This window comes from Tepidiforma flava (genome assembly GCF_027594505.1).
Lineage (GTDB): Bacteria > Chloroflexota > Dehalococcoidia > Tepidiformales > Tepidiformaceae > Tepidiforma > Tepidiforma flava.
This window is the reverse complement of the sequence record NZ_CP115149.1, coordinates 1,215,563-1,270,823: the sequence shown is the minus strand read 5'-3', so window position 1 is coordinate 1,270,823 and position 55,261 is coordinate 1,215,563. Positions and strand designations below refer to the sequence as shown.

Annotated in this window: 56 protein-coding genes, 1 pseudogene and 2 riboswitches (2 of these 59 cut by a window edge); of the genes and pseudogenes, 23 read left to right on the top strand and 34 right to left on the bottom strand. The window is 73.4% G+C overall.

What is annotated here, in order from left to right; translation table 11 throughout:
* A protein-coding gene (ileS, locus tag O0235_RS07335; RefSeq protein WP_270057892.1) for an isoleucine--tRNA ligase crosses the window boundary here: on the bottom strand, positions 1–457 show its 5' portion. It extends 2,792 nt beyond the left edge of the window; 457 of the gene's 3,249 nt are visible here — the first part of the coding sequence; its start codon is at positions 455–457; its stop codon lies off the left edge, out of view.
* Positions 458–881: 424 nt separating this feature from the next.
* Here ileS and O0235_RS07330 point away from each other — a divergent pair, with 424 nt between their 5' ends.
* The 4 genes from O0235_RS07330 to O0235_RS07315 all read left to right on the top strand — a co-directional run bounded on the left by O0235_RS07330 (position 882) and on the right by O0235_RS07315 (position 5,085).
* Positions 882–1,901: an exonuclease/endonuclease/phosphatase family protein gene (locus tag O0235_RS07330; RefSeq protein ID WP_270057891.1), complete on the top strand. Its 1,020-nt coding sequence runs from the start codon at positions 882–884 to the stop codon at positions 1,899–1,901.
* A 59-nt stretch (positions 1,902–1,960) separates the two neighbouring features.
* Positions 1,961–3,295, top strand: a complete 1,335-nt coding sequence (locus O0235_RS07325; RefSeq protein WP_270057890.1) for a tetratricopeptide repeat protein — start codon at positions 1,961–1,963, stop codon at positions 3,293–3,295.
* Between the two features lie 43 nt (positions 3,296–3,338).
* Positions 3,339–3,833 carry a hypothetical protein gene (locus O0235_RS07320; protein WP_270057889.1) on the top strand — a complete coding sequence of 165 codons (495 nt, stop codon included), beginning with the start codon at positions 3,339–3,341 and terminating at the stop codon, positions 3,831–3,833.
* Positions 3,834–3,924: 91 nt separating this feature from the next.
* The gene (locus O0235_RS07315) at positions 3,925–5,085 is read left to right on the top strand and encodes a phosphotransferase (protein WP_270057888.1); all 1,161 of its coding nucleotides are present in this window, start codon (positions 3,925–3,927) and stop codon (positions 5,083–5,085) included.
* On the opposite strand, the gene O0235_RS07310 is transcribed toward O0235_RS07315, so the two are convergent.
* From O0235_RS07310 to O0235_RS07295, 4 genes are read right to left on the bottom strand one after another with little or no spacing between them, the layout of a single operon-like run.
* On the bottom strand, positions 5,082–6,050 hold the full coding sequence (locus O0235_RS07310) for an ABC transporter substrate-binding protein (protein ID WP_270057887.1): 969 nt from the start codon (positions 6,048–6,050) through the stop codon (positions 5,082–5,084). The two genes, O0235_RS07315 and O0235_RS07310, sit on opposite strands and share 4 nt — an antisense overlap.
* A complete protein-coding gene (gene cofC / locus O0235_RS07305) occupies positions 6,047–6,706 on the bottom strand; it encodes a 2-phospho-L-lactate guanylyltransferase (protein ID WP_270057886.1) in 660 nt (219 codons plus the stop codon). The genes O0235_RS07310 and cofC overlap by 4 nt, the downstream gene beginning before the upstream one ends.
* Complete coding sequence (gene cofD / locus O0235_RS07300) at positions 6,703–7,635, bottom strand: 2-phospho-L-lactate transferase (RefSeq protein ID WP_270057885.1); 933 nt, start codon at positions 7,633–7,635, stop codon at positions 6,703–6,705. Before cofD ends, cofC begins: the two co-directional genes overlap by 4 nt.
* A 36-nt stretch (positions 7,636–7,671) precedes the next feature.
* Complete coding sequence (locus tag O0235_RS07295; protein ID WP_270057884.1) at positions 7,672–9,090, bottom strand: O-antigen ligase family protein; 1,419 nt, start codon at positions 9,088–9,090, stop codon at positions 7,672–7,674.
* A gap of 63 nt (positions 9,091–9,153) precedes the next feature.
* On the opposite strand from O0235_RS07295, the gene O0235_RS07290 reads away from it, so the two are divergent.
* The 5 genes from O0235_RS07290 (at position 9,154) to O0235_RS07270 (ending at position 15,318) form a co-directional block, all read left to right on the top strand.
* Positions 9,154–10,254: a GumC domain-containing protein gene (locus O0235_RS07290; RefSeq protein ID WP_270057883.1), complete on the top strand. Its 1,101-nt coding sequence runs from the start codon at positions 9,154–9,156 to the stop codon at positions 10,252–10,254.
* Positions 10,218–11,267: a glycosyltransferase family 4 protein gene (locus tag O0235_RS07285; protein WP_270057882.1), complete on the top strand. Its 1,050-nt coding sequence runs from the start codon at positions 10,218–10,220 to the stop codon at positions 11,265–11,267. The genes O0235_RS07290 and O0235_RS07285 overlap by 37 nt, the downstream gene beginning before the upstream one ends.
* Positions 11,267–12,277: a glycosyltransferase family 4 protein gene (locus O0235_RS07280; protein ID WP_270057881.1), complete on the top strand. Its 1,011-nt coding sequence runs from the start codon at positions 11,267–11,269 to the stop codon at positions 12,275–12,277. Before O0235_RS07285 ends, O0235_RS07280 begins: the two co-directional genes overlap by 1 nt.
* A complete protein-coding gene (locus tag O0235_RS07275) occupies positions 12,274–13,308 on the top strand; it encodes a glycosyltransferase family 2 protein (RefSeq protein ID WP_270057880.1) in 1,035 nt (344 codons plus the stop codon). Before O0235_RS07280 ends, O0235_RS07275 begins: the two co-directional genes overlap by 4 nt.
* Before the next feature lie 87 nt (positions 13,309–13,395).
* Positions 13,396–15,318 carry an RNA polymerase sigma factor gene (locus O0235_RS07270; RefSeq protein WP_270057879.1) on the top strand — a complete coding sequence of 641 codons (1,923 nt, stop codon included), beginning with the start codon at positions 13,396–13,398 and terminating at the stop codon, positions 15,316–15,318.
* Here the strand turns inward: O0235_RS07270 and O0235_RS07265 are convergent.
* From O0235_RS07265 to O0235_RS07240, 6 genes are all read right to left on the bottom strand, one after another.
* Positions 15,315–16,160, bottom strand: coding sequence for an ECF transporter S component (locus O0235_RS07265; protein ID WP_270057878.1), 846 nt, complete (start codon positions 16,158–16,160; stop codon positions 15,315–15,317). The two genes, O0235_RS07270 and O0235_RS07265, sit on opposite strands and share 4 nt — an antisense overlap.
* A complete protein-coding gene (locus O0235_RS07260) occupies positions 16,150–16,992 on the bottom strand; it encodes an SCO2322-related protein (RefSeq protein WP_270057877.1) in 843 nt (280 codons plus the stop codon). Before O0235_RS07260 ends, O0235_RS07265 begins: the two co-directional genes overlap by 11 nt.
* Positions 16,980–18,572: an ABC transporter ATP-binding protein gene (locus O0235_RS07255; RefSeq protein WP_270057876.1), complete on the bottom strand. Its 1,593-nt coding sequence runs from the start codon at positions 18,570–18,572 to the stop codon at positions 16,980–16,982. The genes O0235_RS07260 and O0235_RS07255 overlap by 13 nt, the downstream gene beginning before the upstream one ends.
* Positions 18,569–19,657 (bottom strand): energy-coupling factor transporter transmembrane component T family protein, encoded by a 1,089-nt coding sequence (locus O0235_RS07250; protein WP_270057875.1) that lies wholly within the window; start codon positions 19,655–19,657, stop codon positions 18,569–18,571. Before O0235_RS07250 ends, O0235_RS07255 begins: the two co-directional genes overlap by 4 nt.
* 10 nt (positions 19,658–19,667) lie before the next feature.
* Complete coding sequence (locus O0235_RS07245; RefSeq protein ID WP_270057874.1) at positions 19,668–20,786, bottom strand: prenyltransferase/squalene oxidase repeat-containing protein; 1,119 nt, start codon at positions 20,784–20,786, stop codon at positions 19,668–19,670.
* Between the two features lie 150 nt (positions 20,787–20,936).
* A riboswitch (cobalamin riboswitch) is annotated at positions 20,937–21,085 on the bottom strand.
* A gap of 44 nt (positions 21,086–21,129) precedes the next feature.
* Positions 21,130–21,453, bottom strand: a complete 324-nt coding sequence (locus O0235_RS07240) for a hypothetical protein (RefSeq protein WP_270057873.1) — start codon at positions 21,451–21,453, stop codon at positions 21,130–21,132.
* Between the two features lie 138 nt (positions 21,454–21,591).
* On the opposite strand from O0235_RS07240, the gene O0235_RS07235 reads away from it, so the two are divergent.
* The 5 genes from O0235_RS07235 to O0235_RS07215 are packed head-to-tail and all read left to right on the top strand — an operon-like array spanning position 21,592 to position 24,828.
* Positions 21,592–22,380, top strand: a complete 789-nt coding sequence (locus tag O0235_RS07235) for a phosphatase PAP2 family protein (protein WP_270057872.1) — start codon at positions 21,592–21,594, stop codon at positions 22,378–22,380.
* Positions 22,370–23,092, top strand: coding sequence for a PI-PLC domain-containing protein (locus tag O0235_RS07230; protein WP_270057871.1), 723 nt, complete (start codon positions 22,370–22,372; stop codon positions 23,090–23,092). Before O0235_RS07235 ends, O0235_RS07230 begins: the two co-directional genes overlap by 11 nt.
* A complete protein-coding gene (locus O0235_RS07225) occupies positions 23,089–23,925 on the top strand; it encodes an LLM class F420-dependent oxidoreductase (RefSeq protein WP_270057870.1) in 837 nt (278 codons plus the stop codon). Before O0235_RS07230 ends, O0235_RS07225 begins: the two co-directional genes overlap by 4 nt.
* Before the next feature lie 32 nt (positions 23,926–23,957).
* Entirely contained in the window at positions 23,958–24,233 is a 276-nt protein-coding gene (locus tag O0235_RS07220) for a ubiquitin-like small modifier protein 1 (RefSeq protein ID WP_270057869.1), read from the top strand.
* Between the two features lie 43 nt (positions 24,234–24,276).
* The gene (locus O0235_RS07215) at positions 24,277–24,828 is read left to right on the top strand and encodes a thioredoxin family protein (RefSeq protein WP_270057868.1); all 552 of its coding nucleotides are present in this window, start codon (positions 24,277–24,279) and stop codon (positions 24,826–24,828) included.
* 12 nt (positions 24,829–24,840) lie between these two features.
* On the opposite strand, the gene O0235_RS07210 is transcribed toward O0235_RS07215, so the two are convergent.
* The gene (locus O0235_RS07210) at positions 24,841–26,163 is read right to left on the bottom strand and encodes an MFS transporter (RefSeq protein ID WP_270057867.1); all 1,323 of its coding nucleotides are present in this window, start codon (positions 26,161–26,163) and stop codon (positions 24,841–24,843) included.
* 284 nt (positions 26,164–26,447) lie between these two features.
* Here O0235_RS07210 and O0235_RS07205 point away from each other — a divergent pair, with 284 nt between their 5' ends.
* Positions 26,448–26,723, top strand: a complete 276-nt coding sequence (locus O0235_RS07205) for a GlsB/YeaQ/YmgE family stress response membrane protein (protein WP_270057866.1) — start codon at positions 26,448–26,450, stop codon at positions 26,721–26,723.
* 85 nt (positions 26,724–26,808) lie between these two features.
* On the opposite strand, the gene O0235_RS07200 is transcribed toward O0235_RS07205, so the two are convergent.
* Positions 26,809–27,057: a hypothetical protein gene (locus O0235_RS07200; RefSeq protein ID WP_270057865.1), complete on the bottom strand. Its 249-nt coding sequence runs from the start codon at positions 27,055–27,057 to the stop codon at positions 26,809–26,811.
* Positions 27,058–27,384: 327 nt separating this feature from the next.
* On the opposite strand from O0235_RS07200, the gene O0235_RS07195 reads away from it, so the two are divergent.
* A complete protein-coding gene (locus O0235_RS07195; RefSeq protein ID WP_270057864.1) occupies positions 27,385–27,885 on the top strand; it encodes a helix-turn-helix transcriptional regulator in 501 nt (166 codons plus the stop codon).
* A 4-nt stretch (positions 27,886–27,889) separates the two neighbouring features.
* On the opposite strand, the gene O0235_RS07190 is transcribed toward O0235_RS07195, so the two are convergent.
* Positions 27,890–29,092 carry an acyl-CoA dehydrogenase family protein gene (locus tag O0235_RS07190; protein WP_270057863.1) on the bottom strand — a complete coding sequence of 401 codons (1,203 nt, stop codon included), beginning with the start codon at positions 29,090–29,092 and terminating at the stop codon, positions 27,890–27,892.
* Positions 29,093–29,316: 224 nt separating this feature from the next.
* Here O0235_RS07190 and O0235_RS07185 point away from each other — a divergent pair, with 224 nt between their 5' ends.
* Positions 29,317–29,826, top strand: coding sequence for a DUF2231 domain-containing protein (locus tag O0235_RS07185; protein WP_270057862.1), 510 nt, complete (start codon positions 29,317–29,319; stop codon positions 29,824–29,826).
* A 7-nt stretch (positions 29,827–29,833) separates the two neighbouring features.
* Here O0235_RS07185 and O0235_RS07180 read toward each other — a convergent pair whose 3' ends face one another.
* From O0235_RS07180 to O0235_RS07105, 17 genes and pseudogenes are all read right to left on the bottom strand, one after another.
* Positions 29,834–30,595: an alpha/beta fold hydrolase gene (locus tag O0235_RS07180; protein WP_270057861.1), complete on the bottom strand. Its 762-nt coding sequence runs from the start codon at positions 30,593–30,595 to the stop codon at positions 29,834–29,836.
* Positions 30,596–30,644: 49 nt separating this feature from the next.
* Positions 30,645–31,550 (bottom strand): DsbA family protein, encoded by a 906-nt coding sequence (locus tag O0235_RS07175; RefSeq protein WP_270057860.1) that lies wholly within the window; start codon positions 31,548–31,550, stop codon positions 30,645–30,647.
* A 138-nt stretch (positions 31,551–31,688) separates the two neighbouring features.
* Positions 31,689–31,865: a hypothetical protein gene (locus O0235_RS07170; protein WP_270057859.1), complete on the bottom strand. Its 177-nt coding sequence runs from the start codon at positions 31,863–31,865 to the stop codon at positions 31,689–31,691.
* Between the two features lie 114 nt (positions 31,866–31,979).
* A riboswitch (cyclic di-AMP (ydaO/yuaA leader) is annotated at positions 31,980–32,118 on the bottom strand.
* Positions 32,119–32,235: 117 nt separating this feature from the next.
* Positions 32,236–33,177: a ribose-phosphate diphosphokinase gene (locus O0235_RS07165; RefSeq protein WP_270057858.1), complete on the bottom strand. Its 942-nt coding sequence runs from the start codon at positions 33,175–33,177 to the stop codon at positions 32,236–32,238.
* A 479-nt stretch (positions 33,178–33,656) separates the two neighbouring features.
* Positions 33,657–34,322: an NYN domain-containing protein gene (locus tag O0235_RS07160; RefSeq protein ID WP_270057857.1), complete on the bottom strand. Its 666-nt coding sequence runs from the start codon at positions 34,320–34,322 to the stop codon at positions 33,657–33,659.
* 204 nt (positions 34,323–34,526) lie between these two features.
* The gene (locus tag O0235_RS07155) at positions 34,527–35,003 is read right to left on the bottom strand and encodes a RidA family protein (protein ID WP_270057856.1); all 477 of its coding nucleotides are present in this window, start codon (positions 35,001–35,003) and stop codon (positions 34,527–34,529) included.
* 2 nt (positions 35,004–35,005) lie between these two features.
* Positions 35,006–36,025 (bottom strand): ParB/RepB/Spo0J family partition protein, encoded by a 1,020-nt coding sequence (locus O0235_RS07150; RefSeq protein ID WP_270057855.1) that lies wholly within the window; start codon positions 36,023–36,025, stop codon positions 35,006–35,008.
* On the bottom strand, positions 36,022–36,792 hold the full coding sequence (locus O0235_RS07145; RefSeq protein ID WP_270057854.1) for a ParA family protein: 771 nt from the start codon (positions 36,790–36,792) through the stop codon (positions 36,022–36,024). Before O0235_RS07145 ends, O0235_RS07150 begins: the two co-directional genes overlap by 4 nt.
* A complete protein-coding gene (locus O0235_RS07140) occupies positions 36,792–37,535 on the bottom strand; it encodes a carbohydrate kinase family protein (RefSeq protein WP_270057853.1) in 744 nt (247 codons plus the stop codon). Before O0235_RS07140 ends, O0235_RS07145 begins: the two co-directional genes overlap by 1 nt.
* Before the next feature lie 92 nt (positions 37,536–37,627).
* A complete protein-coding gene (jag, locus tag O0235_RS07135; RefSeq protein WP_270057852.1) occupies positions 37,628–38,644 on the bottom strand; it encodes an RNA-binding cell elongation regulator Jag/EloR in 1,017 nt (338 codons plus the stop codon).
* Positions 38,595–39,455 (bottom strand): YidC/Oxa1 family membrane protein insertase, encoded by an 861-nt coding sequence (locus tag O0235_RS07130; RefSeq protein ID WP_270057851.1) that lies wholly within the window; start codon positions 39,453–39,455, stop codon positions 38,595–38,597. The genes jag and O0235_RS07130 overlap by 50 nt, the downstream gene beginning before the upstream one ends.
* Complete coding sequence (locus tag O0235_RS07125) at positions 39,455–40,606, bottom strand: outer membrane protein assembly factor BamB family protein (protein WP_270057850.1); 1,152 nt, start codon at positions 40,604–40,606, stop codon at positions 39,455–39,457. Before O0235_RS07125 ends, O0235_RS07130 begins: the two co-directional genes overlap by 1 nt.
* Before the next feature lie 908 nt (positions 40,607–41,514).
* A complete protein-coding gene (gene yidD / locus O0235_RS07120) occupies positions 41,515–41,742 on the bottom strand; it encodes a membrane protein insertion efficiency factor YidD (RefSeq protein ID WP_270057849.1) in 228 nt (75 codons plus the stop codon).
* Positions 41,739–42,128: a ribonuclease P protein component gene (gene rnpA / locus O0235_RS07115; protein ID WP_270057848.1), complete on the bottom strand. Its 390-nt coding sequence runs from the start codon at positions 42,126–42,128 to the stop codon at positions 41,739–41,741. Before rnpA ends, yidD begins: the two co-directional genes overlap by 4 nt.
* A gap of 14 nt (positions 42,129–42,142) precedes the next feature.
* Positions 42,143–42,193: a hypothetical protein gene (locus tag O0235_RS15760; RefSeq protein WP_373324429.1), complete on the bottom strand. Its 51-nt coding sequence runs from the start codon at positions 42,191–42,193 to the stop codon at positions 42,143–42,145.
* Between the two features lie 43 nt (positions 42,194–42,236).
* A pseudogene (locus tag O0235_RS15755) lies at positions 42,237–42,287 on the bottom strand (hypothetical protein); the annotation flags it as partial.
* Positions 42,288–42,357: 70 nt separating this feature from the next.
* A complete protein-coding gene (locus tag O0235_RS07105; protein ID WP_270057847.1) occupies positions 42,358–43,659 on the bottom strand; it encodes a lytic transglycosylase domain-containing protein in 1,302 nt (433 codons plus the stop codon).
* Between the two features lie 1,062 nt (positions 43,660–44,721).
* Between O0235_RS07105 and alr the strand changes: the two genes are divergently transcribed.
* A complete protein-coding gene (alr, locus tag O0235_RS07095) occupies positions 44,722–45,897 on the top strand; it encodes an alanine racemase (protein ID WP_270057845.1) in 1,176 nt (391 codons plus the stop codon).
* Here alr and O0235_RS07090 read toward each other — a convergent pair.
* Together O0235_RS07090 and O0235_RS07085 are read right to left on the bottom strand one after the other, a co-directional pair.
* The gene (locus O0235_RS07090; protein WP_270057844.1) at positions 45,872–46,144 is read right to left on the bottom strand and encodes a hypothetical protein; all 273 of its coding nucleotides are present in this window, start codon (positions 46,142–46,144) and stop codon (positions 45,872–45,874) included. The genes alr and O0235_RS07090 overlap by 26 nt on opposite strands.
* A gap of 454 nt (positions 46,145–46,598) precedes the next feature.
* Positions 46,599–47,849, bottom strand: coding sequence for a CpaE/TadZ family protein (locus tag O0235_RS07085; RefSeq protein ID WP_270057843.1), 1,251 nt, complete (start codon positions 47,847–47,849; stop codon positions 46,599–46,601).
* 271 nt (positions 47,850–48,120) lie between these two features.
* Between O0235_RS07085 and O0235_RS07080 the strand changes: the two genes are divergently transcribed.
* On the top strand, positions 48,121–48,513 hold the full coding sequence (locus tag O0235_RS07080; protein ID WP_270057842.1) for a response regulator: 393 nt from the start codon (positions 48,121–48,123) through the stop codon (positions 48,511–48,513).
* A 500-nt stretch (positions 48,514–49,013) separates the two neighbouring features.
* On the opposite strand, the gene O0235_RS07075 is transcribed toward O0235_RS07080, so the two are convergent.
* Positions 49,014–50,279 (bottom strand): phage portal protein, encoded by a 1,266-nt coding sequence (locus O0235_RS07075; protein WP_270057841.1) that lies wholly within the window; start codon positions 50,277–50,279, stop codon positions 49,014–49,016.
* Between the two features lie 263 nt (positions 50,280–50,542).
* Between O0235_RS07075 and O0235_RS07070 the strand changes: the two genes are divergently transcribed.
* The 4 genes from O0235_RS07070 to O0235_RS07055 form a co-directional block, all read left to right on the top strand.
* A complete protein-coding gene (locus O0235_RS07070; protein ID WP_270057840.1) occupies positions 50,543–51,295 on the top strand; it encodes a hypothetical protein in 753 nt (250 codons plus the stop codon).
* A complete protein-coding gene (locus tag O0235_RS07065; RefSeq protein WP_270057839.1) occupies positions 51,295–52,101 on the top strand; it encodes a hypothetical protein in 807 nt (268 codons plus the stop codon). Before O0235_RS07070 ends, O0235_RS07065 begins: the two co-directional genes overlap by 1 nt.
* Before the next feature lie 25 nt (positions 52,102–52,126).
* The gene (locus tag O0235_RS07060) at positions 52,127–54,352 is read left to right on the top strand and encodes a S8 family serine peptidase (protein ID WP_270057838.1); all 2,226 of its coding nucleotides are present in this window, start codon (positions 52,127–52,129) and stop codon (positions 54,350–54,352) included.
* A gap of 399 nt (positions 54,353–54,751) precedes the next feature.
* Positions 54,752–55,261 carry the 5' portion of a hypothetical protein gene (locus tag O0235_RS07055; protein WP_270057837.1) on the top strand. 471 nt of this gene lie beyond the right edge of the window, so 510 of the gene's 981 nt are visible here — the first part of the coding sequence; it begins with the start codon at positions 54,752–54,754; its stop codon lies off the right edge, out of view.

Sequence of the window (55,261 nt, the reverse complement as noted above, 5' to 3'; positions counted from 1 at the left end):
TGTCGTAGGTGACGTAGGGGTGGTCGTAATCGGCCCAGAAGGCGATCCGCTCGGAGAGGCGGGTCCACTCCTCGACGTAGCGGGAGACGGACTCCTTGCATTTTTCGTTGAAGGCGGCGATGCCGTAGGCCTCGATCTCGGGCTTCGATTTGAGGCCGAGCTCCTTTTCGATTTCGAGCTCGACGGGCAGGCCGTGGGTATCCCAGCCGCCTTTGCGGGGCACGCGGTAGCCTCGCATCGTGCGGTAGCGGGGGACGAGGTCTTTGAAGACGCGGGAGAGGACGTGGTGGATGCCGGGGCGGGCGTTGGCCGTGGGCGGGCCTTCGTAGAAGACGAAGAGGTTGTCTGCGGGGCGCTGCTCGATGCTCTTTTCGAAGATGCGCTGTTCCTTCCAGAACTGGAGGATGCGCGCTTCGAGGGCGGGGAAGCTGACCTTCGGGTCGACGGGTCGGAACACGGTGGCCTCCGGTGCGGAAAGCAGCATTGACGCCGGCGGGCGCGATGGGCGAAGGCCGCGGAGGGCGGCAGTATCGTACCCTTCGGCGAGAGATGGTTGCGCGCACGGAGGCCCGGACACGACGACGCGCGCCTGCCCCCGCTCCAGGGACGGGCGCGCGCGCCCGCGGTACCACCCTGGTTCCCGCCTCGCGGCGGGCCCTCGTGGGGCGCTGCGGCGCCCCTGCCCCTGCTCACGGTGGGCCTCCGCCCGGGTCTACTGGGCGCGCTGGGCGCCGTTCGGCCGGGGGCTCGGGAGGGATTTTCGCGCTGCCGTGCCGTGCCCCCTTCCACCGCGCGGGGCTCGCTGGACGGCCGATGCGGCGCTACTCGTCTCCGTCATCGCCGATACGGTCCACTACACCAGCGGCCGCGGGGAAATGTCAATGCTGAGCCGGCGACGCTTCCTCATCGGCCTCGGCGCGCTCTCCGCGGGGAGCCTCGCGGCCGCCTGCTCCTCGAAGCCGCCGAGCGACAGCTTCGCCCGGCCCGTCGAAACGCCGGAGCCGACGCCGACGAAGCCCGTGCCCACCCCCGAGCCGACGCCGGAGCCGACGGAGTTCCGCGTCGCCTACCTCAACCTGATGAGCCCGATCGCCACCGACGCCAACGACACGACGGCGGGCGACACCTTCGAAGACCGGCTGAAGCTGGTTGCCGAGGAGCTGCGCAGCTACCGGCCGGACCTCGCCGGCTTCAGCGAGGCGACGTGGACGGCCAGCCACGGCTCGGCCGTGGCGAAGCTCGCCGCCGAGCTGAAGATGGAGCCGCTCTTCGTGCAGGCGAACCCGTGGTTCACCACCCGCACCGAGGCGCAGAACCGCGAGCTGGCGAAGCAGATCGGCTTCGAGGAGGGCGAACTCATCCTCGTCCGGAGCGACCGCTGGGTGGTGCAGGGGGCGACGCCGGCGTGGCTCAACCCCCGCACGAGCGAAACGGAGGGCCGGGCCGCGCTCCACGTCCGCATCAAGGGCCCGCCGGCGATTCCGACAATCGACGCCTTCATCACCCACCTCACGGGCGGCAGCGAGCGGCTCCGCGGGCAGCAGGCCGAATCGTTCGCGGCATTCGTGCAGGCGCAGCGCGGCGGCGGCCCGGCGATCATCCTCGCCGACCTCTCCGACCCGCCCGGCTCGCCCGCCTACGAGGCGATCCGCGCGCTCGGCTTCGAGGACCCGCTGGCGGTGACGAACCCGGCCACCTGCTGCCGGCCCTCCGTCATCGGCGAGCAGCCGCCGCCCGCTCAGCGGACCTCGTTCATCTTCTCCGCCGGCTGGAGCGCCTCCGTCGCGGGGCCGCTCGCCGACCGGCCGGCGCAGCTCGCCGACGGGCGGCTGCTCTACGCCAGCGACCACAACGGGCTCTGGGCGCTCTTCCCCGTGCCGAAAGGGAGCGGCGGCAGCTGACCCGCGCGGCCGGCGCGCCGCTGGCCTAGAATGCGCGCACGCCGCCCCGGGGGGATGCCATGCCGTTCACCGACCGGTACGGGCTGCCGCTCTCGACCACCTCGGCGAAGGCTGCCGAGGCCTACTGCCGCGGGCTCGACCACGCCCTCGCCGCCGAGGCGGAGGCGGAGGACTGCTTCCGCGCGGCGCGGCAGGAGGACCCCGGCTTCGCCCTCGCCCACATCGCCGAGGCCCGGCTGCTGCAGTTCCGCGCGCGGCCGCTGGAGGCGCGGGAGGCCGCCGAGCGCGCCCGGCAGGTGGTCGGCGGCGCCACCCGGCGCGAACGCCAGCACGTGGAGTGCATCGCCGCCGCCGTCGCCGGCGACAGCCGCGCCGCCCTCGAAAAGCTCCGCGCCCACATCGCCGAGTTCCCGCGCGACGCCTTCGTGCTTTCGCAGGCGACCGGCGTCTACGGCCTCATCGGCTTCAGCGGCCGGCTGGAGCGGAACGACGAGCAGCTTGCCCTGCTCGAACCGCTCGCGCCGGCCTACGGCGACGACTGGTGGTTCCTCTCCCAGCTCGCCTTCGCCTACAACGAACTGTTCCGCCACGAGGACGCGCGGCAGGCGGTGGAGCGCTCGCTCGCCGGGAACCCCCGCAACGGCCACGCCTCGCACACCGTCGCCCACATCGCCTACGAAACCGGCGACGCCGAGGGCGGCGCAGCCTTCCTGCGGGAGTGGCTCATCGGCTACGACCCGGCCCACCAGCTGTACGTCCACAACCACTGGCACCTCGCCCTCTTCGAACTGGCGGCGGGCAACGTCGACCGCGTGCTGGAGCTGTACGACCGCGTCATCCGGCCGACGGTGGCGACGTCGCCGCCGCTGGGGACGATCGCCGATGCCGCCTCGCTGCTCTGGCGCTGCACGCTGACGGAGCGGCCGGCCGATGGGCTGCCGTGGGGCGAAGTTGCGGAGTACGCGGCGGCGAACTTCCCCCGCGCCGGGGTCACGTGGGCCGATGCGCACTGCCTCATCGCGTGGTGCGCCGCGAACGACACCGCCCGGCTGGCCACGCTCGTCGGCCAGCTCCGCGACCGGGCCGCCGGCGGCAAGCTGAACGCCGGCCCGATGCTCGTGACGCTCGGCGAGGCGTACCTCGCCTTCGCCCACGGCGACTGGAGCCGGGCGGCGAACCTCTTCCAGCTCGCGCGGCCGGAGTTCATCCGGCTCGGCGGCAGCCACGCCCAGCGCGACGTCTTCGAGGAGACGCTCATCGAGGCGTGCGCGCGGGCGGGCCGGCTGGAGCAGGCGCGGGCCATCCTCGAAGAGCGGCTGGACCGCCGCCCGAACGGCCGCGACCGGCGCTGGCTCGCGGCGATCACCGCCCGGCAGGCCGCGCTCAGCGCCTGAACGCTTGCCGGAAGCCGGCGTTCCCGGCCACAATCGGCCCACGATGGCCGATTTCTCCCTCCCTGCTCCGTTCGAACCGCAGAAGTCCGAGTTCATCCACGACCGCGCGACGCGGCCGAAAGGCCCGGCCGTCACGTGGAAGGACCTCGCCGCCCGCTTCTGGGGCTACGGCTTCGGCGCCGTCTTCGCCCTGCTCTTCACCGTAGCGATGTTCGAACTGCGCGATTCGTGGGACAACCACCGCGAGTGGCTCGTCTCGTTCATCCCGTTCTTCGCTATCGCCGGGCTGGCTTTCGGCTACCTCGCCCAGCAGGGCAAGTGGGAAGCGCTCGCCCCGGCCGGCGCCTTCCTCGCGCTCACGGCGATCTTCACCGTCTCCGTCTTCCTCGGCGATATCGACCAGGTGAGCCGGCGGACGCGCGACACCGTCGCCATCCTCGGCGGCATCAGCCTCGGCGTCACGATCGTCGCGGCGATGGTCACGCTCTTCGCGGTCGAATGGCGGAACCCGCCGAAAGCGCCGCCGCCGCTGATGTAGCGGCGGGTTAACGGCGCAAGCGCGCCCATCGCTCTGAAGCCCCCCGGGTGCTAGATTCCTCGAATCTGTTCGCCCGGGGGGTTTTTGCTGAATGACCAGCCTTTCCATTCCCGCCACGATGGACGACGTCACGCCGGAGTGGCTCACCGCCGCGCTGCGGGAGCGGGGCCACCTCCGCGAGGCGCGCGTCGTCGAATCGCCGCGCGAGCGCATCGGCGCCGGCGTGGGCATCCTCGGCGAGCTCGCCCGCGTCACCCTCGTCTACGACCGGGACGAGCCCGGCGCGCCGAAAACGCTCATCGCCAAGATCCCGACGGCAGACCCCGGCGGTCGCGGCGTCGCCCACATGCTCGGCTTCTACGAAAAAGAGCGGCGCATCTACGACGAGCTCGCTGACCGCATCGGCGTGCGCAGCGCCCGCGCCTACTACGCCGCCGGCGACCCGGAAACCGTCCAGTACGTCATCCTCATGGAGGACCTCGGCGGGCTCCGCCTCGGCGACCAGGTGGCTGGCGCGAGCGCTGAGGAGTGCTACACCCTCGCCCGGGAGGTCGGCCGGCTGCACGCCCGCTGGTGGAATTCGCCGGAGCTCGACGCGCTCGACTGGATCCCGCGCGGGAACGACCCGGTGAACCTGATGGCGGCCGTGGCCTTCGCCCAGGCGGTCGAGCCGTTCCTCCAGAACTTCGGCGGCGAACTGACCGACTTCGAGCGCGAGATGGTGCTGCGCTACATGCACCGGATGAACCCGATGCAGGACCGCTTCTCCGGTGCGCCCGAGACGCTCTGCCACGGCGACCTTCGGCTCGACAACGTCTTCTGGGGCAGCCCGGAGGGTGATGCGCCGCTGACGCTCGTCGACTGGCAGATCGCCGTCAAGGCGCGCGGGCCATACGACATCGGCTACTTCATGAGCCAATCCGTCGACCCGGCCGTGCGGAAGGCGCACGAGCGCGACGTCGTGCGCGCCTACCACGAGACGCTGCTGGAGCACGGCGTCCGCGACTACCCGTGGGAGCAGTGCTGGGAGGACTACCGGATGACGGTGATGTGGTGCCTCACCTACCCGGTGGTGTCCGCCGGCTCGATCGACCTCGCGAACGACCGCGGGGTCGAGCTGGCGAAGGCGATGCTCCGGCGCTCGCTCTCGGCGATTCACGACCTGCAGGCGTATGAGGTGCTGGACACGCTGGAGGAGCGGCCGCACCCGCTCATCCTCGAAGCCATGGCGGCCGCGCAGGCGCAGGGCTAGCGCGCCGGCCAGAGGAGGCCGAGCAGCGTTTCCATCGCCTCGGCGACGCGCGGCCCCGGCGCCCGCAGGAAGAGCACCCGGTCGATGGCGTAGACCCGGCCGCTGCGCACGGCCGGGGTCGCGGCCCACGCCGGGTCGGTGCGGATGAGCGTATCGAGGCCGCCGTCGCCCGCCGGCAGGACGAGGACGACATCGGGGGCAAGCTGCGCGGCGGCGCCGGGGTCGATGACGCCGAAGCCGGGCAGCGGGCCGCCCTCGGGCGGGTTCGCGAGGGCGTTCTCCGCGCCGAGCATGCTGAGCAGGTTGCCGATGTAGGTCGCCGGGCCGGCCGCGAAGACGTCGCGCCCCGCGCCGGTGAGGACGAGCACGCGGAGGCTGCTCTGCGCCGCCCGGCGCTCGCGGGCAGCCAGCGCGGCGGCCACCACCCGCCCTTCGAGGTCGGCGCGGAGGGCTGCCGCTTCCTCCTCTCTGCCGACGGCCTCGCCGAGCCGCTCGACGGCGTCGAGGATGGCGAGGTAGTCGGCCGCCTTCACGAGGTAGACCGGCACGGTGAAGCGGTCGAAATCCGCGATGCGCGCGCCCTGCACCGCCGCGTCGCCGATGACGAGGTCCGGCGCGAGCGCGGCGATGGCCGGGAAATCGGGGTTGAGCGTGGAGCCGACCGGCCGGGCGCCCTCGGCCGCCGGGATGTCCGAGGGCTGGCCGACGACTTCGAGCCCGAGCGCGCGGGCGTAATCGGCCGCCGCCGGCGCGGTGACGGCGACCCGCTCGATGCGCTCGGGGAGGCGGACCTCCCGGCCGGCCATGTCGATGACGGTGCGGCTGCCGGCTGGCCGGGCGCCTTCGAGCGTGGGCGTCGGGGTCGGCCGCGGCGGCGCCGTCTGCCGTTCGGAGCCGCAGGCAGCGGCGGCGAAGAGGATGAGCGCCGCGGCCGCCGCTCCGCCGAGGGCGCGCGCGAGCCTCACGCGCGGGCCTCCGCGAGCCGCCGGTCGGCGCCGATGGCGAGGAGGTAGTGGCCGGCGGCCGTCTGCTGGCCGCGGGCCGTGCGGAGCAGCTCGGCGACGTCGCCGGGCGTATCGAGGTCGAGCTTCAGCTCCCGGTTCTCGCTTTCGATGACCTGCATCCCGGCCGCGCGGGCGGCGGCGGCGTGGCGTTCGAAGCTGCCCGGCCCGTAGGCGAGCGGGAAGCGGCCCGGCGGGTGGAGCAGCATCGCGTTCGTGCCGCCGTCGCGGCTGCGGACGAGGACGGCGCTCCCCGGGCCGGGGTCTTCGGCGTCGAGCGTCTCGATGGTCCAGCCGCGGACGAGCGGGAGGTCGGCATGGAGGATGAGGAGGCGGTCGGCGATGGTGCCGTCGGCCCGGAGGCGGGCGATCGCCGCTTCGAGCTGGGCGTTCAGGCCCTCGGCGGCCGGGTCTTCCTCGAGCACGCGGCAGCGGCCGGCCATCCGCTCGCGCACGCGCGGGTCGGCCGTGAGGATGAGCGCCGCGGCGCCGGCGGCATGGGCGACGGTCTCCAGCGTGATGAGCGACAGCTCCTCGCGCTCGGCTTCGGTGAGGAGCGGCGCGAGGCGGCCTTTCGCGCGGTCGAGCCGGTTGACGGGGATGAGGACGGGCAGGCTCACCGGGCACCCTCCAGCGCGGCGAGCACCGCCGCCGCCAGCTCGCGCTTCCGCTCCGGCGTCGTCATCAGCGTCTCGGTGACGAGCGCGCGCATGCCGAGCGCCTCCACCGCCGGGGCCAGCGCGGCATCCGCCGTGTCCAGCACGAAGAGGTCGATGAGCCCGGCGTAGAGGCGGGCGACACCGAGGGCGGAGACCTCGTGGCCGAGGGCGGCGAGCATCTTCGCGGCCGGCCCTTTCACCACCTGCCCGGCGATGATCGGGCTGATCGCGGCGCGGGCCGCGCGCGTCCCGGCCAAGGCTTCGCGGATGCCGGGCACGGCGAGGATGGGGCCGATGCTGACGAACGGGTTGCTCGGCGCGAGGATGACGGCCCGGGCTTCGCGGATCGCCTCGAGGACGCCGGGGGCCGGCCGGGCCGCTTCCGCGCCGGCGAACCGGAAGCCCTGCACCTCCGGCTCGGTCCGGAGGCGGACCATGTACTCCTGAAAGGGGAGCTCGCCGCCCGGGCCGAGGACGACAGTGCGGACGGGCTCGTCGCTCATCGGCAGGATGCGGCACTCGAGGCCCCACGCGCGGGCGAGGTCGGCCGCGATGCGGTGCATCGGCCAGCCTTCGCGGAGGAGGCGGGTGCGGTGGAGCGCCGTCGCGAGGTCGCGGTCGCCGAGGTTGAACCAGCGTTCGTAGCCGAACCGCTGGAGCGCCTCGACGACGGCGAAGGTGTCGCCTGCGAGGCCCCAGCCGGTCTCCGGGTTCACGGCCCCGGCAAGCGCATAGATGACGATGTCGGTATCGGGCGAGACGTGGAGGCCGGCGAACTCGAGGTCGTCGCCGGTGTTGGAGATGACGGTGATGTCGCGCTGGGGGACGGCCATCGCCAGCCCCTGCAGGAAGCGGGAAGCGCCGACGCCGCCGGCGAGCACGGTGTACATCGCGCCCATGCTACCGCCCGGCCGCGCGGGGGGCGATCAGGCGGGAGCGCCGGCAGGCGCGGCCGGGGCGGCGGGGGCCGCAGGTGCGGCGCCGGCCGCGGCGGGTTCCGGGGCCCGCGCAGGCTCGCGGGCGGCCGCGCCCATCTCGAGCGCTGCAGCCACCGCCAGCAGCAGCCAGAGGTACGGCTCTTCGAACAGCCGGCCTTCGGACTGCGACTGGAAGAGGATTTCGACGAATGCCGCGATGAGCCAGCCGCCGAGCATCCGCTGGAAGGGATCGCGGCTGGCGCGGTAGATGCGCACGGCTGCGCCGCCCGCCCGGGCCGCGAAGAAGCCGAAGGCCGCGACGCCGAGCAGGCCCCACTCGGCGAGGATGCTGATGAACGAAGTGTGAGAGAGCGACGTTTTCGCCCAGGAGGGCATCACCCAGTGGTAGACGAGCAGGAGGGCGTTCTGATAGCCGCCCGTGCCGACGCCGAAGAGCGGGTTGTCCTTGAACATCTCCCAGCCGGCGCGGATGAGGAACTGCCGCACGCCGAGCACGACATCGACGCCGCTGGCGAGCGAGCGGACGCGCGCCGCATCGGAGCCGCCCTGGATGAGCAGGAGAGCGAGGAGCGCCCCGAGCGTGCCGAACGCCCCGGCGTTGATGCGCAGCTTCGTGGAGCGCGGCACGGGCGCGAGCAGGACGACGATGAAACAGGCCATCAGCATGCCCAGCCAGCCGGAGCGGGAGGCGGTGGCGATGAGGGCGGGAGCCGAGAGCACGAGCGCCGGCACCGCGAGGTACACGGTGAGCCGCCGCGGGCCGAGCGCCAGAATGGCAGCTGCCGCCAGCGCCATCGTGATCGCGAGGAAGCGCGCGAGGTTGTTCGGGTCCGCAAACGTCGCGTTCGAACGGTAGCTGTACGCATCCGACTGGACGAGGACGGCCCGCCACTGGAAGACGCCGAGGACACGCTGCGCCACGGCGAGCACGGAGAGGCCGACCGCCGCGAGGAAGAACGCGGCGATGATCCGCTCGAGGTCGCGCCGGTCTTCGATGAGCGACGGCGCGGCGAAGACGAACGCGACGTACATGACGAGGATGAGCGTCGCGTTGTTCGGCCGCTGCGCATCGGCCCAGCCGAGGCCGAGCACCGAGATGGCGAGGATGACGAGCGCACCGAGGAGCACACCGGAGCGGGGGAAGAGGCGGCGCGGCTCGTAGCGCGCCCGCCAGAGGGCGACCGCGATGGTGGCGGCCATCGCGGCTTTGCCCGGGTTCAGCATCACACGGATGGCGCCGCCGACGCCGCCCTCGCCGAGCATCCCCACCGTCTCCGTCTGCAGGTATTCGAACGGGAGGCCGATGACGACCGCCGGGATGAGGAGCTTCGGCTCGCGGAGGATGATGACCGCGGCGAGGAGGGCCGCCTGGACGAAGACCACGAGCGCGAGGTCGAGGTGGGGCACGAAAACCTCGTGAACGTTCTCACGATTGACCCCGGAAACCGGGCGAACCTACCATACCCCGCGATGCCCACCGAAACCAGCGGCCTCCAGCGCGATGTCCAGGTCATCCGGCGCCGCTGGTGGGTCTTCCTCCCCTTCGCCGCGCTCGGCATCCTCGCCGCGCTGGCGGTCGGCGCGGTCACCGGCGGCTCGACCGCTGTCGCGACCATGACGCTCGACACCACGGTGCACGACCTCGTGATCGGCGGCGACCGCGGCCTCCGGATCTTCGAGGCGCAGGCGATGACCTCTGACCCGGCGTTCAAGCAGAAGGTCATCGATGCGATCGGCGAGCCGGATTTCGACTACGCCCGCTTCAGCGTGAGCCTCTTCCCGATTTCCGTGGGCGACGGGATTTCGCGCGGCATCCTCACGGTCTCGATTTCGGACCCCGACAAGGCGAAGGCCGAGCGGTACCGGCAGGCCTTCGTCGATGTGTACACCCGGGAGTACACCGCGCCGGACGGGCTCTTCCGGACGCGATTCGTGGAGCGGCGGCGGCAGGTGGCGGCGAACGCCGAGGCAGCGTACCAGGAGGCGTACCGCCGGCTCGAAGCCGCGACGGCGGGCCGCGGCATCGACCTCGCGGCGCTGGTGGAGACGCGGGGCGACACCAACCCGCTCGTCTTCGTGACGGAGCAGCGGGCCGTGCTGGAGCGGCAGCTGGCGGAGGCGAAAGGCGCGCTCACCGGCATCGGCGGCGCCAGCCCGGAGGCGGCTGCGGCAGCGGCCGCTGCGGTCATCGGCCAGCCGGTGCAGGCGGGGCAGGCGCAGGCCGTGCTGGCCGCCCGGGTGGCCTCGCTCGAGGCGGCCCTCCGCGAGTACGCCAGCCTCGCACCGGCGCTCCCCGAGCAGCAGCTGGACAGCGCCACGCAGGCGCTCCTGAACGAAGTGCGCGGCCTCCGGCAGGTGCGCGATTCGGCCTTCGTCAACCTCGGCAACGCGCAGATTGCCGTCGGCAGCGCCGAGAGCCGGCTGGAGGTGAGCTACTCGTTCTCCGGCGGGCTGGCGGGCTCGCTTGCGGGCCGCGTCGCGGTCGCCCTCGCCGTCACGGTCATCTTCGGCCTCGTCGCTATCTTCTCGCTGGAGTGGCTGAGCCCGTCGCGGCGCCCGGGCGAGGGGTGAGCCCGATGCGGATCGCCGAGATCAACGACATCGCCTCCGTCGCCACCGAAATCGGCGCGGGCCTCCGCGCGCGCGGCCACACCGTCGATTACTTCTACCCCCGGCTCGTCGGCGCGAAACTGCACCCGAACATCAAGCCGATCACCGGGCCGATCCGGGCGCTGGACTGGGTCGACCTCATCCGGCGGATCCGGGCCGGGCGGTACGACCTCGTCCACATCCACTACGCCTACCTCGGCAACATCGGCGCGCTCGGCGGCTTTCCGTACATCCTCCACTGCCACGGGACGGACCTCCGCGGCGGCACGTTCGTCACCCGGCCGCTCATCGCCAACGCCATCCGGCAGGCGCGCCACGTGTTCTATTCGACGCCGGACCTCGCCTCGTGGGTGCTGCCGCTGCGGCCGGACGCGGAGTTCCTGCCGAACCCGATCGATACCGCCGTCTTCGCGCCGCGGACGCCGCCCTCGGCCCACCGGTCCGCATGGGTGGCCTGCGCGCTGACGAAGGTGAAGGGTGCGGAGCGGATCCTCCGCGCCTGCCGGCTGCTCGCTGAGCGCGTCCCCGACCTGCGCATCGATGCGTTCGGCGGCGGCGAATTCACGAAGGCGTTCCGGGCGCTGCCGAACGTCACGCTCTTTGCCCGCCACCCGCGCTCCCGGCTGCCGCAGATCATCGACGAGCACGGCATCGTCATCGGGCAGGCGCGGCTCGGCTCTGCCGGCATGGCCGAGCTCGAGGCGATGGCCTGCGGCCGGCCGGTCGTCACCTGGTTCAACGAGCGGGGCGGCTACAGCGAGCCGCCGCCGTTCTTCTCCGCCGTCGACGGCGACGACATCGCCCGCATCGTCGAGCGGCTGGCGAACGACCCTGCCGCGCGCGACCGCGCCGGGGACGCCGGCCGCGCCTGGGTGGAACGGCACCACGGCCTCGAGCGCATCGTCGACCGGGTAGAGGCGGTGGCGCAGGCCATCATCCGGGGCGAGCCCGTCCCCGCAGCGCCGGCGGCCTGATGCGGTTCGCGCAGGTCAACGACGTCGCCTCCGTCGCCTCCGAGCTTGCGGCCGGCCTGCGGGCGCGCGGCCACGAAACGGAGCTGCTCCAGCCGCGGCTGTACGGCGCCTCGCTGCCGCCGCTGCTGAAGCTGGCGGTCGCGCCGCTGCGGCTGGCCGACTGGCTCCGGCTGGCGTGGCGGCTCCGGCGGGGCCGCTACGACGCCGTCCACATCCACTACGCCTACCTCGGGCTCGTCGGCGTGCTCGCCGGCGTGCCGTACGTCCTCCACTGCCACGGCGACGACGTGCGCGACCTCGCGCGGCGGCCGTGGCGGGGGCTCATCCGGCTGGCGATGCGGCGCGCGGCCCACGTGTACTATTCGACGCCGGACCTCGAACCGTGGTGCCGCGCCGTGCGCCCCGATGCCGAGTTCCTGCCGAACCCGGTCGACCTCGCCACCTTCCGGCCCGCGCCCCTCCCGCCCGATGCGCGGGACGTCTTCATCATCTGCGCGCTGGCAGAGAACAAGGGGGCGGGGAAAATCCTTGCCGCCGTGGAGCAGCTCACAGCGCGGCGGCCCGGGCTGCGGGTGACCGCCATCGCCGGCGGCGAACTCACGCGCGCGTTCGAGCGGCTGCCCAGCGTCGTGCTCCTCCTCCGCCAGCCGCGGGAGCGGCTGCCGGCGCTCATGGCGCGCCACCGGGTGCTCATCGGGCAGGTCCACGAGGGCGCCATCGGCATGGTCGAGCTCGAAGGCATGGCCTGCGCCCGCCCGGTCATCGCCTCCTTCCGCTTCGCCGACGTCTACGGGGCCGAAGCGCCGGTCGTCCACGCCGAGACGCCGGCGCAGGTGGCCGAGGCGGCCGAGCGGCTGCTCGACGACCGGGTGGTGGCCGAGGCCGTCGGCGCCGCCTCCCGCCGCTGGGTCGAACAGCACCACGACGCCGTCCGGATTGCCGCCCGCGTGGAAGCGTGGCACCGCGCGCGGATTGACCGCCGGGCGGGGCGTGATAGCGTGGACGCATGACCGCACCCGCCGCTGCCGCCCGCCTCGACGATGCGCCGCTCACCCTGCCGGACCGGCCGCTCGTCTCCATCGTCATCCCCTGCCTGAACGAAGAGCGGTACATCACCGCCCTGCTCGATGCGCTCGCCGCGCAGGACTACGGCGCCGGCGGCATCGAAGTCATCGTCGCGGACGGCGGCAGCACCGACCGGACGCGGGAGCTGGTGCGCGCCTACCCGTCGCCGTTCGCCCGCCTGGAGCTGGTCGACAACCCGCGGCGGATCACCGTGGCGGGCCTGAACGAGGGGATGAAGGCGGCCCGCGGCGACTGCTGGATCATCATCGGCGCCCACAGCACGGTGCGGCCCGATTTCGTCCGCCAGTCCGTCGAGGCCCTGAAGCGGACGGGCGCGGCCTGCGTCGGCGGCCCCATCGAGACGATCGGCGAAGGCGCCGTCGGCCGCGCGATCGCGGCCGCGATGTCCTCCCCCTTCGGCGTCGGCAACGCGAAGTTCCGCTACGCGAGCGAGGCGGGCTACGTCGATACCGTGCCGTTCGGCTGCTACCACCGGCGGGTGTGGGAGGTCGTCGGCGAGTTCGATGAGACGGTCGACGGCGCGGATGAGGACAGCTACAACGCGCGGCTCATCGAAGCGGGCGGGAAGATCTGGCTCGACCCGGCGATCCGGTCGAGCTACTACCCGCGGCGGACGCTGCGGGCGCTGGCCCGGCAGTACCGGGAGTACGGCGCGGCGAAGGGGACGCTCTTCGTGCGCGGGCGCCCGCTGCGCGCGCGGCACTTCGCCCCCGCCGCGATGGTGGCCGGCGGCCCGGCGCTGTGGCTCCTCGGCCGGGTTTCGAAGCCGGCGCGGCTGGCGCTCCGGGGCCTCGCGCTCGCCTACGTCGGGCTCGGCGGGTTCGCGGCCTACCGGGCGGCGCAGCGCCACGGGGCGAACCCGGCGCTCACCTTCGCCGCCATGGCCACGATGCACGTGAGTTACGGCGCGGGCTTCCTCGAAGGCTGGTGGCGGGAGCGCGCGCGCCGGGCCTGATGGACCGCCGGTGTAAGATGTGGCACCCCCGGGCGGTCCAATCCCTGCCCGGCGGGCTTCGCCCCCTCCCGGGCGCATGGAGTTGGCATGACCCAGCTCACTGACGCGGACCTCGTCGAAGCCGCGCAGGGCGGCGACCGGGAAGCGCTCGCACAGCTGTACGAGCGCTACTTCGATGCCGTCTACGACTTCGCCGCGCGCATGGTGCGCAACCGGGACGAGGCCGCGGACATCGCCCAGGAGACGTTCCTCAAGGCCATGAACGCGCTCGGGGGCCTCAAGCAGGGCGCCAGCTTCCGGAGCTGGCTCTTCAGCATCGCGCGGAACACCGCGCTCAACCGCCTCGAGCGGCGCGGCCGCACGCGGCCGCTCGCCGTCATCGACGCCGAGGGCGAGGAGTTCGCCTTCGACGTGGTCGACCCGTCGCGGTTCGCCAGCCCGCAGGAGGCCGCGGAAGCCGCGGCGGCCGCGAAGCTCGTCTGGGAGGCGGCAGCCGGGCTCGACCCGCGCCAGCTCTCGCTGCTCGACCTCCACCTGCGGCAGGGGCTCGATGCGGAGGAGATCGCGGCCGCGCTCGGCATCACCCGGAACAACGCGTACGTCCTGCTCCACCGCCTGAAGAAGGCGGTCGAGAGCGCCATCAGCGCCTACGTCCTCTGGAAGCAGGCCGGCGAGCGGTGCGAAGAGCTGGCGGCGGTGCTCGCGCCGGCCGCGGCCGCGGGGGCGATGACGCCGGCCGTGCGGAAGGCCGTCGACCGCCACGTCGAGCGGTGCGGTGAGTGCCGGGAGCGGCGCCGGCGGCTCGCGCCGCTGGCCGTCTTCGGCGGGCTCGCGCCGGTCGCCGCGCCCCCGGGCGTCCGCGCGGCCGGGCTGGAGCAGCTGCTCCGCGCGCCGGGGCCGCGCCCGCAGCCGCGCCCGGCGGACCCGGCGGCGAGGCAAGCGCCGCCGCAGGGCGGCCACGGCTTCACGTCGCCCGGCTTCCTCCGCGCCGGGGCGCTGCTCGGCGTGGCCGCCGGCGTGCTGCTGCTCGCCCTCGTCCTGCCCTTCAGCCCGCTCGCGCTCACCCGGGACGACGGCAGCGGCGCGCGGCAGGGCAGCCCGGATTTCGCGACGCCCGCCGCGGGCGGCGGCAGCCAGACGATCATCGTGCCGGTCAGCCCTTCGCCCGGGACGGCGGCGGGCGGAGGCAGCCCGTCACCATCGGCCGGGGGCGCGGGCAGCTCGCCGACGGCCGGGGTGAGCCCCTCGCCCGGCGGCGGCCCGGGCGGCGCTTCGCCGACAGCGGCGCCTGCCGGCGGGAGCGCCCCGGCGCCGACCCCGACGGCGGCCGGGGCCAGTCCCACGCCGACCGCGCCCGGGGCCACGGCCACTGCGACGCCGACCGCCGCGCCATCGGCCACGCCCACGCCCTGCGCGCCCTCGCTTTCGCTGCCGCCGGGAACGGGCACACTCGTCATCCCTGCCGGGGGGCAGGCCAGCTTCCAGCTCCAGAACGCCACCGGCTGCGCGGCGGAGTACAGCCTCGCGCCCTCCGCGCCGTGGCTCATCGGCCCGGCGGGCGGCAGCATCCCGGCCTACGGGTCGGTCACCATCACGCTCCGGGTCGACGGGACGGCGCTCCCGGCGGACGAAGGCGACTACCCGGCGGCCGTCACCGTCACGGGGCCGGCGAACAGCTTCGCGGTGCCGGTCATCGGGCGGCGGGGCGGCCAGCCGCCGCAGTTCCTCTCTGCCAGCATGACCTGCGGCACGGCCGGCGGCGCGCCGAGCGTCACCCTCACCGCCCAGGTTGCTGACGACATCGGCGTGGTGCGGGTGACGGCCACCTTCACCGCCGGCGGCGAAACGGTCACGGTCGACCTCGGCCACGCCGGCGGCCTGCAGTGGGGCGCGGGCCTCGCGCTCGACGGGCAGGGCGCCGGCCCGGTGACGTTCACCGCCTACGACGGCGCCGGCCGGCAGGCGACGCTCGCCGTTGCGCCGGCGGGCTGCGGCGGCGGCGGCCGCTAGCCGGCCGGCGCGCCGCGCTCGAACGAGAACCGCTCGCGGAAGCGGAGCAGCGCGCGGAGGATCGGCCCGCCGACAGCCCCCAGCACCACCGCGTTGCAGATGGTCCGGAAGAGGTCCCAGCCGAGGCTGGTGAGCAGGTAGTAGTTCCAGTAGCGGCGGAGGGTTTCGAGCGGGCCGGCGCCCGCCTGGTAGGAGATATCCGGCCCGGCAACGATCCACGGCCAGGCCCACAGGTTCGTGATCGCGCCGTAGATGAGGCCCCAGGCCGAGCCGAAGGCGATGACGAGCGCGAGCCGCCGCCGCGGCCCGAGCTCCCGCGCATCGGCGAAGCGGCCGAGCAGGCCCGCGCTCGCGCCCATCCAGCCCGCGGCGAACATCTGGAACGGCAGCCACGGGCCGAACCCGCCCGTCACCACCGCGCTCAGGAAGAACGAGAGCGCGCCCAGCAGGAAGCCCAGCCGCGCGCCGAAGGTGAACGCGCCGAGGATCACGAGGAAGAAGTAGAGGTTCGCGCCCGCCGGCAGGGTGATCGTGCGCAGCACCGCCGCCAGCGCAGAGAGCACGCCCAGCACCGCCAGCCGCTTGCTGTCCAGCCCGCCGCTCGCCAGGTCGGCCACGACGAGCACGAGGCAGAGCGCGGCGATGCCGGCGAACACCACCGGCGCATCGGCCTGGTGAGCGAACCACGCCGACCCCTCGTCGACGACGCCGGGCGCGAAGAACGGGTGGAGGTAGGCGAACAGCCCCAGCACGTTGAGCAGGACGAAGACGAGCGCGCCCGGGTCGAAGCGGGCGGCGGCGGGCCGCGCAGCGGCGCGGGGGAGGGCGGGGCTAGCGGCCACGGCGCCGCCTCCAGGCTGCCGCGCCGATGATGGCGAGGATGAGCGCGCCGGCGACCGCGCCGAACCCGGCCAGCCGGCCGGCGGCGTCGTCATCGCCGGCAGCGGGAGCGCTGCCGCCCGCGGCGGCCGCCGGGGTGCTGCCGGGAGGGGCTGGGCTCGCGGCCGTGATGGTGACCCCCGCCGCGGTCGGCGGCGACGGCGCGGCGGTGGCCGTTTCGCTGCCGGGGCTCGGCGCCGGCGGGACCGTCGCCGCGGCCGTCGGCGATGCGGCGGCGGGCGAACTCCCCGCGCCCGGCGCAGCCGTCGCCGGCGCGGGGGAAGGCGGCGCGGTGGCCGCCGCCGTGGGCGCTGCCCCGCCGCGCGGCGGGTGGCCGCAAATCTGTTCGAAGGTGATATCGGCCGGCGCGGGCGCGCTGGAGGGCCCGCCGCGGCCCCACTTCCAGCCGTGGACGTCGCCGTCCTTCGCCTTCGCCAGCGAAATGCCGACGGAGGAGTAGACCCAGCCGCGGCCGTAGGCCCGGGTGAAGAAGGCCCAGTAGGTGCAATCGCCGCCTTTGCACCGGCAGAAGCAGGCATCGAAGTTCGCGGCATCGAAACAGCCGGTCTGGCCGATGGCGCAGACGACCCGGCCGCTGCCGCCGCCGAACTGCTCGACCGGCAGGCCGCTCGCCGCCAGCAGCTGCTCGCCGGAGATGCTGTCGCCCGTGAAGGGCACGCACCACGTCGTCACCTGGTCGCCGACCTGGATGACGAGGCCCGCTTCGCCGTCGGCGCGGGCGGCGAAGGGGACGAGCGCAGCGGCAGCAGCGAGGGCAGCGATCAGGCGGCGCACGGGATGGCCACCTCCTCCAGCGTGACGGCGCCCGGCACGAGCTGCGCGACCTGCGTCGGCAGCGGACCGTCGGCAGCGAAGGCGCGGGCCGCCGGGAGGTCGAAGGCGATTTCGCCGGCGCGGAGGCCGATGACGCGCGTCGCGAACTGGGCCGCCGCTTCGATGTCGTGGGTGGCGACGATGGCGGCGCCGCCGGCGGCGGCGTGCTCCCGGAGGCGCGCGGCGAGCCACGCTTTCGCCGGCCCGTCCATGCCGCGCGTCGGCTCATCCATCAGCCAGGTGCGGGGGCCGTGGGCGAGCATCGCCGCGATGGCCACCCGCTGCTGCTGGCCGACGGAGAGGTCGCGCGGGTCGCGGTCGAGCAGCCCGTCGATGGTCCAGGCCTGCGCGGCGGCCTCGATCTCGGCCCGGCCGCGCGGCAGGCCGCGGTGGCGGAGCGTCTCCGCCAGCTCAGCGGCGACGGACTCCTGGTAGAGGGCGAGCGCCGGGTCCTGCGGCACGAGGCCGGCGCGGGCGGTGCGCTCGCGCGGGCCGCGCGGCGCGGGCGCGCCGCCGAAGCGCACCGCGCCTGCGGCCGGCTGGACGAGCCCGGCGAGCGCGCGGAAGAGCGTGCTCTTGCCGCTGCCGTTCGGGCCGACGAGGGCCACGACTTCGCCTTCGCGCAGGGTGACGGTGACGCCGCGGAGCGCCTCGGCAGCGCCGTAGCGGACGGTGAGGCCGTCGGCGCGGAGGAGTTCGGCGCCGGGCGCCGGCAGCGGGCGGGGCGCGGCGGCGAGGTCGCGGCCGCGGAGCGCAGCGGCCGCCGCGGCGAGCGCGAGGGGCAGCGGGCGCAGCCCGAGCCGGCGCGCGAGCTCGACGGCGGGCGGCACCGAGCGGAGCACGGCCGCTGCCTCACCCGGGGGCAGGAGCGCTGCGCGGCCGGCTTCGACGGCGATGACCGCGTCGGCCCGCGGCAGCAGCCGCTCCAGCCGGTGCTCGGCGACGATGATGGCGAGGTCGCCCCGGCGGCGCAGCCCTTCGAGGGCGCCGATGACGGCTTCCGCGCCGTCGCCGTCGAGCTGGGAAGTCGGCTCATCGAGCACGAGCAGCCGCGGTTCGAGCGCCAGCACGGCGGCGATGGCGACCCGCTGGCGTTCGCCGCCGGAGAGCGTGGAGAGCCGGCGGCGGCGGAGATGCTCGATGCCGAGCTCGGCGAGGAGCCGCTCGAGGCGGCGGCGCATCTCGGCCGGCGCGATGCCCTGCTGCTCCATGCCGAAGACGATCTCCTCCTGCACCGTCTCGGCGATGGTCTGCGCCTCGGGCTCCTGGAAGACCATGCCGACTTCGAGAGCCATCCGGCGGGCGGGCGCCGCGAACGGGTCGAGCCCGGCGACGCGCGCGCTCCCGCTGATGCGGCCGCCGTGGAACTGCGGCACGAGGCCGTTGAACAGGCGGAGGAGGGTCGATTTGCCGCTGGCGGAGGGGCCGGCGGCGAGCACGAGGCTGCCGGGTTCGATCGCGAGCGAGACGCCCTCGAGCGCCGGCCGGGGGCTGCCGGGGTAGGCGTAGGTCACGCCTTCGAGCACCGCGAGGGGGCTCACGGCGCGGGCTCCGCGGCGAGGCGGCTGTCGCGCTCGGCGGCCCCGCGGGCGGGCGCCGGCCGGGCGATGAGCAGGACCGCCGGCCAGGCGAGGGCCGCGGCGAGCAGCGCCGGCAGCGGTTCGAAGCCCGGCAGCGGCAGGCCGGCGAACGGGTTGTAGGTGAGCGCGCCGCGGCCGGTGAGCCGGAGCGCAAGGAGCCCGAGCGCGGAGGCCGCGGCCACGAGCAGCCCGGCCCGCTCGGCGGCAGGCAGCGGCTCGCGGTCGAACCGGCTGACGGCGCGGGCGCGGCTGGCGGCCCGCCACCACCACCAGAGGAGCGCAGCCGCGGCGAACGCCAGGAGCGCAGCGAGCGGCCGCCAGCCGGTTTCGTAGAACCAGAGCCAGGCGGCGGCGATGAGCAGCGGCGCAGAGGCCGCGGCCGCCAGCCGGGGCGCCAGCGCGAGCGGCGGGCTCGCCCCGTAGCCGCGCGCCTCCATCGCCTCCGCCAGCCGGAGCGAGCGCTCGAGCCCGCCGACGATGGCCGGGACGACGAGCGCCGGCAGTTCGCGCCAGCCGCCCGGCGCGCCGCGCAGGGCCCGCATCTCGCGCACGCGGCGGAGGTCTTCCACGCTGGAGGGCAGGAGGGTGAGGCCGACGGTCACGACGAGGCTCGCCTGGAAGAGCGCCGCCGGGGTGGAGCGGAGCACGCGGTGGGGGCTGACCGCGCCGTTGAAGACGCCGTAGGCGAAGAGGATGCAGAGGATGGCGAGGCCGCGGATGGCGGCGCCGGCGAGCCCCTCCGCCGAGACGGGGCCGCCGAGCCGGAGGCCGCCCAGCCAGCGGGGAACCTCCGGCCCGGGGATGGTGAACAGGATGTGGTCGCCGTAGCTGCCGTTGATGGCGGCGATGCCGAGCGAGAGCGCGAACATCACCACGCCGAAGACGGCCAGCGCGCGGAAGCTGATCACCCCCGGCCCTTCGCGCGGGGCGAGCACGGCGACGAGCACGACGGCGAGCAGGATAACGGCCAGGTAGAACGGATTGGTGGTGGCAAGCGCCGCCACCATCACCGCGAGGACCCAGCCGACCCAGCTCGCCGGGTGCATGGTCCGGGCGTCAGCCGCGGCGCCGGGCGAGGGCAGCCGCCGCGCCGCCCGCCGCGAGCAGCGCGAAGCCTGCGAGCGCGAGGCCGAGCTCGCCGCCGGCGGGGCTGGCCGGGCCGGCGCTGTCGCCGGTCGCCGGCGGGCGCGGCGCGGGCGTCGTCGCCCGGGCAGTCGGGGACGCCGCCGGGGTCGTCGGCTGCGGGGTGGGCGTCGGCTGCGCCGCCGGGCGGGTGCGGGTGATCGGCGTCTCCGGCGCGTTGCAGTAGGTCCGGCCGGCGAGCGCGGGCACGACCTGGTTCGCGGCGAAGGCCGGGTCGTAGCCGGTGAAGGAGCCGTCCGGCAGCTGCTGGCTGAGGAGGTACTGGACGGGAGTGACGCCGTTCTTGGTGTAGGCCGCCGATTCCGGGTCCTCGCCGAGGGCGAGGAGCGCCTGGATGGCGAACGCCGTGGAGGAGGTGTTCGATTCGGCCGGGTCGTAGCCCCAGCCGCCGTCATTGCCCTGGTTCGCCTTCAGCCAGGCGAGCCCTTTGCTGATCGCCTCGTCCGTCCTGGGCACGCCGGCGGCGAGGAGCGCCTGGATGGCGATGGCCGTCGTGTCCGGGTCGGCGAAGCCGCCGAAGCCCCAGCCGCCGCCCTGCACGGCCGCGGCCTTCAGGTTGTCAGCCGCCTTCGCGCCGGGCTGGTTGCCGGTGCAGGCGAGGCCGAGGATAGCGACCGACTGGCTGAAGGCGTTGTCGGCGTAGGCGCCGGTCTCGGCGTCGTAGCCGGCCTGCGCGACGGCGATGAGGTTCGTGCCGCCGACGTTCTTCGGGTCGAGGCCGAGCGCCTTCGCGCCGAGGGCGGCCTTCGCCGCCGACGCGGGCGAGGTGATGGCCGGCGCGTTCGCGATGAGCCAGTCGGCCGGCGTCTTGCCGTTCTGCACGTCGAGGCGCGGGTCGTAGCCCGCGGCGCGGACGGCGATGATGGCATCGATCGACTGGCCGGGCGATTCGGCGTAGCCGCCGTCCGGGCGCTGGACCGTCTTGATGAAGGCGGCGCCCTTGAGGACGGCATCGGTGGCGGGCAGGGCGGCGAAGGCGAGCGCCGGCAGGAGCGCGGCGCCGGCAGCGGCGAGCAGGACGAGACGTTTCATGGAGACTCCGGGTCAGGGGGGTTCGGCCGCAGGGCAGCGGCCCGCGGCGGTGCGGAACGGGGACGTGCGCGAGGACGGGGGAACGAAAAACCCGCCTCGGCGGCGGGCTCAGGTGATGCGAACCATGGCACCGACCCCTTTCGCGCGAAGGATCATCGGTCCGGTTGGGCGGGTTTTCTGGCTCGGCCCCCGGCAGGCGGGGAACCTCACAGTTGCGGCACAGCGCCGGATTCGCACCGGCTTGCCCCGGCTCCTCCCGCGCGGCGCGCGGCGGAAGGGCCCTCCCGGTCTTCGATTGTCAAAACGCAATCTCGCCCTTCGACAGCCGTTCGTCAAGGCCCCGTCAGGGCTGGGGCGGGGGCAGGTCCGCGAACGGGTCGTCGAACGGCAGCGCGGCGGGTTCGGTGAGGGCGAGGGTCAGCGGCTCGCCCTCGGCGGGGCGCTGCCGCGCCGGGGCGCTCCACGCATACCATGCGGCGAAGAGCGCCGCGCCCCAGAGCACGGCCCCGGCCGCGATCGCCGGCGTCAGCCCCGGGCGCCGCGCGAGCAGCCGCGGCGCCAGCCCCGCGACGGCGAGGCCGGCGGCGAAGAGGACGAGGCCGGCCGCCCCGGCGGCATCGGCAGGGCTGAGCGCGGGGATGGCGGCGGCGAGGACGTGCGGCAGCACCACAGCGTTCCACCGGCAGGAGGTCGTCGGCTCGAGCGTACCCGATCCGCGCCCGGGCCCGCACTGGTGCCGCCGGAACGGCTGAAATCGCGGGCTGAGGGGGATCACAGGCGAGCCGCCGCCCACTAGACTTGGACCATGGAGGGGTACCGGACCGCCGGGGCGCCCCGCGCGGGCAAGGGCGCCGTCATCGCAGCCGGGCGGGAGCTCGGCCTGATGCTCATCGCCGTGCTGGCGTACTTCGCCATCCGCGGGCTCACGCAGGGCGCGACGGCCGATGCCCTGCGGAACGCGAGCCGCGTGGTGGAGCTCGAACAGCTGCTCGGTATCCACATCGAGGACCGGCTGCAGGCGCTCATCATCCATTCGCACGCGCTGGTGACGCTTGCGAACTGGGTCTACATCTGGGGCCACTGGCCCTTCATCGCCATCGTGGCGGCGTGGCTCGTGCTCGGCCACCCGGGCGAATACCGCGCCATCCGCAATGCGTTCCTCCTCTCCGGGAGCGCGGGCCTCGTCATCTTCGCGCTCTTCCCGGTGGCGCCGCCGCGGCTGTTCGACCCGAACCTGATCGATACGGTGACCGAGCATTCGCGCTCCTACCGGGTGCTGCAGCCGCCGGCGCTGGTGAACCAGTACGCCGCGATGCCGAGCTTCCACTTCGGCTGGAATCTGCTCATCGGGCTGGGGATCATCCGCTGTTCGCGCCGGGCGTGGGTGAAGGTCATCGGCGTGGCGGCGCCGGCGGCGATGGGGCTCGCGACCGTGCTGACGGCGAACCACTACATCCTCGACCTCGTCGTCGGCGCGGCGATGGCGCTGACGGCGCTCTACCTCGTCGAACTGGCGCGCGGGCGGCGGTTCGCGCCGTGGCGGCCGGGGCCGTGGCTGCGGCCGTTCGAACCGGGCCGGGCCGATGCTGCCTGAGCTGCCGCCGGGACTCTTCGCCATCGCCCACCGGGCGGGGAACGAGCCGGCGCGCATCGCGGAGGCCGCGGCGGCCGGCGCGCGCGTCATCGAAGCGGACCTCTGGCTCCACCGGGGGCGGCTCGAAGTGCGGCACACGAAGACGGCCGGCCCGCTCCCGCTGCTCTGGGACCGCTGGGAGCTGCGACCCGGCTGGGGGCCGCGCCTCCAGCTCGCGCACCTGCTGGAGGCGGCGCCGGCGGACCTCCTCCTCCATCTCGACCTGAAGGGGTGGAACGACCGGCTCGGCCCGGCCGTCCGCCGCGCGATGCGGGAGCTGGCGCCCGGCCGGCCCTACCTCGTGAGCGCCCAGCGCTGGTCGCTGCTCGAGCCGTTCCACGAGGAGCCGGCGGCGATCGTCGTGCATTCGATCGGCTCGGCGCGGCGATTCGAGCGGATCGCGCGGCACCTCGCCGGCCGGCGGACGGCGGCCGTCGCCATCCACCGCGAGCTGCTCACGGCGGAGCGGGCCGAGCGGCTGCACGCCCTCGCCGATGCGCTGCTCACCTGGCCGGTCAACGACCCGGCGCTCCTGCCCGGGCTCGAACGGCTGGGCGTCCGCGGCGTCATCACCGATGCGCTCGAAGTCGTCCGCGCGGTTGCGACCCCGGGCCGTGGCGGCGAGAATCCGGCGGCAATGCGCGGCGAAACCCACCCCAGGAGCACGCCATGAAGTACGGCCTCCAGATGTTCCCGACTGACTACGCCATCCCCGTTACCGAGCTCGGCCGGGCGGCCGAGGAGCTCGGGTTCGAATCGCTCTTCTTCCCCGAGCACTCGCACATCCCCACCAGCCGCCGCACCCCCTGGCCCGGCGGCGGCGAGCTGCCGAGGGAGTATTCCCACACGCTCGACCCGTTCGTCGCCTGCGGCGCGGTCGCCGCGGTGACGAAGACGCTGAAGGTCGGCACGGGCGTCTGCCTGGTGATGCAGCGCGACCCGATCATGACGGCGAAGGAGGTCGCCTCGGTCGACCACCTCTCCGGCGGCCGCTTCCTCTTCGGCATCGGCGGCGGCTGGAACGAGGAGGAGATGGAGAACCACGGGACGAACCCGAAGCTCCGCTGGAAGATCCTGCGGGAGCGCATCCTCGCGATGAAGGCGATCTGGACGAACGACGAAGCGGAGTTCCACGGGAAGTTCGTCAACTTCGACCCGATCTGGCAGTGGCCGAAGCCGGTGCAGAAGCCGCACCCGCCGATCCTCGTCGGCGGCGCCGGGCCGCACACGCTGGACCGCGTGCTGGAGTACGGCGACGGCTGGATGCCGATCGGCGGCCGGACGGGGCAGGTGCTGGCCGGGATGGTCCGGGAGCTGCAGGAGCGGGCGAAGGCCGCCGGGCGCGGCCCCATCCCGGTGTCGGTCTTCGGCGTGCCGCCGTCGAAAGAGGTGCTCGAGCAGTACGCGGAGATGGGCGTCGACCGCGTCATCTTCGGCGTCCGGCCGGAAGGCGCCGACCAGGTCATCCCGGCGCTGAAGCGGTACGCTGAGGTCGCCGGGCTGTAGCGCGCGGGCCGCGCCCGCGGGGAGGGAGCACCATGCGGGTGAATTTCTACGCCACGCTCCGGCCGCTCGCCGGCGGCAAGACGGTCGAGTTCGACCTGCCGCCGGGGGCGACGGCCGGCGACCTCCTCCGGGCCGTGGGCGACCGCTTCCCGGAAATCCGCGCGCTGCTCTGGACGGAGTCCGGCGAGCTGGGCGACTACATCAAGGTGTTCGTCGACGGGCGGGAGATTCGCCACCTGCAGCTGCTGGAGACGCCGGTGCCGCCCGGCGCGGAGGTCGACATCTTCCCGCCGGCGGCCGGGGGCTGAGGCGGCGCGCGACGCCGGCGCGCGGCTGCCGGACAATGGAGGCATGACGGCAGCGCCGCGGCGGAAACGGGCGTGGTGGAACCCGGGCTGGAGCCCGAAGGTTTGGCTCATCATCCTCGCCATGGTCTTCCCCACGGTGGGGTTCACCGCGTGGGTCGGGCTCGCCGCGCGCGGCGAATCGACCGTCGACCCGCAGCTCACGGAGATCGCCCGCGCGAACGCGGGCAGCGACATCCTCGTCGTGCGGGGGCCGGCGCACACTGCCTACCACGCCCTCGCGCCGCTGCCCACCCCGGCGCAGCCGCAGCCTGCCGGGCTGCCGACGCTCGTCTTCTTCTCCTCGCCCGCCTGCACCGCCTGCGAACGGATGCAGTTCGTCCACCGCGTCATGGAGGAGTTCCGCGGCCGCATCGTCTTCGTCGAAAAGTCGGTCGACCGCGACACCTCGGCGGAGCGGTACGGCGTGCGCGAGACGCCGACGTTCGTGCTCATCGACGCCGAGGGGCGGGAGCTGACGCGCTTCGGCGCGCTGCCCGATGCGGCGGCCTTCCGCGCGAAGGTGACCGAACTGCTCGAAGGGATGCGGGGCGGGTAGCCCGCCGCGGGCTCAGTCGCGCTCGACGGGGACCGGGGCAGGCGCGGGCTCGCGGGCCGGCGCGTGCAGCCAGCCGATGACGACCCGCCCCTCCAGCACGAGGAAGGCGAACCCGGCGACGCCGCCCATCAGCGCCAGCACCGGCCGCGCGCCGGCGACTTCGACGCCGATGCCGAACAGGACCAGCGGCAGCACCACGAACGCGTCCGTGAGCACCGCCTGCACGGCGAACACGCGCGACTGGTGGGCGACCGGCGCGGCCGCCGTGAGCGCCGTGCGCGCCGCCAGCAGCGCGAGCGCGACCGCGAGCCCGAGCAGGAACGCGACCGGCACCGCCACGGCGAAGGACGCGCCGAGCGAAAGGTCGAGGTCGACGAAGGGGCCGACTTCCGTCAGTTCGAGCGCCGCGCGGAGGCCGTAATCGAGCGAGGCGAGGGCGAGCGTGCCGACGGCCATCGCGAGCACCGCCGTCCGGATGGTCGCGCTCGCCCCGCCGGGCCCGAGCCGGAGGGCGACGGCGAGCAGGCCCGCCCCGACGCCGAGCGCGGCCGCGCCGACGACCAGCGCCGCGCCGAAGGAGCCGGCCGCGAGGTCGTTCCGGAGGTAGAGCGGGAGGGCGACGATGCTCCCCTGCACGACCATCGACGTGAGCGCGAGCGCGATGACGGCTTCGCGCGCGATGGCATGGCGGCGGAAGAAGCGGAGCGTATCGCGGAAGGCGGAGCCGCGGGCCGGGAGTTCGAGCCGCAGCCGGGCTGTGGCTACCGCGAGGCCACACGCGGCCGCGGCGGCCACGGCAGCCACCGCCGCAGCCCCGGCGGCCATCGCCGGCGTGCCGCCGAGCCACCAGAGGAAGGGCGCCAGGGCGGCCACCGCCAGCCCCTGCCCGGCGAACTGGAGCGTCAGCACGAGCGAATGGACCGCGCCGTGGCGCCGGCCGCCGAGCGTGCGGACGAGCGCCATCTCCGAGGGCGAGTAGACCTGGGACACGGCCGAATAGGCGAACACGACGGCCGGCACGGCCATGGCGCTCTTCGGCCCGAGCAGCCACGCGAGCATCACCGCCGCGCGGGCGATGCCGCCGAGGGCGAACCCGCGGGAGGGCCCGATGCGGTCCGCCAGCGCGCCGCCCGGCACGCCGAAGGCGAGCGAGGCGAGCAGCATCGCCACGAAGAAGGAGGAGAGGCCGGCGGCCGCGTGGTTCGCGGTCCCCGCCGTGACCAGCAGCGCGGCGAAGAAGAGGTTCTGGCCGGCCTGCGCGGTGAACTTCGCGAGGGCGAACAGGGAGAGCGCCGGGAGCTTTGGAGTCGGGTCCACCACCTTCGAGCCAGCCACACCTGTAGGAACGGATCGTTGCCGGGCGCTGCGCAGCCCCTGCTTCGCTCACCGTACCACGGGGCGGTGAACCGGACGTTCACGTTCAGCGAAGCGCGCGCTTCGGAAGGGAAAAATCCGGGAAAACCCTGCCTGCCGCAGCGGAGCGCAGGTTGCGAGGGAACTGCAACGGGCGGCTGCCGGTCCGTGACGGTTCCTTCGCCGGGCGCGCCCTACGGTAAAGACATCGCGAAGGGGCCGCGCAGCAGCGCACACCACAGGGCCCCCGCGGGAAGGAGCACTCCATGGGATTCATCGCATGGCTCATCTTCGGCCTCATCGCCGGCGCGCTGGCGAAGCTCATCGTGCCGGGCGACGACCCGGGCGGCGGCGGCTTCCGCGGCCTGATCGTCACCATCGGCATCGGCATCGTCGGCGCGATGATCGGCGGCTTCATCGGCACGGCCATCGGCTGGGGCACGGTGAGCAGCTTCGATTTCCGCAGCATGGCGCTCGCGGTGGCCGGCGGCATCATCTTCCTGCTGGCGCTGCGGGCGGCGACGGGCCGGCGCACGGCCTAGCCCAACCTCCCCGGCAGGGGGCGGCGCGGGCGGCGGGGGAGCGGACCCGCCGCCCGCTGTTCGTGCGCGTGGGCGGCCTGCGGGCTCAGCCGGCGGCGCGGCGGACTTCCTCCAGCGCGAACCGGTAGCCGGAGAAGAGCGTCACCGTGCCGTCGTCGTCGGCGATCGATTCGAGGTAGGAGGCGGGCAGCCGCTCGAGGAATTCGCGGGCGCAGCGGGGGCAGATGCCGTGAGAGACCCGGCCCGAGGGGGCGCCGCTCAGCTGCTGCCGGCACCAGGCGCACACGATGGCGACTTCGCCGCCGGGACTGCCGGGTTCGCTGCTGTCGTCCATGGATTCCACGGTAGCAGGTTCGGCCGCCAGGGGGCGGCGCCGGCGGGCTGTCCACCCGGCCGTCACCGACCTGCCACCGCGGAGGGAAAAACCCGGGAACGATGATGCTGGCGAAGCGCCGCGCGGGCCGGGCTGGCGGCAGGGTGTCGCACGGGAAACGCCCCGCGCGGCGCCCGGGAAGCTTCCCGCGCGGGAACGTTCCCGCCGGCGCATCGTCCCGCCCGGGACGCTTCCCGGCGGGGAAGCTTCGGACATGGGGAGCTTCCCGGCGGCGACCGGGGATTTCCCCGATGGAGGACGCGGGCCGGCGCGGGTGAGACTGGCGCCATGGACGCCCGCTTTGCCCTCCTCGCCGCGCTCGCCATCGCCCCCGGCCACCCGTACGCCCTGCTGGAGCACCTGCAGGGGCTCGGCATCGCCGTGAGCCGGAGCGCGCTCTACCGCGCGGCCGATGCGCTGATCGCCGAAGGGCTGGCCGAGGCCGCGGTGGAGGAAGGAGAGACGGGGCACCTGCGCCGCAGGCTGGCGCTGACGGCGGCAGGCCGGGAGCGGCTCGCCGCGGCGGCGCTCGATGTGCTGCGCACGGAGCCGCTCGATGGGCCGGGCTTTGCGCTCGCGCTGGCGGCGGCAGAGGCGGCGGGGGCCGGGGAGGCCGGCCGCGCCATCCGCGAGCGGCTCGCGGCCGCGGCCCGGCGGCTCACGGCGCTCGAACGGGAGCTGCGCGGCCCCGGCGCGGATGCCGCCTTTCGGCCGCTGCGCGAACGCGAAGCCGCCCGCCTCCGCGCCGATATCGGCTGGCTGCAGGCGCAGCTCCGCCGGGCCGGCTGAGCGCTCAGCCGCGCGGCAGGCCGAGGCCGCGGGTCGCGATGATGTTCCGCTGGATTTCGCTCGTGCCGCCGCCGATCGGGCTCGTCGTGCTGTGCATGTAGAAGCGGGCGATGCGGCCGCCGAGCACCCGCGCATCCTCCCGGTCCGTCAGCTGGCCGTAGAGGCCGGCCAGGTGCATCGCCGTCACCGCCAGCCGCACGTCCAGCTCGCTCGAATAGAGCTTCGCGATCGACGATTCCTTGTTCGGGATTTCGCCCCGCTCCTGCATCGAGATGATGCGGTAGGAGATGAGCGATTCGACCTGCGCTTCGATGGCGCGGTCGGCGAGTTCGGTGCGGAGCGACGCCCGTGTAGCCACGCTGCGGCTACCGACGGCGCTCTCGCGGGCGAACCGGACGAGATCGCGCACGATGAGCTGGTGGGAGACGCTCGTGGCGATGCCGCTCCGTTCGAAATCGAGCGTGGTGGTGGCGAGGTACCAGCCGCGGTTCTCCTCGCCGAGCAGGTTCTTCGCCGGCACGCGGACATCTTCGAAGAAGACTTCGTTGAACTCGTGGCTGTTGAGCATGTTCACGAGCGGCCGGACGGTGATGCCCGGCGTCTTCATATCCACGAGGAAGTAGCTGATGCCGCGGTGCTTGGGGGCATCAGGGTTGGTGCGGGCGATGAGGATGCCCATGTGGGCGTGCTGCGCGCCGGAGGTCCAGATCTTCTGGCCATTGATGACGTAGTCGTCGCCGTCGCGAACGGCGCGGGTCTGGAGGCTGGCGAGGTCGGAGCCGGCGCCCGGTTCGGAGAAGAGCTGACACCAGATGTGTTCGCCGGAGATGATCTTCGGGAGGTATTCCCGCTTCTGCTCCTCGGTGCCGTAGACCATGATGGTCGGCCCGGCCCAGCCGTGGCCGATGCCGCCGGGCCGGGGAGCGCGCCGCCAGGCGAACTCCTCGCTGAGGATGAACTGCTCTTTGACGCTGAGGCCGCCGCCGCCGTGCTCTTTCGGCCAGGCGGGCGCGCCCCAGCCGCGGGCGTTCAGCTTCTGCGTCCACTCGCGCATGAAATCGGCGAAGCCGGGCGCGGCGCGGCCGGCGCCGTTGAACAGCCCCCATTCGACCGGGCGGTCGGCGAACTCGGGCGGGAATTCGGCATCGAGGAAGGCGCGCACTTCCTGCCGGAAGGCGGCTTCGGCGGGCGAATCGCGGAATTCCATGGCGGCGGCACCTCCGTTCGCGAACGGGCTTCGGGGGCGATTCTCCGCCCCGGGCGGAGCGCTGTCGAGCCGCCCGGCTGGCGCGCGTTCGCACCGGCGAATCGCGCGGGAATGGGCCGGCGCGGCCGGTAAAGAAGCGGATGCCAAGGTTCCTTTTCCGCAATGCGGCGAGGAATGACACTTCCGCCGGCGAGACGTTCGCACGCTGCAGCAGAGGAGGCTCCATGCCGCCGTTCCTGTTCACCATCGCGGGCCTGCCCGCCCACCCGCTCGTCGTCCATGCCGCGGTCGTGCTGGTGCCGCTGGCGGCCGTCTTCCATGTAGCCACCGGGTGGCGACCAGCCTGGCGGCGCGTCTATGCGCTGCCGGCGGCCGCCGTCGGCATCGCCGGCGCCGTCTTCGCCTGGCTGGCGAAGGCCTCCGGCGAGCCGCTCGAGGACTCCGTGAAGAGCGCCGCCCGCGCGGCCGGCCAGCAGGTGCGCTTCGGCGACCACCCGGAGCAGGGCGACGCCGCCTTCTTTTGGGCGGTCATCCTTGGGCTTGGGCTCACGGGCTTCGCCGTGCTCGCCCTCATCGAACGGAAGCGGGCGCTGCCGCGCTGGGCGCCGCTGGCGGCCTGGGCGGCGGCCGGCATCATCGGCGTCGTCGCCATCGCAACCATGACGGTCGCCGGCCATTCCGGCGCACAGCTCGTCTGGAAGGACGTCGGCTCCTTCGCCGCCGGCCGCTACTAATCCGTAGCTACCGCATAGCTACCGGCGCGCGCAGAAAGGCTGCCGCCGCTTCGATGAAGCGCGGGTTGCGGATGGCGCTGATGTGGGCATCGTGCGGGACGGGCAGGAAGCGGGCGTTCGGCAGCTGCCGGGCGAGCGCTGCCGCCGGCTCGAAGAAGACATCGCGCGTGCCGGCGGCGACGAGCACCGGCTGGCGGATGGCGGGCAAAACGGCCGGGTCCACCGGCACGCCGTCGCGGAAGACGCCGCGGAAGACGCGGTTGAGCGCGACGAGGTCCATCTCGCTCCAGTAGCGGGCCAGGTAGGCGAGGTGGTCGAGCGGCCGGCGCGCCGGGGCGAGGCTCCGCGGGTGGCGCCGCTCGAAGGCGAACCGGCCGGCAGCGCGGGGGAAGTAGCTCCCCATCCCGCCGATGACGCCGCGTTCGAACCGCGCGCGGTGGCGGCCGAGCAGTTCGAGCGCCACCATGCCGCCCATCGAGTAGCCGACGACCGGCGCGCGCTCGATGCCTTCTTCGTCCATCACCGCGAGGACATCGGCAGCGAGGGCGGCGCGGCTGTAGGCGCCGGTCTCGGGCGGCTTTTCGCTCCGGCCGTGACCCCGCAAGTCCGGGATGATGAGCGTGTGCTCGCCGGCGAGCCGCTCGACCCAGCCGGGGGCGACCCAGTTCGACCAGCCGGAGGCGGTGTAGCCGTGGACGAGCACGACCGGGTCGCCGCGGCCTTCGACGCGGTAGTGGATGCGGACGCCGGAGCGGCGGGTCTCGGGCATGACGCTTCGATGGTAGCGCGCCCGCGGGCGCGGACGCGTGAAATCGGGATTACCGCAGGCTGCCCCACTCCTGCTGGCGGGCGAAGAGGAGGTCGTGCATCTCCCAGAACTTGCCCTGCTTGCCGGCGCAGATGGCGAGCAGGCTGGCGTTGCCGGCGTTCGGATGGATTTGCGTGATGGGGAAGTGGAGGAAGGCGAGCGCGACCTCGTCCCCGAGGAGCTTGCGCACTTCCGGCAGCGTCACCTGGTTCCAGCGGAGGCAGAAGGGGCACTGGAAATCGCTGAACTCGGCGATGACGACGCGCGCGCTGGGGCTGCCTTCGAAGGCGGCGCCGGAGAGGTCCGGCCGCGAGGGCAGGATTTCGAACGAGGGCGGATTCGTGGCCGCCAGCTGCTGGAGCTGCGGCGAGTAGGCATCGATGGACGTCGGCGGGTTCGGCGAGCGCTCCTTCTCGATGATTTCGAGCAGGAGCGCGGTGGGCTGGGCGCCGACGAGCTTCTTGTTGTTGATGAAGAACGTGGGCGTGCCGCTCACGCCGAGCTGGTTGCCGCGCTGGAGGTGGCTGTTGATGAGCTGGACGTTCGCGCCGTCGTTGAGGCACTGCATCAGCTGCTGCTCATCGAGGCCGACGGTGCGGGCGTAGCCGAGGAAGGCATCGAGGAGCGAGGCCTGCGCGGCGGCGGTCGGCGAAGCGCCGGCCGCGGCGGTGCCGGCGGCAGCGGTGCCTCCCGCGGCAGGGGCGGCGGGGACTGCATCGTCGCTGCCCGGCTGCCACCAGATGGCGCCGGCGATGAGGAGCGCGCCGATGAGGACCGCGCCCGGGGTGAGGAAGTAGCTCCAAACCGGCTGGCGGCGGAGGTAGACGGGGCGGCCGCTGCCTTCCTCGGCGGCGATGGGGGCCGGGGCCTCCGCTTCGCCGCCAGGCAGCGGGGCATCGGGGTCGGCGTTCGTCACCTTGCGATTGTCGCAGGCCGGCGCCGAGGGGTCACGCGCCGGTCAAGCTGGACGCCGAACGGGCCGCCCGTGCCGGGGCGGCCCGCCGGTGTGTGCTGCCAGGGGTCGCAGCACACCAGAGGAGGGAACTGGGCGTCTTTAGCCGTAGCGCCACTCAGGGGTGGCGATGTGGCAGCCGGGGCAGTACCGCTGGCGCGGTTCGTAGGGCGCGCGGCATTCCGGGCAGGTGCGGACCACCTGCTGGCGGGCGATGGGGTTGGCGGGCTGCGGCGCCAGCCAGCGGCGCCACCAGGGCTGGAAACCGGGTCGGAGCATCGTCGTGCCTCCTGCAGTGTCAGCTCTTGGGGGATGCCGCCGGCCCGGCGCTGCGGCCGGCCCGCGACTATCCCGGTGGACCTGAGAGGCACGCGCGGCAGGCTGGAGGGCTGCCGGGCCTCTCCCCGATGCCTGCGGGGTTAGCTGACGGGTTCGGCGAGGGGAGTCGCCTACCCGGCCGCAGCCGGGATACACCCCAAAGAGACGGTTCCCCCGCTCGGCGGCCGGGCCGCCGATTCGGCACCATCGTTGTACCACATCCGGCGCGCGGCGTGGTTCAACAGTTCGTCAACGGCGCATTACAACGTCATAACAATTGCCCGCGCGGGCGCTTCGCCGAAGCGCTGGGCGTTCGAACCCCGGCCCGCCGCTACTGGAAGAGCGCGCCGACCGACTGGCCGCTGTGGATGCGGGCGATGGCGTCGCCGAACTGCGGCGCGACGGGGATGACCGTCATGTTCGGCAGGATCTTCTCCGGGCCGAGCGGCACCGAGTCGGTCACGACGATCTCGTGGAGGTCGAGCGCGCGGAGCCGTTCGACGGCCGGGCCGGCGAAGACCGGGTGGTAGCAGCTGACGATGATTTCGCGCGCGCCGTTCTGCCGCAGCGCGTTGACGGCCGAGACGATCGTCCCGGCCGTGCTGATTTCGTCGTCGAGGATGAGGCAGTTCCGGCCTTCGACTTCGCCGATGACGTGCATCGCCTCGGCGACCTCGGCGTTGCCGATGCGGCGCTTGTCGATGATGGCGAGGGGCAAATCGAGCCGGACGGCGAGGTCGCGCGCCCGTTTCTCGCCGCCGACGTCGGTGGCGACGACGGTGTAGTTGGCGAGGTTCTTCGTGCGGAAGTAAGCGGAGACGGGGTAGAGCGCGTTCAGCTCATCGAGCGGGATGTTGAAGAAGCCCTGGATCTGGCCGGCGTGGAGGTTGAGCGTGAGGACGCGGTCGGCGCCGGCGGTTTCGAGCATGTTCGCGATGAGCCGGGCGGTGATGGGGACGCGCGGCTGGTCCTTCTTGTCGCTCCGGCCGTAGGCGTAGTAGGGGATGACGGCCGTGATGCGGCCGGCGGAGGCGCGCCGGGCGGCGTCGATCATGATGAGGAGCTCCATGATCGACGTATTGACGGGGCTGACGAACGGCTGGACGAGGAAGACGTCGCGCTGGCGGATGTTCTCCTGGAACTGGACGAAGATGTTTTCGTTGGAGAACTCGAAGACATCGACTTTGCCGAGGGAGCGGCCGAGGCGGGCAGCGATGGCTTCGGCGAGCGCCGGGTGGGCGCGGCCGGAGAAGATGGCGAGGTCGTTGTACACCGGCGGTCCCCTCGATGCGGCGCGCTCGATGCGTCAGCGCCGGGAGCGAGGGTATCACGGGGAGGCGGGAACCGGGAACCGGGAGGCGGGAGGCGGGAGGCGGGAGACGGGAACCGGGAGGCGGGGCTCCGCCAACCTCCAACCTTCAACCTCCAACCCGGGGCGGGGCGGGGCCGGGGAGGGGATGCCCGTAGCCGCGGGGCTCCGTCCCCGCGGGGCGCCATGCGCCCAACGGGTGTTTCGGGAACCGGGAGACGGGAACCGGGAACCGGGAGGAGGCTTCCTCAACCTTCAACCTTCAACCTCCAACCCGGGGCGGGGAGGGGCCGGGGAGGGGATGCCCGTAGCCGCGGGGCTCCGTCCCCGCGGGGCGCCGGCGCCCAACGGATGTTTCGGGAACCGGGAGGCGGGAACCGGGGTTCCCTCAACCTCCAACCTTCAACCTCCAACCCGGGGCAGGGCGGCGCGGGGGGAAGACGCTACGGCCGCGGCGTGACCGGCCCCCACGCGGCCGGCGGGCGAATTTCGCGCCCGTGCGCATCGATGACCGGCACCGGGAGCTGGCACCGCGCCACGACGCCCGGGCGAAGGTCGCGCACCCGGGTCGTCACGCGCCGCAGCTCGTTGACCATCGGCGGCTGCGGCGTCACGACGAAGACCTCCTTCCGAAGGTGCTCTCGGGCCACGCGGATGGGTTCCACCAGGTCCGAGTCATTGCTGACGACGGCAGCCACGTCGTAGCGGTCCTGGAATCCGTCGAGCAGCAGGTACGTCGCGAGATTCACGTCAGAGCCTTTCTCCTCCGTCCGCAACACCTCGACCGTGCGCGGCTCGCCAGGCTTCGGGTTCGAACGGGGGAGGCGGACCCGCCGTGTCCTGAACGTGCCGAAGTGGAGCTCCACCCCGGGGAGCGTGGCGAGCGCCCTCAGGTAGGCCCGCTGGCGGGCTGCCGCTCCCGGGTCATCCGGGCGGCCTTCGACCAGCGCGGTGAAGTACCGGACGATCACGATGTCATCGCGGGGAAGCAGCTTCCGGGCGAGTTCGAGGATATCGAGCCACCGCAATTCGCCCGCCCCGCGGGTGCGCATCATCGCCCGGATGCCGTAGTAGAGGTTGAAGCCGTCGATATAGACCGCCGCTCGCACGCACGCCTCAAAAAACAAGGCCGCGTTGCCGCGGCCTGGCCCTCCCGCCGAAGCAGGGAGGGGGGATACCTTCATAGCATCGTCAACAGCATCGAGTGTGTCAATTCGTCACCGTCGCTCCCGCCGCTGGTCCCGCATGGCGGTCTGGCAAGGGCCGCGCTCAACCGCACCGCCGCGCCGCCAGGCGGCCAGCGCCCCGGGCCCTCACGCCACTTCGAACAGGAATTCGACCTCGACCGGGACGCCGGCGGGCAGCTCGGCGACGCCGATGGCGATGCGCGCGTGGCGGCCGGCGTCGCCGAAGACGTCCAGCAGCAGCTGCGAGGCGCCGTTCACGACGGCCGGGTGGCCGGTGAAGCCCGGCGCGCTGGCGACGTACCCCGCCACCCGCACCACCCGCACCACCCGGTCGAGGCTGCCGAGCTCGGCGCGGGCGATGGCGAGCGCCTGCAGGGCGCAGAGCCGGGCGAGCGCGGCGCCCTCTTCGACGGTGACATCCTGGCCCAGCTTGCCGACGGCGGCGACGCCGGAGCCGTCCGCGGCGCGCGGCACCTGGCCGGAGATGTAGAGCTGGCTGCCGCTCCGCGCGGCGGGGGCGTACAGCCCGGCCGCGGGCGGCACGGGCGGCAGCTCGATGCCGAGGTCGGCGAGGCGGTGTTCGGGCGTTTCCTCGTGCGCCATGGCTACTGGTACTCCCCGAGCAGGGTGGCGACGACGTTTTCGAACTCCTCCGCGGAGTAGCACTCGATGACGATGCGCGCGCCCTTCTTCTGCGGCTCGACGCGGACGCGGGTGCTGAGCGCGCGCCGCAGCCGGGCTTCGATGTCGCTGAGGGCGGCATCCCGCCGGGCCGTCTGGGCGGCCGGCTTGGATGCCGTCTCCGGGGCGGCGGCGAGCTGCCGCCTCACGTAGCTCTCGGTATCGCGCACCGACATCTGCCGGCGGACGACTTCGCGCCACGCGTTCACCCGGCCGCGGCCCTCCGGCAGGCCGAGCAGGGCGCGGGCGTGGCCCTCGGTGATCTCCCCGGAGACGAGGCTGCGGCGAATCTCCGCCTCCAGCTGGAGCAGCCGGAGCGCATTCGCGATGGTGGCGCGGCTCTTGCCGACCCGCCGAGCCACCTCCTCCTGCGTCAGCCCGTACTCTTCGATGAGCCGGCGGTAGGCCATGGCTTCTTCGACCGGGTTCAGGTCGGCGCGCTGGATGTTTTCGATGAGGGCGAGTTCGAGCAGCTCCTCATCGGCGGCTTCGCGGACCACGACGGGGACGGTTTCGAGCCCGGCGAGGCGGGCGGCCTGCAGTCGGCGCTCGCCGGCGATGAGCCGGTAGCCGCCCTCGGCGTCGCGGGTGACGATGAGCGGCTGGATGATGCCGTGCTCCCGGATGGAATCGGCCAGTTCGCGCAGCTGCTCCGGCTCGAAGTGGGTGCGCGGCTGCTCCGGGTTGGGCGCGATGAGATCGATATCGAGCAGCTCGGGGCCGCCGCGGCGGGGCGCAGGCGCGGCGGGGCGGGGCTCCGGCGCGAGCCGCGCCGCCGGCTCGGCCGGCACTTCGTGCGCTGGCTCCCGCTCCGGCACGGGCGGCTGCTGCTCCGCGGGCGGCGGAGCGGCCGCCGGCGGCGGCTCGGCGACGGGCGGCGCTGCCGGGGTGCTCCCGAAGAGGGCATCGAGGCCCCGGCCCAGTCCACGCTTCGGCTGTGTCATACGGCGACTCCCACGCGTTCCAAGAGTTCGGCGGCGACGGCTTCGTAGGCGGCGGCGGCGCGCCCGCCGGGCTCGTAGCGGAAGATCGACTGGCCGTGGCTCGGCGCCTCGCTCAGGCGGACCGACCGCGGGATGATCGTGGCGAACGTCTGCGGGAAGTGGCTCCGCACCTCATCGACGACCTGCTGGGCGAGCCGGGTGCGCGCATCGAACATCGTGAGGATGACGCCGAGGACGTGGAGGCCCGGGTTCAGGTTCCGCCGGACGAGGTCGAGCGTCTCCATCAGCCGGCTGAGCCCTTCGAGCGCCATGTATTCGCACTGGACGGGGATGATGACGCTCTCGCTGGCAGTCAGCGCGTTGATGGTGAGGAGGCCGAGGGAGGGTGGGCAATCGATGAGCACCCAGTCGTACCGGTCGCGCACCGGGTGGAGCGCGTTGGCGAGCCGGCGCTCGCGGGCGAGGACGGGGACGAGCTCGACCTCGGCGCCGGAGAGCTCGGCGCTTGAGGGCACGAGGTCGACGCCCTCCTCTTCGACGCGGGCGATGCACTCCTCGACCGGGGTTTCGTCGAGGATGGCGTCGTAGACGCCGGCGCGGCCGCTGCCGAGGACGCCGAGGGCGCTGGTGGCGTTCGCCTGCGGGTCGAGGTCGACGAGGAGGACGCGCTGGCCGCGGCGGGCGAGGGCCACGGCGAGGGAGACGGCGGTCGTGGTTTTGCCGACGCCGCCTTTCTGGTTGACGAGCGAGACGATCCGAGCTCCCATCAGGCGGCCTCCCGGGTCATGCGTTCTTCGATGGCGGCGCGGCTCGCGATGCCAGCGAGGCCGGGCGCTTCGACGGCGAGGGCGCCGGCCGCGAGCGCGAACCGCATCGCCTGCTCGACGGCGTCAGTCTCGGCGAGGCGGACCATGAACGCCATGGCGAAGCAATCGCCGGCGCCGGTCGGTTCGGTCGCCTCGGCAGGCACGGCGGGATAGCTGTGTGCGCTGCCATCCAGTTCGAACAGTGTAGCGCCGTTGTAGCCACGCGTCAGGACGACGAGCGTTTTTTCGGCGGCGAGGGCGGCAGCGAGGGCCTCCGGCGCGGCCGCATCCTCCTCGCTGAGGAAGGCGCACCAGCCGGGCCGCACGAGCGCGCGGGCCGCCTCGAGCGGCCGCGGGTTCGGGATGACGCGCCCCTCCGGGTCGACGGAGCGGAGCGCGCCCTGGAGCGAAACGCCGACGACGGCGCCGCGGAAACGGAGCGGCGCCTTGCGGAATTCGTGGTAGGCGGGGGCGTAGAAGACGAGGTCGAACGTTTCGCCGGGCGCGAGGTGCGGCACGAGCTGGAGGTCGGAGCCGGGCGCGAGGAGGCGCTGGGTGCGGTTGCCGCGGGCGTCGTAGCGGTTTTCGTAGCGGGCGACGGCGCCGGCGGCAGCGCGCACGTCGAGCCCATCGAGCAGGCCGGCGGGGAACTCCGGTTCGAGCGAGGTGATGAGGGTGACCTCGCAGCCGAGGGCGCGGGCCATGAGGGCGGAGTAGAGCGCAGGGCCGCCGGGCGCCCACCCGCCATCGGGGGTGCGGTCGAGCGCGACGTTGCCGGCGACCAGCGCGCGCGTGGCTAGCCTCCTTCGCCTCTCCGGCTGATGACGACTTTGCGGTTTTCGCCTTCGCCGATGCTGTGGGTTTCGAGCTCGGGGTCGTCGACGAACTGGAGGTGGACGATGCGACGCTCGGCGGCCGACATCGGTTCGAGGGTGATGGGCGTGCCCGTCTGGCGGACGCGGTCGCCCATGCGGCGGGCCATCTCGACGATGCGCTCTTCGTTCCGGTGGCGGTAGTGCTCGATATCGACGGTGACGCCGCCGCGGCCCGGGTACTTCCGCGCGAGGGCGAGGTTGACGAGGAACTGGAGGGCGAGGAGGGTCTCGCCGCGCCGGCCGATGAGCACGCCGAGGTTGTCGCCCTTGATGTCGATGACGGCGAGGACGGAGCCGCGGCCGTCGCCGGGCGTGAGCGGTTCGCGGATGGAGATCTCGGCATCGATGCCGAGGATGCGGAGGATGTCGTCGATGGTCTGGGCGGCGTAATCGACTTCCTCGGCGTTGATGTCGGGTTCGACGTGCGGCTGGTCGCTCTTCGGCCGGGCGGGACGGGAGGGGCGGGCGGGCGCGGCCGGCCGCTCGGCGCGGGGCCGGGCGGGCTGGCGGGGGCGTTCGCCGCGGGGCGGGCGCTCGGCGGGCGGTTCGGCGCTGCCGCCGGCGGGCCGGGCGAGGAAGTCGGCATCGGTGAGCTTCAGCGGCGCCGGTTCGAGCGCGCGGGCGGGGCCGGCGGCGGGGCGGGAAGCGGCGGCGCCGCGGCCCGGCTGCCGGGGGCGGCGGCCGCGCTCGCCGTCGCGGCGCGGGGCGCTTTCGGCGGAATCGGCGGCCTGCGCGGGGGCGGGTGCGGCGGCGGGCGGTTCGGCCCGGGCGATGCGGGTGACGCGGACGACGGCGTCGCGGCCGCGGGAGAAGAGGCCGCCTTTCTTGCCTTCATCGATGATGGTGACTTCGACGTCTTCGCGGCGGGCGCCGAGGATGGCGAGGGCGTTATTGAGGGCGTCTTCGACGGTTTTGCCGCTTGCTTCGGCCTGGTCCATGGGTGGGAGTCCTCGATTCTGGAGCGGATGAGACGGCAGCCGCTGCGGGGACCGGTTCGGCTGCCGCTGGCGCCGGTTCGGGCGCGCGGACCTTGAAGAACGGTTCGATGCCGAGCGGTTTGAAGCCGTAGATGAGGATGTTGAAGCCGATGCCCACGATGCTGTTCACGACCCAGTAGAGGCTGACGCCGCTCGGGAACTGGAGCGCGAAGAAGGCGAACATCAGGGGCAGCATCACGTTCATCATGGCCTGCTGCTGGCGGACCCGTTCATCGGTGCTGACGGTGACGGTCGTCTTCGACTGGGCCCAGGTGGTGACGCCGACGAGCACCACCATGAGCAGGTTCGGGTGGCGCAGGTCCATCCCGAGGAAGAATTCCTGCATCGGGAGGGCGTGCTGGAGGTAGGACCAGTCGTAGACGTGGCTGGAGAGCTTTTCGAGCGCCTCGGGCGAATTGGGGAGCACGATGCGGACGGCGCTGTAGAGGGCGATGAGGATGGGGAACTGGATGAGCATCGGCCCGAGGCAGCCGAGCGGGTTCACGCCGGCCTCGCGGTAGAGCTTCATCATCTCTTCCTGCCGGCGCTTCGGGTCGCTGTACTTCTTGTTGATCTCCTGGATGCGCGGCTGGACGGCCTGCATCTGGCGGGTCACGTGGAGCTGGCGGTAGGTGAGCGGGAAGGTGACGACCCGGACGAGGATGGTGAAGGCGATGATGGCGAGGCCGAAGGAGCCGAACAGGAGGTTGTTGAGGAGAACCAGGAGGTTCACCATCGGGTTGAGGAGCGCGACGGTGAAGAACTCGCCCATCAGCGCTTCACCCCGGTGACCGGCACTTCGACCACGGAGCGGTTCTGGGGGTTGGCGAAGAAGAGCCGCGCATTCGTGGTGAGGATGTAGGCGCCGCCGTTTGCCGCGAGCGGGTTGGCGCGGACCGTGCCCGCGCCGTCGATCGGCACGCGATTCAGCACCTCGCCGGTGTTGGCATCGATGAACGTCACCACAGGCCCCCGGTCGGCCACGATGAGCACATCATCCACGATGACGGGGGCCGCTTTCACGCGGTGGCCCTCGGTGGAGGCCGGCGGCCAGAGCTCCGTTGCCGGGGATGTGCTTATGTCGAGTCCGTACACATTCCCGCCGAAATCGCCGAAGTAGAGGCGGGTGCCCTGGAGGGCGGGGGCGGTCCAGACCCAGTCGCGGGCGCGGAAGTCGGTGAGGACCTGCCCGGTTTCGGCATCGAGGAGGTAGACGTGGCGGTTGATGGAGGGGACGAAGAGGCGGGCGCCGTCGAGCGCGACGAGGTCGGCGATGGCGCCGGTGGCTTTGAAGGGCTCGGGCCAGGCGGGTGAGCGGTCGCTGATGCGGATGGCGTGGACCTCGCCGTTCATGGTGGCGACGTAGAGGGTGCCGCCGAGAGCGACGGGGGTGGCCCAGATGCCGGAATCGAAGACGAGGGGGGTTTCCCAGCCCTGGGCGGGGGCGCCGTTGCTCGCGTTCCAGCCGTAGAGGCGGCCTTCGGTGGTGCCGAAGAAGAGGATGCCGTTGGCGTAGGCGAGGCCGCCGGCGATGTTGCCGCGGATGTTGCCAGCGTTGGTTTTGCCTTCTTCGGGCCAGGCGGGCCGGCCGGTTTCGGCGTCGAGGGCGAAGACGCCGGCTTCGTAGGTGGCGTAGTAGACGCGGCCGTCGGCGAGGATGGGCGGGCCGTAGGCGGCGTTGGGGCGGATCTTGTCGTCGGCCTTGATGTCTTTATCGGGGAAGGTCCAGCGGGCGGCGGCGCTGCGGCCGTCGTCGGCGAGGGTGGTGCGGGAGATGTGGCCGTGGTCGGTGGTGAGGTAGAGGCTGGTGCCGTCGAGGACGGGCGGGGCCCAGCCCTCGGGGTTGGTGACGGAGATGCAGCTGGCGGCGAGGAGGGCGACGGCAGCGAGGAGCGCGGCGCCGGCGAGGCGGAGGCGGGTCACGCGGGGATGGTAGCAGCCTTGCGGCTTACGGGCCGCGCGGCGGCGGCCCGTGCGGTGTTCCACGTGGAACGAAGAACGTTTGTTCTATTCCTCGTTCCCTGCGGACCATCGGGCCCGGCGTGCTGGCGACGTGCGGTGTTTCACGTGGAACGCGCCGCAGCGCACGGGAGCGCCCGCGATGCCCCCCACCGGGGCCGGCTGCTCTTCCACGTGAAACGCTCCCGGCGCCGGCCCCGGCTGCGGACGATGCCGCGCCCACCTCCACCCCGCGCGGGCGTTCCACGTGCAACACCCCGGGGAGGCGCGGATGAACGCCCGCCCGGCGGCGCCTCCTGCCGGGGCCGCGCACCCTCCCCGCGCTCCGGACCCGCGAAGGGTGCAGTGCGGCCCGTTTCACGTGGAACGCGCTCGGCTCCGGCCGGGGAACTGGCTGTTCGCCGCAGGGCGCGGCGACGGGACGACCTCTCGACGGGGCGCCTCGCACCTGGCCTTACGCAGTTTCACGTGAAACAGCGTGGTGACCCGCGGGGTCTGGCGGGGAATCCCTGGGGTCCCGACCGGCGCCATCCTCCGGATGCCTCCTCAACCTGCCGGCTCGTCCCCCGGACTCCCCGGCCCGGCCACCACCCGGCCCGTCGGCCGGGCCCCGTCCCCTCGAATTCATCACGAGCCACCGCTCGCTGCCATCAGCGATGCCCCTCCGCAGGCCTGCGGCGCTGCCAGCCGATCCCCTGTTTCACGTGAAACCGGCGAGCGCACTCCCTCAGCCGCCCGCTCTCGCTTCTCACCGCCACGTCACGATGCGCCGCCCGGCCGCCGCCGCCGCCCGGCGCCAGCCGCTCCGCCAAACGTCTGCCGGAATCCCCCTCTCTCCGGCTCCTCCCGCTTCTCTCCCGTTCGCTCCCCCGTCAGTCCGGCACCGGGTCGTAGCCGCTTCCCCCGAACGGACGGCACCGGCTCAGCCGCCGCAGCGCCAGCCAGCCGCCGCGGAACGCGCCGTGCCGCTCCAGCGCCTCCCGCGCATACCGCGAACACGACGGCTCGAAGCGGCACACCGGCGGCATCACCTTCGATAACGTCGCCTGGTACCCGATCACCAGCCAGATCAGCGGCTTTGCCAGGACCTTCCCGATCACTCCCCAACCTCCTCCGGCGTCCGACCCGCGGCGGCGGACCGGGACGCCAGCTCCCGCTCCGCCTTCCCCAGCAGCCGCGCCAGCTCCCGCTCGAGCTCCGCGACGCTCGCCGACAGCGCGCCCTCCCGCGCGACGACGATGACGTCGCGCCCCCGCTCGCCGCTCGCTGCAGTCACGGCCCGCGCCGCCTCGCGCAGCCGGCGCCGCACCCGGTTCCGGTCATGCGCCAGCGGCGCCAGCCGCCGCCCCACCGCGAAGCCCCACCGGTCGCGCCCCAGGCCGTTCGCCGAAACCCGGACAACGAGAAGGGGACCGCGCACGGCAGTCCCCTTCTGATACGCTGTATCGAATTCCCGACCCTTCCGAAGCCGCCGCGAACGGTCCACGGCGCGCTCCCGGCCTACACCACCGTGAGGCGCTTCCGGCCCTTCAGCCGCCGGGCCTTCAGCACCAGCCGGCCCGCGCGCTGTCGACATCCGCTTCAGGAAGCCGTGCTCGCGCTTCCGCGGGATCCGGTGCGGCTGGTACGTCCGCTTCGTCGCCATGGGTCACCTCCTGGTGGCTCTCCGCTCGGGGGAACCTCCACGTTACCCCGGGCGGCCCGTTATGGTCGAATCACTCGGCCCACGCCAGCAGGTAGTACGCGTACGCCTCCACGATGACGCGCACGTAGGCCTGCGTTTCGCTGAAATCGATCCGCTCCGCGAGCGCCGCCGCGCCCGCATCGCCGCCGGCAGCCCAGCGGAGCGCGTTGCCGGGGCCGGCGTTGTACGCCGCCAGCGCGAGCAGCGGGTCGCCGAACCGCCGCAGCTGGACCCCGAGGTAGTACGCGCCGAACTCCAGCGACACCGCCGGCCGGAACAGGTCCGCGGTTTCGAACCCTTCGAACCCCAGCGCCCGCGCGATGCCTTCGCCCGTCGGCGGGATGACCTGCGTGAGCCCGAGCGCCCCCGCACCCGACCCCGCCCGCGGGTCCCACAGACTCTCCGCCCGGATGAGCGCAGCCAGGAAGAGCGGGTCGACGTCCGCCGCCGCGGCAGCGCGGTCGAGCGCGGCCGCGTAATCGACCGGGTACGCGACCCGCAGGAGGTCCGCCGGCGCCTCCCACGGCGCGGCCCCGGCCGCCTGGCGGAGGCGGACCGCGTAGCCGAGCGCGAGGTGGCCAAGCCCGCACTCCCGCGCCTCGCGGGCGAGTTCGAGCAGCCGCCATGGGTCGGCGCCCGCCGCGGCGCGCTCCAGCTCGGCAGCGGCCTCCGCCTCCAGGCCCGCCCGCGCCAGCGCGCAGGCCGCCGTCGGTGCCGCGCCCGGCCAGTCGCCGCCGATGCGCGCGCGCAGCCAGCCCGCGATCGCCTCCCAGTCGATGCCCCGGCCGAGCTCCCGCTGCCGATAGCCGACCTCCAGCGTCAGCACCGGCTCGCCGAGCCGGCCCGCTGCTTCGATGGCGAAGAAATCGAACCGGTCGAGCGCGACCGCCCGCCGGTACGCTGCCTCCGCCTCTGCCGGCCGCCCGAGCGCTTCGAGCGCACGCCCCCGCCAGTACTCGAGCCGCGGGCTCGCCGCCGCTGCCGCCGCCTCCCACGCTGCCAGCGCGCCGGCGATATCGCCTTCGGTGTACCGCCCATACCCGGCGCGAAACGCCGCCTCCTGCGAAAACTCCCCGGCCGGCCCTTCGACGGCCAGCGCGAGGTAGCGGTCCGCCGCCTCGCCCGCGCGGCCCGCCATTTCGAGCACGCGCGCGGCCCAGTACTTCGCCCGGTGGATGAACGGCGAAGCCGCGCCGGTCGCCGCCGCGGCGTCGTACCAGGCGACCGCTTCGTCGAACCGGCCCAGCTCCTCGAGGGCGGCCGCAAGGTAGTAGGCGCGGAAGGTCCGCTCGGCCGCGCCGATGCCGGGCTCCGCGGCGGCGCCGCTCAGCACCCGGACCGCCTCGGCGTAGGCGCCCCGCCGGTAGAGGATGAAGCCCGCCTGCCCGGGGTCGACAGCGAGCCCCGCGGCCTCGAGGTCGGCGATGGNGGGTCGACAGCGAGCCCCGCGGCCTCGAGGTCGGCGATGGCGCGCGTCGCCTCGCGCGAGAGCGGCGCGGCCGCCATCAGCTCCCGCAGGCCGCGTTCGAACCCGCCCGCATCGCCGAGCCGCTGCGCCAGCTGAGCCCGTTCGTAGCGCGCCGCCGGGCTGCCGTCGAGCGCGACCCGGGCTTCGAGCCAGCGGGCGAGCGCGGCATCGTCCCCCGCTTCGCGCGCGAGCCCGGCGAGCCCTTCGAGCGCGGCGGCCCGCACGGGCACCGCGAGGGACGTGTCCGCCGCCACCGCCTCCCACGCCGCCGCGGCCGCCGCTGCATCGCCGGCTGCCGCCAGCGCGCGCCCCGTTCGAACCGCGCGTAGGCGGCGATGACGCCCCGCCGGCGGGCGCGGCCACCGCAAGCGCTTCGGGGTCCGGCCGGCAGCGTTGAGCGAACGGAGCAGCCGGTAGGCGGCGCGGTCGGCGAGCTCGCTGCCCGCGGGCGCAGCGCCGAGCGCGGCCCGGAAGGCGTCGATCGCCCTGCTCCCTTCGCCGAGCTCTTCGGCCGCGCGGCCGGCGCCGAACCACGCTTCGCCGGCGTCGGCCGGGCTGCCGGCTGCGCGCGCCGCCGCTTCGAACCCTGCCAGCGCCTCGGCGAAGCGGCCCTCGCGAAGCCGCGCCTCTGCCTCGGCGAGCACCGGCGAGGCCGGCCCGGCGCCGGGCTGCGGCGAGGCCGGCGCGGTCGGCGACCCGGCCGCAGGTTCGCCCGGCCCGGGCACGGCGCCGGGGGCGCCCGGCGCGCCGCCGCCGCGCGAGGCCCATTCGACCGCGCCGGCAGCGACGACCACTGCGGAACAGAGGAGCACGAACCCGCCCCAGGCCGCGCGATTGCGTCCGGCCTTCACGTCGCCGATGCTAAGGCATCGCAGCAGGCGCCCGCCAAAGGCCCCTGCGCCCTGCCGAAAGGACCGGTTCAGGCCCGTGGCCCACCCGCCGATCACCCGCAACGCCCTCGCCGAGGTCACGGCCGCGCTCAACGCCTGGCTCGAAATCGACCTCGATGCGCTCGCCGCCAACGTCCGCACGCTCAAGTCGCTCCTCGGCCCCGTCGAGCTCATCGCCGTCGTCAAGGCGAACGCCTACGGCGCCGGCGCGAGCGTCGTCGCCCCCGCGCTCGAAGCTGCCGGCGTCGACCGTTTCGCGGTCGTGTGGCCACACGAGGGCTACCTGCTCCGGCAGGCGGGCGTCACCCGGCCGATCCTCGTCCTCGGCCACGCCTTCCCGGCCGACGCCACCCAGGCAGTCCGCGCCCGGCTCACCCTCACCTGCCACTCCCGCGAGCTCGCCGCCGCGCTCTCCGCGGCCGCCGTCGACGCGGGCACCACGGCCGACGTCCACATCAAGTTCGATACCGGCCTCCACCGCTTCGGCGTCGAGCTGGAGGACGGCATCGCCCTCGCCGAGTACTGCCGCACCCTGCCCGGCCTCCGGGTCGAAGGCCTGACGACCCACATGGCGAACGCCGACGAAGCCGACGATTCGTTCAGTGAGGAGCAGCACCGGCGGTTCGCGCAGGCGGCGGAGGCGCTCCCGTGGGTGCCTTACCGCCACACGGCGAACACCGCGACCGCCCTCCGGCGCGAAGCGTTCCGCTACTCCGGTGTGCGCATCGGCCTCGCCCTCCACGGCGAGCTGCCGGCCAACACGCCCGGCCCGGCGCTCCGACAGGTGCTCGCCCTCCGCGCCCGCCTCGCCCGCGTGTCCGACGTCGCCCCGGGCGAAGGCGTCAGCTACGGCCTCACCTGGCGGGCCGCCCGGCCGACCCGCGCCGGCCTCATCCCCGTCGGCTACGCCGACGGCTGGCGCCGCTCGCTGTCGAACGCGGGCGAAGTCCTCGTCGGCGGCCGCCGGTGCCCGGTCATCGGCCGGGTGTGCATGGACCAGTTCCTGGCCGACGTCACGGACGTTCCCGGCGCGAAGGAGGGAGACGTCGCGACGCTCCTCGGCGCCGACGGCAGCGACCGGCTGACCGCGACGGAGGTCGCCCGCCTCGCCGGCACCATCGCCTGGGACCTCCTCGCCGGGCTCTCCGGTAGGCTTCCGCGCATCTACCACCGCTCCGGCAGCGTCGTCACCATCGTCCCGCCCGCCTGGTAGGCGGGATGCGGGAACCGGGAGGCGGGAGGCGGGAGTTCGGAGTTGGGAGTTGGGAGTTGGGAGTTGGGAGTTGGGAGTTGAAGGAAACGTACGCCACGTCCTCCAACCTCCAACCTTCAACCTCCAACCTCCTCCCGTAGCCGCGGGGCTCCGTCCCCGCGGGGCGCCATGCGCCAAACGGACGTCCCGGGAAGCGGGAACCGGAAACCGGGAAGCGGGAGGCCAACCTCCAACCTTCAACCTCCAACCTTCAACCTCCAACCTTCAACCTCCAACCTCCAACCTCCAACCCCCCACCGTAGCCGCGGGGCTCCGTCCCCGCGGGGCGCCATGCGCCCAACGGATGTCCCGGGAACCGGGAAGCGGGAGGCGGGAACCGGGAGGCGGGAAGCGGGAACCGGGAGGCCAACCTCCAACCTTTAACCTCCAACCTTCAACCTCCAACCTCCAACCTCCAACCTTTCACCTCGGGACGGACGGAGCCCCGCGGCGACGGGGTTCGGAGTTGGGAGCGCGGCGCATCATCGAGGAGCAAACTCGCCCTTCTCCCCTTCTCCCTTTCTCCCTTTCTCCCTTTCTCCCCTTCTCCCCTTCTCCCCGCAAAGAACCCCCGGCTGGCTCGACCGGGGGTCCTTCGCCTGGAGAGGAGCTTCGTCTCGAAACGGCGGGGTAGCTACGCCGTGGCTATGCCGCGCGAAAGGTCACACCGCGATGCCGTCACGCTCCCGGGCGGCCGCCGGCGCCGCGCCCGCGCGGGCCTTCCGCCCGAAGACGCCGAAGAACCGCGCCCGGACGTCGGGCTCGGCCACGGGCGCGGGGTAGCCCGCTACGGCCGCCGCCAGCGCCTCGTACACCCGCGCGGCGGGCGAGCCCGGCCGCCAGCGCACCACCGGCACCCCGGCCTGCGTCGCTTTCCGCACCTCGCGGTCGAACGGGATTTCGAAGTTCACGGGGTGGCCGATCACGTACTCCACATCCGCCCGCCCCGGCCCCCGCTCGCCGTGCCCGTGGATGAGCGTCACCAGGATGTCGTCATCCGGCCGGCCCTTCACCCGGAAATGGTCGACGAGGAGCGCCATGTTCTTCAGGCTCGCCGGGTCCGAACTCGTAATCGCCACCACCCGGTCGCTCACCTCGAGCGCCGCGCCGACCACGTCGTTGTAGGTGCCCGGCGTATCGCAGATGACCACATCGAAGACCGTGGCGGCGAAGCGGATGAGCCGCTGGATGTGCTCCGGCGAGCAGTTCAGCCAGCTCCGGTAGTCGCGCGGCGCCGGCAGCACCTTCGCGCCCGATTCATGCTCGAGCAGCACCCGGTCGAACACCTCTCGGTCGAGGTACGAAGGTTCGAGCGCGACTTCGGAGACGGTGTACTCCGGCTTCACGTCGAGCATGATGGCGACGTCGCCGAAGCGCGTGTCGAGGTCGATGAGGAGCACCGAGCGCTCACCCCGGGCGGCGATGGCGGCGGCGAGGTTCGTGCTCGTCGTCGTCTTCCCGATGCCCCCTTTCTGGCCGACGACGGTGACGACGCGGCCATGCGGCGCGACCTCGCCCCGGTCGAGCTTCGCCCGGCGGATCGCCATCGCCCGCGCCCGGCCGGCGACCTCGACCAGCCGCTCGCGCGACAGCTTCCCGTGCAGGAAGTCGTTGACGCCGGCCTGCATCAGCCGCCGCTCCACGTGGGGCGACCACTCGGAGGCGTAGGCGACGAGCATCGCCCCGGGGAGCAGCGCGCGGGTGAAGTCGATGAGCTGGAGCGCGCGCTGGATAGGCGGCTCGACCGCGACGATGACGACATCGGGGTGCGATTCGGCGACCGTCTGCTGCGCGGCGAGGCCTCCCGGACGTTCGAGCGTGACCTCGAGCCCGGCGGCTTCGATGCGGCGGCGCATCGCCTCGCGGGAGAACTCGTCGCTGTCGACGAGGAGGGTGATGAGATGGGGCGTCATGGCTGGATACCGTCCTTCCCCGGGAGCGTTCCCGGCTGGTCATCGCATCGTCACCCTGCCGCCACCGCGCGGGAAGAGGGGCGAACGCCCGGCCGCGGGATTCTTACGAACTTCTCCCCCGCCGGCCACCTGCCCGTCACCCGGGTGTCACCCGGCGGCCCGCGCGTTCACCGGCTGGGCCCGGGCCGGCGATTCGATTTGATATGCAACTGCAAGCCGTGCGGCGCGGGGCGCGGTGCCGCTGGAATGGCCGGCGGCCCAAACTGGTGCCATGAGCAGCCCCCGACCGGGGCCACCTGCGGCACCTGAGGAGCCGCCCGGCCGCCGCGGCACTATCCTCATCGTCGACGGCGACGCGGCCGTGCGGCGCGTCCTGCGGCTCGTGCTCGAAGGCGAAGGGTGGCGCGCCATCACCGCGCCGGACGCGCGCCGCGCCCTCGCCATGGTCGACGACGACCCGCCCGACGTCGTCCTCCTCGAAGTCGCCCTTGCCGACCAGCCGGGGACGGAAGTCGCGGCAGCGCTCGCGAAGCGGCGGCCCCGCCCCCGCATCGTGCTCATGAGCGCCTACCCGCGCCCCTTCGCCGGCCCGGAAGACGCCTTCCTCGCGAAGCCGCTCTTCATCGGCCGGCTCGTCCGCCTGCTCGAAAGCCTCGAAGGGTAGGGGGCGGAGGGAGGAGGGAGGAGGGAGAAGGGAGGCGGGAACCGGGAAGCGGGACGCGGGGGATTCGAACGCCGGGGTGGGCCTCCCGGCCCTCCGCGGGCACGGAGGCCCGCGGCTACGACGGCGGGACGCGGGAAACGGGAACAGGGAGGGGTGGCCAACCTCCAACCTTCAACCTCCAACCCCCCGGCGGGGGCACACGGGGAGGCCCGTAGCCGCGGGGCTCCGTCCCCGCGGGGCGCCATGCGCCCAACGGATGCCCCCGGGAACCGGGAGGCGGGAGGCGGGAACCGGGAGGCGGGAAGCGGGAGACGGGTGGCCAACCTCCAACCTTCAACCTCCAACCCCCGGGGCGCTGCCGGAGCCACGCGCCGGCGCGGTTGGGAGCCCGGGGGTGCGGAACATCGGCGAGGAACCCTCCTCCCTCCTCCCTTTCTCCCTTCTCCCTTCTCCCTTCTCCCTTCTCCCTTCTCCCTCCTCCCTTCTCCCTTCTCCCTCCCCTACCCCGCCTCCTCCCGCACCCGCGCCGCCTCCGCCTCCGGGTCGTCGATGCCGAGGCTGGCGGCGGCCGTCCGGCGCGAGATGATGCCGCTCTCGACGAGCTGGCGCGCATCCTGCACCTGCCGCGAGCGGTCCGCCGGCAGCACCGGCCCCCACTGCATCACGGGCCGCAGCCCCTCCACCTCCAGCCCTTCGAACCGCGCCAGGAGCTGCAGCACCATCCACGCCCGCCGCTCGTACACCGCTGTCCGGATGCGCCGCTTCCGCTCCACTTTGCGCGCGATGGGGTCGAGCTCGGTGTTCAGCGCCACCCCGCTCAGCCCCTGCGGGTTGTGGCCGAACGCCGTCCGCGGCGATTCGCCGAGGTCGTGGAGCACCCGGTAGAGCAGGTCGATGTACGCCGTGTGGAGCGCCACGCCGCCACCCTGCAGGAGGTCGAGCAGGTAGGCGCGGGCATCCTCCGGCACCTCCCAGATGGCGCCCGGCTCGACGGTGATGTCCTCCGAGCCGGTCACCCCTTCGAGCACGGCGATCGGGTTGCCCGAGAGCTCGAGCACCTGGCTCAGCTGGCTGAAGGCCCGGTTCAGCTCCCGGTTCGCCTCCATGAGCGGCGGGATATCGCTCGACCCCCACGCCTGCTTCGGCTCGCGCACGTTCGGGAAGACGACGTAGGGGATGAAGCCGTAGGGGTTCGGCAGCCGCTCCTCCAGCGTCGAGCCGCGCCAGAGTTCGAACCCGCCCGGCGTCCAGTACTCGATCAGCTCCTCCTCGCCGGCGCGGTAGCGGTGGGCGACGGCCGTGAGCCGGTTCGGGTCGGCCGGGTCGCGCCAGGCGAAGATGCCCTGCACATCCGGCGCGGTGATGCGCACCTCCCCGGCGGCGGCGTCCCACGCCACCCGGTAGGCGCCGTCGCCGAGGACGGCGCAATCCAGCTCCGTCTCGAAATCGAGCTGGCTGACGCCGTTCGCGGCTTCGACGCGGCGGAGGGCGCGCTCGGCGCGGCGGGCGCGCTCGAGCCCGGCCGGCGTCTCATCGCCCGCGACCTGCACCGAGGCCCCGGCGAGCAGGTAGCCGGTCACCTTATCGACGACGGCGCGGGCGTAGTTGAACGTGAGCCGCCGTTCACCGCGGCGCGGCCGGCCGGGCCAGTGGCGGCCCTGGTAGAAGTCGAGGCACTCCCGGTAGCGCGCCATCCGGTCGAAATCGAGCTGGCGCAGCAGGGCGGGGAGCGGCGGGTCGGGCAGCGGCAGCTGCTGATACGGCATCGCGGGCGAACCTCCGTTCCAGGGCGTGATGCCGCCGAGCGTGACCGCGCCCGGGCCGCAGCTCCAAGCGCCGGGCGGCACGGGGAGGGAGAAAGGGAGAAGGGGAGAAGGGGAGAAAGGGAGAAGGGGAGAGGGGGAGAGAGAGGGGGCCAACCTCCAACCTTCAACCTCCAACCTCCTTCCCCAAACCTTTCGCCTTTTCTTCCGCTAACCGGGGGCCGCCCGTACACTCGCGAGAGCAACGCCCCCGGGGAAGGTTCGGTATGTCTCGCGCCATGGCGCTGGCCGCCTGTGCCATCGCAACCCTCCTGCCCTTCGCGGCCGCCTGCGGCGACGGCGCCGGCACCACGCCCGCCGCGCCCGGGGGCAGCACCGCCACCGTCGAAGTCACCAACCCGGGCGTCAGCCCCGACCTCTCGCCGCCGGCGAGCAAGTACGTCATCCGCGTCGAAGACCTCGGCACGAACTGGATCACCGACATCCCCGCCACGGTGGTCGTCGATGCCGCCGGCTACGCGCAGACGAAGGTCTTCCCCTCGCAGGCGGAGGGCGAAAAGCTGCTCGCCCAGTGGGGCTACGAAGGCGGCTACCAGACCGGCTACTCGCCCGAAGGCCGCGACACCGCCGTCCTCAACGGGGCCTACTACATCCGCACCGAATGCCACCTCTTCGCCCAGGAAGCCGGCGCGAAGCAGGCGTACGACTACTTCAACCGGTTCGCCGCGGCCCAGCCCGGCATGGCGCCGGTCACCATGACGCGCGTCGGCAACCAGAGCGCGGCCTACGTGATGACGCTCGGCACCATCGGCAAATCGAGCATCAACGCCGTCTACCACCAGGTCCTCTTCCAACGCGGCAACCTCGTCTGCGTCGTGCTCACGAAGGGCGCCGAGCCGTTCATGAAGGTCGACGCCGCGCGCGAGCTGGCGCTCATCAGCGACAAGAAGGCGCTCGGCCAGCTCGACGCGCCGGAGCCGACGCCGACCAGCAACTACAACCCCTCGGCGGGCAACTGATGGCGCGCCGGAAGCGGCCTGCGACGCCGGTGCTCGTCCTCGTCGCCGGGCTGGTGCTGATCGCCGGCGGCGCGATCGGCACGCTCCTCCTCACCAGCGGCAGCGATGGGAACTCCGGAGGCGGTTCGAACGTTCCAGGAAGTGTGAAGGAGCCCACGCCCGCCAGCACGAGCGGCCTCGCCGGCGGCCCCGAGCCGACCGTCAGCCTGCCCGCGAGCAAGTACACCCCGCTCCTCGAGGAGATGCCGCCCGAGATGGAGGTGAACGCCTCCGATACGTTCACCATGAACATCGCCACCTTCGCCGCGAGCTACTGGTTCGATACGAACGCGCGCGGCGAAGAGCTTTCGCAGCAGTGGCGCATCATCGACGGGTACCAGGTCTATTTCGACCCCATCGGCCGGGCCGCGCAGGTCGCCCAGGGCGGCTACTACGCGTCCGTCGAGGTGTACCTGTTCGAATCGCCGGCCGGCGCGAAGCTCGCCTACGACTACCTGGAGGGGCGGATGAAGGCGCGCACCGGCAGCCAGCCGGCGCAGGCGCGGCCGCTCGCCAACCAGTCCGCCGCCTTCCGCTTCGAGGGCCCCACCATCGGGACGACCGACATCCCCTCCGTCTATCATCGCTTCATCTTCCGGCGCGGCAGCGCCGTGGTCGCCGTCCAGACGTTCGGCGCGACGCCGTACATGTCGACCGACCAGGCGCGCGAGCTCGCCGTGCTGGTGGACCGGAAGCTCCTCGGCGAAGCCCCCGCCGTGGAGCCGACGCCGATCCCGACCCCGGCCATCGGAGTCATCGGCAACTGACGGCCTGAGGGCGGAAGGAGGCCCCGTGCGGAGACGCTGGTTCGCGATCATCCTGGCTGTCGCGGGGATGAGCGCGGCCGCCGCCGCAGGGAGCGCCGCCCCGGCTGCCGCCGACGACGAGGCCCCGGCGCCCGCCGCCTACATCGCCGTCCAGTTCGATACCGCCTTCCGCGCCCAGCCGCTCCGCGCGTGGGAGGCGCCGCCCACGCTCGCCGAACAGGGCTACTTCTCGCTCCCCGTGCCGCCCGGCCGCGACCCGGCGGAGTTCGCCGCCGAGGTGGCGAAGGCGCCGAACGTCCTCAGCGCGGTGCCCGATGCGCCCGTTCGGGCCGCCGCCATCCCCAACGACCCGTACTACCTCGGCTCGGGCAGCGGCCCGAACCAGGCCCAGTACCTCGCCGCCATCGGCGCGCCCGCCGCCTGGGACCTCCACACGGGCTCCCGCGACGTCATCGTCGCCGTCATCGACTCCGGCCTCGATGTCCGCCACCCCGACTTCGCCGGGCAGCTCTGGGAAAACCCCATCGATAACCGGAACGACGGCATCGACCGGGACAACAACGGCTGCATCAACGACCGCTACGGCTGCCGGTTCATCAACCTGACGCAGGTGAACCAGGCGATGTGCGGCTACACCAGTTCGACGCCGACCGGCGCCATCCTCGACGACATGCCGAGCAGCCACGGCACGCTCGTAGCCGGCATCATCGGCGCCGCCGGCGATAACGGCATCGGCATCGCCGGGGTCGCCTGGAAAGTCCGGCTGCTCCCCATCAAAGCGCTCGACTGCCGGGGCGAAGGGTTCATGACGCGCATCGCCGACGCCATCGTCTACGCCGTGCGGCAGGGCGCGCGCGTCATCAACATCAGCATCGCCAGTGACCCGCCCCACACGCAGGCCGACATCCCCGCCCTCCGGGCCGCGCTCCAGCTCGCCCAGGACAACGGCGTCATCGTCGTGGCCGCGGCCGGCAACCACAGCGCGGGCCAGCCGGCCGGCGTGGCCTACCCGGCCGCCTACACGCAGTACCCGAACGTCATCGCCGTCGGCGCCGCGAACAACCTCGACGGGATGAGCTGGGCCACCTACAGCAACTACGGCCCGGCCGTCGATTTCGCCGCGCCCGGCAACCGGCTCCTTTCGACCACGCGGACGGACATCGGCCTCTCGAACCCGTACGCCGAGATCGGCGAGCCGAACGGCGGCTTCCAGGGCGGCACCAGCTTCGCGACCCCGCTCGTCAGCGGCATGTTCGCCCTGCTCATTTCCCGCAATTCGCGGCTGAATGCCGAGGACTACATCGCCGCCGCGCGCGCGGCCGCCACCCCGGCGCCGCCGGCGCCGCACGGCCAGAACTGGGCCGGCAGCGGCATCATCGACATCGGCGGGGCTGTCGCCCGCATCCCGATGCTCCTCACCGGCGTGCCGCAGCGCGACTGGCGGGATGTGCCCGGCGGCACCCCCATCGAAGCCCGCATCGGGGCGGCCGTCTGCGGGTCGACGACGGCGGTCGCGGCCGGGCCGGTTTCCACCTTCACCCTCCGGGTGCGGGGCGCGGCCGAGCAGCCGGGCTGCGGCGCGCCGGGCGCGGCGGTCGAACTCGTCATCGGCGGCCTCCCGGCGAAGCCGACCATCACCTGGGGCGGGACGAACGCGGACCTCGGCATCGCCGGCCTGTTCGTGAGCAGCGTTTCGCCGCCGCCCGGCACCGTCGTCGTGCAGACGCTCGGCAGCGGCTGGTCGAACCTCGCCCACCTCGAGCCGACGGGCGCGCTCCCCGGCGCGGCATCCACGCTCCCGCTGCCGTGGACCGCCATCTACCGGTGGGACCCGGCGAAGTGGGCCTTCAGCGAGGCCGAGGGCGTCCTCGGCGCGTATCGGCGGTTCGTCCGGGGCGCGCCCGCCGCCGTCAACGATTACCCGGTCATCGCCCAGTACGATGCCTACTGGGTCGATGCGCCGGCAGCGAACGTCGCGTCGTTGAACCCGAACCCGCCGCCGGGGCGGGTGGTCGAACTGGCGCGCGGCTGGAACAACTTCGTCTACACCGGGCAGTCGCGGGCGGTGACGGATGCGCTCTCCGGCATCGCCGACAAGTACACGCAGGTGCTGCAGTACGACAACGCGAGCGGCCGGTGGCTGAGCTACCTGCCGGGCCAGCCGCGCTACCTGAACGATTTCGGGGGCCTCTTCACGCTCCGCGTCTACTGGATTTACATGAAGGAGCCCGCCCAGCTCGTGATGCAGTAGGAACCGGGAGGCGGGAGGCGGGAACCGGGAGCCGGGACGCGGCCAACCTTCAACCTTCAACCTCCAACCTCCGACCTCGGCGGCGGGGCGGCTGCGCCCCCATTCGCCCCAACCGCAAAGAATGTTTTCTTTCCTCTTGCACCCAAGATTAGCTATGCCTAATATGAAAGGTGTGGCGCGGCTCAGGGTTCCAGGGCCCCTGGGACCGCCCGCAGGCACCAGGTCGACGCCCTCCTCTTGCTGCGTTCCCCTCAGGCGGACACCTGGCACCCCCCGCGACGGCCTCCGCACTTCTCCGGCGGGGGCCGTCGCGGCGTTCCGGCGGGAACGGCCACCCCTGTAGGCCCGGGCTCCCGTACCATGGGGGGCGCCAAACGCCAGCCCCCGGGGAGCCCCGCCATGCAGCTCTTCCTCGGCGCCGACGACTACATCGCGGCCGCCCGCGCCGCCGCCACGCCCGCGCCCCCGGCACCCCACGGCCAGCACTGGGCCGGGAGCGGCATCATCAACCTCGGCGGTGCCGTCGCACGCATCCCGATGTCCATCAGCGGCGTCCCCCAGCGCGACTGGCGGGACGTTCCCGGCGGCACGGCGATCGAGGCGCGCGTGGGCGGCGCCGTCTGCGGCACGACGGCGGCAATCGCAGCCGGGCCGGTCTCGACCTTCACCATCAAAGTCAGAAGCGAAGGCGAACAGCCCGGCTGCGGGACGCCCGGCGCCACCGTCGAGCTCGTCATCGGCGGGCTGGCTGCGCGGCCGACCTTCACCTGGGGAGGTCGCGATGCCAACCTCGGGCTCGCCGGGCTGTTCGTCAGCGGCGTCTCGCCACCGCCCGGCTCGGTCGTCGTGCAGACCCTCAGGAGCGGCTGGTCGAACCTCGCCCACCTCGAGCCTTCCGGCGCCCTGCCC

Excerpts from the sequence above, each read along its gene's own strand:
- O0235_RS07330 (WP_270057891.1), top strand. The coding sequence starts at position 882 with ATGCTGAGCCGGCGACGCTTCCTCATCGGCCTCGGCGCGCTCTCCGCG.
- O0235_RS07325 (WP_270057890.1), top strand. The coding sequence starts at position 1,961 with ATGCCGTTCACCGACCGGTACGGGCTGCCGCTCTCGACCACCTCGGCG.
- O0235_RS07320 (WP_270057889.1), top strand. The coding sequence starts at position 3,339 with ATGGCCGATTTCTCCCTCCCTGCTCCGTTCGAACCGCAGAAGTCCGAG.
- O0235_RS07315 (WP_270057888.1), top strand. The coding sequence starts at position 3,925 with ATGACCAGCCTTTCCATTCCCGCCACGATGGACGACGTCACGCCGGAG.
- cofD (WP_270057885.1), bottom strand. The coding sequence starts at position 7,635 with ATGTACACCGTGCTCGCCGGCGGCGTCGGCGCTTCCCGCTTCCTGCAG.
- O0235_RS07290 (WP_270057883.1), top strand. The coding sequence starts at position 9,154 with ATGCCCACCGAAACCAGCGGCCTCCAGCGCGATGTCCAGGTCATCCGG.
- O0235_RS07280 (WP_270057881.1), top strand. The coding sequence starts at position 11,267 with ATGCGGTTCGCGCAGGTCAACGACGTCGCCTCCGTCGCCTCCGAGCTT.
- O0235_RS07275 (WP_270057880.1), top strand. The coding sequence starts at position 12,274 with ATGACCGCACCCGCCGCTGCCGCCCGCCTCGACGATGCGCCGCTCACC.
- O0235_RS07270 (WP_270057879.1), top strand. The coding sequence starts at position 13,396 with ATGACCCAGCTCACTGACGCGGACCTCGTCGAAGCCGCGCAGGGCGGC.
- O0235_RS07250 (WP_270057875.1), bottom strand. The coding sequence starts at position 19,657 with ATGCACCCGGCGAGCTGGGTCGGCTGGGTCCTCGCGGTGATGGTGGCG.
- O0235_RS07245 (WP_270057874.1), bottom strand. The coding sequence starts at position 20,786 with ATGAAACGTCTCGTCCTGCTCGCCGCTGCCGGCGCCGCGCTCCTGCCG.
- O0235_RS07235 (WP_270057872.1), top strand. The coding sequence starts at position 21,592 with ATGGAGGGGTACCGGACCGCCGGGGCGCCCCGCGCGGGCAAGGGCGCC.
- O0235_RS07230 (WP_270057871.1), top strand. The coding sequence starts at position 22,370 with ATGCTGCCTGAGCTGCCGCCGGGACTCTTCGCCATCGCCCACCGGGCG.
- O0235_RS07225 (WP_270057870.1), top strand. The coding sequence starts at position 23,089 with ATGAAGTACGGCCTCCAGATGTTCCCGACTGACTACGCCATCCCCGTT.
- O0235_RS07220 (WP_270057869.1), top strand. The coding sequence starts at position 23,958 with ATGCGGGTGAATTTCTACGCCACGCTCCGGCCGCTCGCCGGCGGCAAG.
- O0235_RS07215 (WP_270057868.1), top strand. The coding sequence starts at position 24,277 with ATGACGGCAGCGCCGCGGCGGAAACGGGCGTGGTGGAACCCGGGCTGG.
- O0235_RS07205 (WP_270057866.1), top strand. The coding sequence starts at position 26,448 with ATGGGATTCATCGCATGGCTCATCTTCGGCCTCATCGCCGGCGCGCTG.
- O0235_RS07200 (WP_270057865.1), bottom strand. The coding sequence starts at position 27,057 with ATGGACGACAGCAGCGAACCCGGCAGTCCCGGCGGCGAAGTCGCCATC.
- O0235_RS07195 (WP_270057864.1), top strand. The coding sequence starts at position 27,385 with ATGGACGCCCGCTTTGCCCTCCTCGCCGCGCTCGCCATCGCCCCCGGC.
- O0235_RS07190 (WP_270057863.1), bottom strand. The coding sequence starts at position 29,092 with ATGGAATTCCGCGATTCGCCCGCCGAAGCCGCCTTCCGGCAGGAAGTG.
- O0235_RS07185 (WP_270057862.1), top strand. The coding sequence starts at position 29,317 with ATGCCGCCGTTCCTGTTCACCATCGCGGGCCTGCCCGCCCACCCGCTC.
- O0235_RS07180 (WP_270057861.1), bottom strand. The coding sequence starts at position 30,595 with ATGCCCGAGACCCGCCGCTCCGGCGTCCGCATCCACTACCGCGTCGAA.
- O0235_RS07170 (WP_270057859.1), bottom strand. The coding sequence starts at position 31,865 with ATGCTCCGACCCGGTTTCCAGCCCTGGTGGCGCCGCTGGCTGGCGCCG.
- O0235_RS07155 (WP_270057856.1), bottom strand. The coding sequence starts at position 35,003 with ATGGCGCACGAGGAAACGCCCGAACACCGCCTCGCCGACCTCGGCATC.
- O0235_RS07150 (WP_270057855.1), bottom strand. The coding sequence starts at position 36,025 with ATGACACAGCCGAAGCGTGGACTGGGCCGGGGCCTCGATGCCCTCTTC.
- O0235_RS07145 (WP_270057854.1), bottom strand. The coding sequence starts at position 36,792 with ATGGGAGCTCGGATCGTCTCGCTCGTCAACCAGAAAGGCGGCGTCGGC.
- O0235_RS07140 (WP_270057853.1), bottom strand. The coding sequence starts at position 37,535 with ATGGCCCGCGCCCTCGGCTGCGAGGTCACCCTCATCACCTCGCTCGAA.
- jag (WP_270057852.1), bottom strand. The coding sequence starts at position 38,644 with ATGGACCAGGCCGAAGCAAGCGGCAAAACCGTCGAAGACGCCCTCAAT.
- O0235_RS07130 (WP_270057851.1), bottom strand. The coding sequence starts at position 39,455 with ATGGGCGAGTTCTTCACCGTCGCGCTCCTCAACCCGATGGTGAACCTC.
- O0235_RS07085 (WP_270057843.1), bottom strand. The coding sequence starts at position 47,849 with ATGACGCCCCATCTCATCACCCTCCTCGTCGACAGCGACGAGTTCTCC.
- O0235_RS07080 (WP_270057842.1), top strand. The coding sequence starts at position 48,121 with ATGAGCAGCCCCCGACCGGGGCCACCTGCGGCACCTGAGGAGCCGCCC.
- O0235_RS07075 (WP_270057841.1), bottom strand. The coding sequence starts at position 50,279 with ATGCCGTATCAGCAGCTGCCGCTGCCCGACCCGCCGCTCCCCGCCCTG.
- O0235_RS07070 (WP_270057840.1), top strand. The coding sequence starts at position 50,543 with ATGTCTCGCGCCATGGCGCTGGCCGCCTGTGCCATCGCAACCCTCCTG.
- O0235_RS07065 (WP_270057839.1), top strand. The coding sequence starts at position 51,295 with ATGGCGCGCCGGAAGCGGCCTGCGACGCCGGTGCTCGTCCTCGTCGCC.